The sequence below is a fragment of the Corynebacterium jeikeium genome (genome assembly GCF_028609885.1).
GTDB classification, from domain to species: domain Bacteria; phylum Actinomycetota; class Actinomycetes; order Mycobacteriales; family Mycobacteriaceae; genus Corynebacterium; species Corynebacterium jeikeium.
Window position 1 is genome coordinate 173015 of sequence record NZ_CP063195.1, and the last position, 57671, is coordinate 230685.

Here is a 57671-nt window from a genome sequence, read left to right on the forward strand (position 1 = left end):
GATCAATGTCAGCAGGCCGAGGGTTGCGCCGGTGCCCAGGATGTTCATGATCACGGCCTTGGCAGGAATGATCAGCGAGCCGAAGATCATGGCCATCAGCACGAAGCTGACGAGCACGATATACAGCAGCATCCACGGCAGTTTCTCGAACAGCGCGTCGATGGATTCGACCTCCAGGGCCGGGGTGCCGGCGACGTACACGTTGGCGCCATCGACGTTGATGTCCTCCAGAGTGTTGACGATGCGGTCGTTATCATCGCGGTCTGCAATGCCGGTGGACAGCACCGTCACGTCGTCCTTCGTGGGGCGCGAGACCTGGAACGGGGCCGTCAGTCCCGGAATCGCGTTGGCCTCCTTGTAGACCGCAGCCACGGTCTTGGAATCGCCCTCGATAACCAGCTTGATCGGGTCGGTGCGGAACTGCGGGAACTTCTCGGTGAACTCCTCCTGGTTCACGCGCGTCTGGTTCGACGGCGGCAGGTAGGTCTCGTTCATGCCACCCAGCTTGATGCCCGCAATCGGCACCGCCATCAGCAGCATGCCGCCGACGATCACGACCGTAAACAGCTTCGAGTGGCGCATGGCAAAGGCTGGGATGCGGCCCCAAATGCCTTCGACCTGCTCGGAGCGACGGCGGGTCCGCTTCTTCTTAAACGACCACTTGTCGATGTTCGGCCCCAGCATCGCGAAGATACTCGGCAGCACAGCCACGGAAAGCAGTGCGGCCAGACCCACCGCGGAGATCGCGCCGAAGGCCACGGACTTCAGGAAGGCCTGCGGGAAGATGAACAAACCGGATAGCGCTACAGCCACCATCGCCGCAGAGAAGACCACGGTCTTACCCGCGGTGGCGGTGGTGTTGCGCACGGCGGTGCGGGTGTCGTGGCCCTCCGCCATCTCCTCGCGGAAGCGGGAGACCATGAACAGGCCGTAGTCGATGGCTAGGCCCAGACCAAGCAGCGTGACCACGGACTGTGCGAACACGTTGATCTGCGTGAAGCTAGCCAGGATCGCCAGCACACCCATGGAGCCCAGGATCGACAGGCCGCCCACCAGCAGCGGCATGAATGCGGCGATCAGGCCGCCGAAAACGATCAGCAGTAGCAGGCCCACGGCGGGCAGCGCGTAGATCTCGGCACGGTGAATATCGCCGGCCATGCCCTCGTCCAGGGAGTCCGAAACCGCCGTGGCGCCGGCGATCTTCACATCCACGCCCGGGGCACTGATGGCCCGCAGGTCGTCCTCGATCTTGCGGAAGTTGATCAGCACATCGTCTTCGATGCCCTGTAGACCGATGGAGGCGAAGGCCGCGGTGCCGTCCGGGTTGGCCATGGCCGCCGGGCCGCGGTTGAAGTAGCTGGTCACACCCCCGATCTCGTCGGGGTGATCCTTGCGCAGCTGCTCGATCTGCTGGGTTATGGACTGCTTGACCTCGTCCGAAGTCGCAGACCCCGGCTTATCGCCGGTGACCATCAGGATGACATCCCCGTTGGCGTCACGACCAAAAACCTCTTGCTCGATCTGCGCAGCCTTCGTGGACTGCGAGTTCGGGTCGTCCCACCCCTCCTGGCTCATTCGGTCGGCCAGTTTCAGCCCAGCGACGACATACAGCACCAGGATCGCCGCGATGATCACCAAAGGGATCAGCCGGCGGAACCGGTAGGCGACATCGCCCCAAGAGCTAAACAACGTGAGTGGTCCTTTCTATAACGCCAGAATTCCCTCTAGTCTACGAATCCGACCAGGGCGAATAACAAATTTTCCGGGGTGTGTTAGCTATTTCTTCCGCCACAGGTACTCGCGGATGACGTGTTCCTTGTCCAGGCCCTTGCCCTCGAACTTGGTGATTACCTGGCGATCCGTCAGCTGTGGAATGTCCGACTGGTCCTCGGGCCAGCCCAGGTATTCCAGCTTCTCCTCGACCTCTACCAGTTCGTCGATCCACTCTGCGTAGTCCGCGTGGTCGGTGGCGATATGCAGAATGCCGCCCGGCTTGAGGCGGGAGGCGATCAGGTGCAGCGTGCCAGATTGCACGATGCGCCGCTTGTGGTGGCGGGCCTTGGGCCACGGGTCCGGGAAGTAGATGCGCACGCCGGACAGCGACTCTGGCGCGAACATGCGCTGCAGTACCTCCACGCCGTCGCCGCGGATCATGCGCACGTTGTGAATGTCGCCGCGCACCACGGAACCCAGCAGCTTGGCCAGCCCGGGGCGGTAAAGCTCGACGGCGACGATGTTCTTTTCCGCCTCCAGCGGCGCCATCGCGGCGGTCGAGGTGCCCGTTCCGGAGCCAATTTCCACAATTGTTTCGGCGTCGCGGTCGAACCATTCGGGCAGGTCAATGACCTCGTCGGCGAGGACTTTGCCCAGTTTAGGCCAGTGTTCGTTCCATAGGGCCTCCTGGTTGTCGGTCAGGGTGCCGCGCCGGAAGCTAAAGTTTCCCAGTCGCGGATAGTCGCGACCGTCGTTAAACTCTGTCTGTAGTGGGCGGCCTGGGGGAAGGCTGCCTGGCGTGTTATCGGAATTATTCATCCAGACCATTCTTGCAGATGGCCTGCGGAATGTCTTAAGCCAAGTGGGGGAGCTAACAAAGATGTTGAAGACCATTTCGGTCATTGGCCCGGATGCGCGCGCGGTCGCCGAGTGCGCCGCGCAGTTGCGCACGCGGGTGGAAGCTAAGGCAAGCACCAGCACGGCGGGGGAGCGCTTCGAGGTTGTGGAGGGGGCAGGCCCGGAGCAGCGCCCCGACATTGTCGTTGCGGCCGTGGGGCACGCCACCGCGGAGGATCGCGAGGTCGCCCGGGCCGTCGCGCAGGCTATGGGTGTGGTGTTGCTCTGGCCCTTTGGTAGTGACGCCCCCTCGTCTGAATGGGGCCACACCCCAGGCTGGGTCTGGTGCGAGGACGTGGACGAGGTGTGCGGGTGGATCCGGGCGCTGGGCGTGGATGTAAACGAGTGGGAGGTGCAGGCGCGCCGGGCGGATGCCGAGCGGCTGGACCGGGTGCGCATCGCCACGCGGCTCAGCGCGACTCGGATTGCCCAGGAGGTGCTGGAGGATGCTAGCGCCGGTGACGGGGTGCGCGGCGCTCGTGACATTAGCGGCGCCGACGGGTTTGAATACCTCCACGCTGCCTTCATGGCGCGGCTGCGGTTGGCGGTTTTGGAGCAGGGCGTGGTTTTCCCCGCACTCCCACAGGTGCAGGAGGAGGCCCCGGCTCGACCCGCCGCGGTGATGGGCTCGCGGGCGAGTGTGGTGTTGGTCGCCGCGGCCGGCCTGGCGGCGGGGCTGGGCTTGGGAACGATGGTCGGCAGGTTTTTGGGGCCACTGGTTGGCGTGATAGTCGGTGTGCTGGTGACCCTGGCGGTGGTGGGGGCGCGGCTGGTTATGCTGCGCTCCGACGCGCTGAAAGCCCGCACAGCCAAGGAAGATGCGGCATTGCGACAGCATTGGTCGGCAGTGGTAACGGAGGTTGTTGCGCGGCTAGAGATCCCGCCGGTAGCACCCCGCATCCGTGACTTGGCGATGGAGGCGAACTAATGGATGAGCTCATGGATGAACTCATGGATGGGGGCATGTTTGATGTTCCGCAAAACCCCCTGGCTGACCTGATCGGTAACCACGAGTTACACGGCGGGTCGCCGGGCACCGTGGGTGGGCTGGTTGACGGCCTGACCGTTGAGTACGGCGGTCGCGAGTACTACGTGGACCAATTGAACTCTCACGACCCGAATGCCCATGACCCCAACCGGGCGCCCAGCCAGCAAGCCGGTCAGCAAGCCAGTCAGCACACCAGTCAACACAATGCCACTGGTACTTACGGCACCAATTCTCGATCTAACTCGTGGCACGGCAGCGGGGGCGTGGAAGAGTCCGTCACCATCGCCGACGACCAGGGGATGAGCATCCTCAGTGATACGGACGGCGATGGCAAGGTGGACTACGTCTCCTCAGTTTCCTACGACGGACAATGGTCAGCCTGGCGGTGGATAGAGGACGCGGAGGTCGAAGGGGCGTCACCAAGAAACAACAGCGACACCCCCGATACGGGGAATAATCAATGGCAAGCAGATGCTTGGAAATGCGTTGATCGGGGGCAATGGGGTTAGGCCGGGTGTGATGTACAACTACTGGCCACGGAACGAAAACATGTCCCCGGTGCTTCACGATAGTCTGGGTGCAAGGGGCACCTGTGTTGTTACGCAGGTCTCAATAATTACAGATCACAGCTATATAGAACGCCCAAATACCGCAGGATTTAGTAAAGTTATAGGTGAATACAACCGGGTTTGAACTGGACGTTTAAACCGACGGTCGGCTGGTGCATGTTTGTGCACCTTTTGGTCGGGCCGGGTTGTGGGACACAAAAACGTAGGGAGATAATCGATGACCATTCGAGGGCTTGTCGGCGAGGCACCCACCAAGAACCAGGAGATGCTGAACTGGATCGAGGAGGCCGTGGAGCTCTTCCAGCCAGAATCAGTCGTGTTCTGCGATGGCTCCGAGGAGGAGTGGAACGAGCTGGCAGAGCAGCTGGTCGAGCACGGCACCCTGATCAAGCTGGACGAAGAGGCGCAGCCGAACTCCTTCCTGGCGCGCTCCAACCCGTCTGACGTTGCGCGCGTGGAATCCCGCACCTTCATTTGCTCTAAGACTGAGGAAGACGCCGGCCCCACCAACAACTGGATGGACCCGGAGCAGATGCGTGCCGAGATGCGCGAGCACTTCTCCGGCTCCATGAAGGGCCGCCGCATGTACATCGTGCCTTTCTGCATGGGCCCGATTACCGACCCGTCCCCGAAGCTGGGCATCGAAATCACCGACTCCCCGTACGTTGTTATGTCCATGCGCATCATGACCCGTATGGGTAAGGAAGCCCTGGACAAGATCGGCGAGAACGGCGAGTTCGTGAAGGGTCTGCACTCCGTAGGCGCCCCGCTGGAGCCGGGTCAGGAAGACTCGACCTGGCCGTGCAATGACACCAAGTACATCACCCACTTCCCGGAGGACCGCGAGATCTGGTCCTACGGCTCCGGCTACGGTGGCAACGCCATCCTGGCTAAGAAGTGCTACGCGCTGCGCATCGCTTCCGCCATGGCGCGCGACGAGGGCTGGATGGCAGAGCACATGCTGATCCTGAAGCTGATCAGCCCGGAGGACAAGGCCTACTACATCTGTGCTGCCTTCCCATCCGCTTGTGGCAAGACCAACCTGGCCATGATCCAGCCGACCATCCCGGGCTGGCGCGCAGAGGTCGTCGGCGATGATATCGCATGGCTGCACTTCGGCGAGGACGGCCGCCTGTACGCCGTTAACCCGGAGAATGGTTTCTTCGGCGTGGCACCGGGCACCAACTACGCTTCCAACCCGATGGCCATGAAGTCCATGGAGCCGGGCAACACCCTGTACACCAACGTGGCCCTGACTGACGACAACAACGTCTGGTGGGAGTCCAAGGAAGGCGAGCCGCAGCACCTCATCGACTGGCTGGGCAACGAGTGGACCCCGGATTCCGGCAACAAGGCCGCGCACCCGAACTCCCGCTACTGCGTGCCGATCGAGCAGTGCCCGGTTGCTGCACCGGAGTTCAACGACCCGAAGGGCGTGCCGGTTTCCGCCATCCTGTTCGGCGGTCGCCGTGCGGACACTGTGCCGCTGGTGACCCAGGCTCGCGACTGGAACCACGCCACCTTCATCGGCGCCACCCTGGCTTCCGGCCAGACCGCCGCTGCTGCAGAGGCCGCCGTTGGCTCCCTGCGTCACGACCCGATGGCCATGCTGCCGTTCATTGGCTACAACGCCGGTGACTACCTGCAGCACTGGATCGACATGGGTAACAAGGGCGGTGACAAGATGCCAGAGGTCTTCCTGGTCAACTGGTTCCGCCGTGGTGAGGACGGCCGTTTCCTGTGGCCGGGCTTCGGCGAGAACTCCCGCGTGCTGAAGTGGATCATCGACCGCATCGAGGGCCGCGTAGAGGCCGACGAGACCGTCGTTGGCTACACCGCCCGCTACGAGGACATCTACACCGATGGCCTGAAGGAGACCGAGGAGGACATCCGCGAGGCACTGTCCGTGAACCCGGCTGACTGGGAGCGCGACCTGGCCGACAATGAGGAGTGGCTGAAGTTCCTGGGCCCGAAGGTTCCGTCCGAGGTATGGGACGAGTTCCAGGGTCTGAAGGATCGCGTGGAGGCTGCGAAGTAGCTGCTAGTTGCGCTAGACGCTGCGCCTGATGGCGCTGCGTAGCGCTAGTAGTTCGCGTGCAGTGCTGGTAGCTCGCGTCCGCGAGCGTGCTGGCGCTAGGCGCTGAACTAGGCGCTGAACTAGGCGAGGCGCCGGGAGGGTTTTCCTCCCGGCGCTTTCTTTGTGCCCAGGCCTCTGGGGCCTGTGTTTGTTAAACCGTCCCAGCGCCGTTTCTGCGCGCCGCGCCGCCACTTCCTTCTTCGGCCAACTTCAGGGCTAGGGTCAAATGTCGGAAAAGTTGCAAAACGTAATTCTCGGCGCACGCCTCTGGTCGCGTAAAACGCCCTGAACAGGCATTTTGTGTAGATGAAAAATATACCCAATAACGTTCTGCAACTTTTCCGACATTTAAGCCGAAGTCCCAGCCACCTCGGCCTACGACCAGGCTCACGGCGTGGCGGTTGACCTACGCGCCGGTGCGGATTGCCGCAACAAACACCGCCAGGGCCGCAACAATCACCGCCAGGGCGGTGTAGTTAGCCGAAGAAATGGGTTCGCTCGCGGGTGATGAATGCACCCTTGCCACTATTAGAGTTCCAGCAGGTCAGGCCCTCGTAGGCGGAGTGGCAGGCGTAGCGGCCATAGTAGACAGTGGTGCCGTAGGGGACGGTTTCTGTTGGTGCGTGGTCATTGATATCTGCACCTTGGGGAAAATACGCGGGAGGGTCGTTCTTAGACCCAACAGTCTGAGCGTCGACTTTCACCCACCAGTTAGCGTATTGTCCTGATTTTCCGTGGGGTTTGCTTTCCCGGTATGACGCGACACCACAGTTCAACGAATCTTTCTGGATGTCACAGCCTATATTCTCGCTCGGGGTCTTGAAGACCGCGATGTCTCCTAGGCTGTTGTGCTTAATCGTCCGCACCGGACGAGCATCCGAAGGAATCGGCCCACCGGCCTTCGCGTAGGCGCCTTCGGGGAGGTTCTTATTCGCGGAGGCTGAGGCGTCGTCGTCAGGATTGGGCTTGTTGCCTTCCTTTCCGTCACCCTTCTTCACATAACCCGCAGGCAGATCGGGATTGGGCTTTTTACCCTTCTTTTTCTTACTTTTATCCTTGCTATTGGAGCTATCGGATTTCGCGGAAGATTCGCCGGATCCGAAGTTAGGGCCAGACTGGTTTTTCTTCAGTCCGTTCGCGTCGTCGGTGACGTACCATTCCAACTCAACCTGCTCAGCTGGAGTGCCCGTGACCTGGCTCCATTCGCTTTTCTCGCCCTCGGTGAGCTGCTTGCCGTCGAAATTGTAATGAATCGTTGGCACTTCCGGGCGCCCGCTTGTGTAAGACCATTCGTAGATTCCGTCGCCCTCGCTGGAAGCCGCTACGTTTGCGCGAGCTGCAGTGGTTCCCGCGCCCGTCACCAGTTCTTTATCCACGGCAAAGGGCTTTCCGTCCTGGCCAATAGCGATAAAGGTCACCGGCGAAAAGTATTTGCAATCATTTTTGAGCAATAACTCCGGAACTTCATCAATATTCGCCTCAATCAGTGCATAGGAATAAGTCCCAGTTGGGTGATAATCATCGCGGTCGGAATGGTCGCGCTCATACTTTTCCGGATTATTCAAAACATCCTTGTACGCATCGATCGCCTGCTGCGTCGGGTCGGCCTTCGTCTCCTCGCCGCTCTGATCTGCGCTGCTCGCCGCGCTGTCTTCCTGAGGTTCATCACTAGAACAGCTGGTCGCCGCTAAAGCCGCTATGGTCATGACGCCCACAGCCCCAACTCGCCACCGACCCCGCTTCGGGCGGACGCTTGCGCGGCCGGCGTTTTTCGAGGTGAAATGGGTGAGGACGGAGCGCAAACGCATGGTGATCCTTTGCTGGCGGTGAGAATTGCATTCAGTTTCTTAAATAGTACTCACACTTCCGCTATTTCCGCTGGGTTTGGCGTGGTCTGCTAGCGCTTGATGTTTGCGCCATGCTGTCAATAATTGCCGAATTTCCTGGGGTGCTGTGTGGGGCGGAAAGGGGTAAAGAAAAGATCTAAAGCAGCGATCGGAAGTCTTGCAGGCTTCCGCGGAGGGGTTCTAGATGCGGAAATGTCGGAAAAGTTGCAAAACGTAAATTTCGGCGCACGCCTCTGATTGCAGAAAATGTTCTGACCAGGCATTTTATGTAGATGAAAAATGTACCCAATAACGTTCTGCAACTTTTCCGACATTTAAGCCCCAGTGTCGGGCTTTATGGGTGCGCTCGACAGTGCAGAGCGGAGTCAGCCTGGGGGGATCGAGGTGTGCCGAGGTGTTGGTCTGGGTAGATCGAGGTGTGCCGAGGTGCTGAAAATGGGGCTTCAGGGGCGGAAATGTCGCTAGAGCGGGAATATGCAACCGTGTGCCATGGGCACCCTTCTGGCGGAAAGTCTCTGAACTGCGGTTTTGTAGTAGTGCAAATTGTTTTCAGTAATGTATTCCCGTTCTAGCGACATTTGAGCCCAAAACCCCTCCCCGCAGTCCCTGAGGGTCTCCAAATTACAACAATCTGCAGGCAATCTCCGTTGTAGGAGAGGTGCAGATAGTCCAGAGGGGTCAGTGGGGCTGGTGTGGTGCCCGGCGGCTGCAGCCAGCCCCGCGCCGCCGGGTGCTACGCCTTCAACGCAGTCAAGCCAGCTACGCCTTCGGCGCAGTTACCGTGTACTGCCACGCACCCAGCGCGGCGTTTGCGCCGGCGCCCTGGGCGATCACAATCTGCTTGAACGGCACTGCAGTGCAGTCGCCGGCAGCGTACACACCCGGGACGTTGGTGGCGTTGTGCTCGTCCACTACGATCTCGCCAATCTTGTTCAGCTCCACGCCACTCTCGCCCAGCCACTGGGTATTCGGCACCAGGCCGATCTGGATGAACACGCCCGCGACGTCCAGAGACTTCGACTCATCGTTCGTCCGATCCGTGTAGTTCAGGCCGGTGACGTTCTTTCCGTCGCCCACGATCTCCGTCGTAGCTGCCGACGTAATCACGTCGATGTTCGCGGTTTCCTCCACGCGCTGCATCAGGATGTCATCCGCGCGGCAGGCCTCGCCGAACTCCAGAACCGTCACGTGCTTAACCACACCCGCCAGGTCCAGTGCAGCCTCAATGCCCGAGTTTCCGCCGCCGATTACGGCCACGGACTTCCCCTTGAACAGCGGGCCGTCGCAGTGCGGGCAGAAGGTTACGCCCTTGTTGCGGTACTCTTCCTCGCCTGGAACGCCCAGGGTTCGCCACTGTGCGCCCGTGGCGATAACGAGGGCACGGGCGCGCAGGGTGGCGTCATCCCCAAAGTGCACCGTGTGCAGGCCACCCTCCTCGGTAGCAGGGGTCAAGCCGGTCGCAGCCTGGGCCTTCACCACGTCAATGTCGTACTGGCCGACGTGCTCCTCGAACTCCGCCGCCAGCTTCGGCCCCTCGGTGGAGGGCACGGAGATGAAGTTCTCGATGGAGTTCGTGTCCAGCACCTGGCCGCCGAAGCGCTCGCCGATCAGGCCGACGCTCAGCCCCTTGCGGGCAACGTAGATGGAGGCCGCTGCACCCGCCGGGCCCTGGCCAACGACCAGCACCTCGTAGGCGTCCTTCTCGTTCAGCTTCTTCGCCTCGCGCGCGGCGGAACCAGTGTCCAGCTTGCGCACGAAGTCCTCGATGGTGGTGCGCCCCTGGCCGAACTCCTCGTCGTTCAGGTAGATGGTCGGCACGGCCAGGACGTTGTTCTCCTTGACTTCGTCCTGGAACAGCGAGCCCTCCACCGCGGTGTGCTTGATGCGTGGGTTCAGCACCGCCATGGTGTTCAGCGCCTGCACGACGGTCGGGCAGTTCTGGCAGGTCAGGGACATGTAGGTGACGAACTCGTAGTCACCGTCCAGGTTTTCTACCTGCTCGATCAGGTCCTGGTCTTCCTTGATCGGGTTGCCGCCGACCTGCAGCAGTGCCAGCACCAGGGAGCTGAACTCGTGGCCCATCGGGATGCCCGCGAAGGCTACCGAAATGTCGCTGCCGGTGCGGACGATGCTGAAGGAGGGCTTGCGCTCGTGCGCGTCGTCGTCGCGGCGGGCAGTGATCTTGTCAGACAGCTCGGCGATGTCCTGCAGCAGCTTCTCCAGGTCCTCGGAGGCCGAACGCTCATCCAGGCTGTAGACCAGCTCAATGTCCTTGGTAGTGCGGGGGACGAGCTGACCGAGCTGCTTGCGCAGGTTGTCGTCCAGTAATTGCTTAGCCATGGGGTGCTCTCTTTCTTTGTTTATTGACGCCACCCTGCGGGGGTGCGCGCCGCACGTGGGTTCTTCGGGGGATGGGGATTTATTAGTGGATTAAAGGCGCTAAAAATGGCGGGCGGGATCCGTAAGTGGAAAGCCCGGCCCGCCGTGGGTTTCCCGCCTGGGTATGGCGGGGGAGTGGAAGGGGAAGTTAGATCTTGCCAACCAGGTCAATGCCCGGGGTCAGGGTCTCTTCGCCCTCTTCCCACTTGGCGGGGCAAACCTCGCCCGGGTGAGCTGCAACGTACTGAGCAGCCTTCACCTTGCGGACCAGCTCGGAAGCGTCGCGGCCGATGCCCTCGGCGGTCTGCTCGATGTACTGGATCTTGCCCTCCGGGTCTACCAGGAAGGTTGCGCGGTCTGCCTGGCCAGCGCCCGGACGCATGTTCTGGAAGTTGTTGGTCAGCTGACCGGTGGAGTCGCCCAGCATGTAGTAGTTAACCTTGCCGACCTGCGCGGACTCTGCGTGCCATGCCTTGTGCACGAAGTGGGAGTCGGTGGATACGGCGTAAACCTCTACGCCCAGACCCTTCAGCTCTTCGTAGTGGTCAGCCAGGTCGCCCAGCTCGGTGGGGCAGACGAAGGTGAAGTCGCCCGGGTAGAAGAAGAAGATAGACCACTTGCCCAGGACGTCGTCCTTGGAAACCTCGGTGAACTCACCGTTGAAGAAAGCGGGGTTCTTGAAATCCAGAATCTCGGTGTTGATGAGGGACATGCTGTGCCTCCTTGGGGGCTTGGTTTCGGGTGTTAGTTGGCAGTTATTCACAACCGTCGCCACAAAGCCTACCGATTTTCTTCAGTGTCGTTTTGAAGTTGAGGTAGGCCATCGGAGCGATGGTGCGGGCCGCTCAATTGCGATCCACCACCCATTATAGTGATGACTTCGTAAAAGTCAAGGATTAATAGGTTTAGATTGGTGATGGGCTATGAGTTTAAATCAGAGGTCGCTATCAATGCTGATTTGTGGGGTTCTGTCGTGTAGGGCTCTGCGTGTGATGAACGTCTCTTAGGGCTTGAGTGAGGGTCGACTGAGGGGCTAGTATGACCCTTTCAAACAGACAGACAGATCGGTTCATTTTTAGTTTGGAGAAGGGGAACCCATGATTGTTACGGGATTGGCATTAGGTGCTGTCCTTGGCTGGGTTATGCAGCGCGGCAGGTTCTGCGTCACTGGCATGATCCGCGATATTTTCTTGAATAAGACCTGGCGGGGCTTCACCGCCCTGCTAATCGTTATTGCAGTGCACGCGGTCGGCCTGGCCGCGCTTACAACTGCAGGAGCAATTACGCCCGAGTTCAAGCCGTTTGCGCCGCTCGCCGTCGTGCTAGGTGGCCTGCTTTTCGGCATGGGCATCGTATTAGCAGGTGGCTGCGCATCCGGTACCTGGTACCGCTCCGCCGAGGGGCTTATTGGCTCGTGGCTGGCGCTTATCTTCTACGCCGGCAGTGCTGCCGCCATGAAGGGCGGCTCGCTTAACGCTCTCAACGAGGGGTTGCGCAGCTGGACGCTGCCCATCACCACCATCCACGGATCTCTAGGGATCTCCGTGTGGTGGCTCGTCATCCCATTCGCGCTAGGAGTTGCCTTCCTGACCCGCCGCTTCCTGGCGCAGGAAGCCCAGACTCCGAAAATGGCGACCCTGAAGCCAAAGAAGAGCGGCCTGGCCCACCTGCTGGCGGAAAAGCCCTGGCACTTTTACCCCACTGCCGTCATCATCGGCGCGCTGGGCGTGCTGGCATGGCCACTGTCGGCCGCGACGGGGCGCAACGACGGCCTAGGCATCACCAGCCCATCGTCCAACCTTTCTAAGTTCCTCGTCAGCGGCGAAGACACGGTTGACTGGGGAGTCATGTTGGTGCTCGGCCTGCTGGTAGGTGCATTCTTCGCAGCTAAGGCATCCGGTGAATTCCGTCTGCGCCTTCCCTCTACCGAGCAAGCTGTTCGTTCCGTCATCGGCGGCGTGCTGATGGGCGTGGGCGCCTCCGCTGCCGGCGGCTGCACCGTGGGCAACGGCATGGTACAGACCTCCCTGTTCAGCTACCAGGGTTGGGTTGCGCTGCTGTTCATCGCCATCGGAATCGGCGTAGCCGCCAAGCTGTGGCTCAAGCCCACGGATGTGGTGCCGGGCCAGACATCTGGCCCGAAGGCTGGCCCGGAACAGTCTTCCTCACGCGCCGCTCAGCCAGTCGCCGAGCAGAAGGCCATGGCTGCCCAGCTGGGCTTCCAAACCACGGGCACCCTACTGCTGGATCGCAAGGCCACGGTTGCGGAGAGCGTTGAATCGAGTGGAGCCAGCGGAGATAGCGACCTCAAATTGGTCGGCGATCGGACCTACAAGCTCGACACTCTCGGCGCGGTATGCCCGTTCCCCCTGATCGACGCCAAGGCGGCGATGGCTGACCTTTCCGTCGGGGATTCGCTGCAGATCGACTTTGACTGCACCCAAGCTACCGATGCCATCCCGCGGTGGGCTGCCACCGATGGCCACGAAGTCACGAACTTCGAGCAGACCACCGACGCAGGCTGGACCATCACCGTCAAGAAGGGCAGCTAGGCTGCCAGTAGACTACCCGGCCCCACCGCCCCACATTGGGGGTAATTGGGGCGAGAGGGGCGTCACTAAGAAAAGCGAGTGACGGGCGAGCACGGCAACAATGGGGCACATGAGTGACTCACCGGTAACTAGGCACACAATCTTCCAGAACTCCCTCATGACCGCCCTGCTAGACGGCATCTACGACGGTGAGATGACCGTCGGCGAGCTGCTGGGCAAGGGTAACTTCGGGCTGGGAACGTTCGACGCGCTGGACGGCGAGATGGTCATCATCGATGGCGTTTGTTACCAGCTGCGCCACGACGGCAGTGCCACCCGCGCTGACCTGGAAACCCGCAGCCCTTACGCAGTGGCGACTAACTTCGTGCCACGCATTCGTCGTCGCGCCCCGGAAAACATCCGCCGTGCGGATCTATCGAAGTTCATCGACGGCATGACACCCTCCTCGAACTACATGTACGCCGTCCGCATCACCGGGCACTTCAGCAGCGTGGTCACCCGCACGGTCGTGAAGCAGAAGCCGCCCTATCGGCCGATGGTCGAGGCGACGGATGATGACGCCGAGCAACACTTCACCGACGTCACGGGAATTATCGCGGGCTTCCGCACGCCGGTTTACGAGAAGGGCATCTCCGTGCCTGGCTGCCACGTGCATTTCATCGACGACTCGCGCACCGTCGGCGGCCACGTGCTGGACTTCACCCTGGAGGAAGGCAAGATCGAGCTGTGCCCCGGCACCGACCTGGAGCTACGCCTGCCGCTGACTAGTGCATTCTCCGAGGCGAATCTGGACCCGGAGGACTTGGACGCGCAGCTGCACAAGACAGAGGTTAAGGACTAGGCAACCTCAAAAAGGCCTGCCATAGTTTCCCCTTCGATATAAGGTGATCCACAGCGATTACTGAAGGGTGTTAATCAATGGCTAAAAGAAGCTCGCTGTTATTCGCAATTGCGCTGATCGCAGCACTGGTGACAATCGTCGTACCACCGGCACAGGAAGCTCGGGCGGAGGATGAGGAGGGTAAGAACATCCCGCCGACGATGCTGATCTTGGATGCCTCCGGATCGATGAAAACTCCGGACGCCGGTGGACAGACGCGCATGGCTGCCGCGAAGGATGCGGCGCAGCTGTTTTCTGTGGCCGTGCCCAGCGACGCGGAGTTGGGATTCATGGTCTACGGAACGGAGGTCGGCAACTCGCCGGAAGAACGCGACGCCGGCTGTAAGGACGTAAAAACCCTGTTGCCGGTGGAAAAGGGGAACGTAACCAAGATTCCCGCAGAAGTCGGCAAAGTGGAGGCTTCCGGTCACACACCGATGGGCCCAGCTTTGAGGCAAGCCGCCGAGGAGCTGCCGAAGGACGGCGAGCGCTCGATCGTGCTGGTATCCGACGGCGAGGACACCTGCGCCCCACCACCAGTGTGCGAGGTGGCCAAGGATCTGAAGAAGGAAGGCATTGACCTCACCATCAATACCGTTGGCTTCCTAGTGGATTCCAAGGCCCGCAAGGAGCTGGAGTGTATCGCCGAGGCAGGCGGCGGCGAGTACATGGATGCCAAGGACACCGTGAGTTTGGCTGATTCCATGAAGCGGCTGACTACCCGCACGGCCCAGACCACTGAGACAGAAGCGGAGGAGATCAGCGGAGGAGATGATTACTCATCGGCGGCTAAGGTGCCGGCCGATGTGGAGACGTTCTCCACGAAGCTGCGTGAAAAGTCCGGTGGGGACCGGGCGGACGAGGACGGCGCCGAGTACTTCAGTACCCCCATCGCCGAAGGCGAGCGCCTGGCGCTCAGCGTGGCCACGATGCCTCCGCCCTCCCAGGGCGATGGGCTGGGGAGGTCTAACTTCGCGCTCAAGTTGGACGCAGAGGAGCTAGATTGCTACCTGGACAACAGTGGAGACACCGGGATCATCGATTCCAACGGACCGTTCTTCTCCTCCTACACAACGAAGCGAGCAGGCGAAGACTGCCCAGCAGGTGACTTCAAGTTCAAGGTAGTGCGCAAGAGTGGCCCGTACGAGGGGCAGGAGATTCCCGCGGAGGTCACCATCAAGCGCTTCGCGAACGAAGACCTCAATGGTGTTCCGGAGCCTTTCGAGGAAGAGAGCTTCTCCCATGAGGATTCCCCGCAAGCTGCCGAAGACGTGGAGACGGTGAAGCCGGGGGCGTGGTTCCACGACGCCGCGGAGCTCAAGGCGGACGGCAAGTCTACGGTGAAGGCCGAAATCGTGCCGGGCGAAACTCACGTGTTCAAGATCAAGGCTGAGTATGGGCAGAAGCTGCGGGGTGGGATGAAGCTGGTCGCGGCTCCTGACAAGGAGCTGGCGCGCATCTCTCAATTGCAGGTGCGAACCTTGAACTCTGCGCGACAGGCGGCTTCTTCGCAGGAAAGTCAATCTGTCAGCCCGCCCACTGAGGGTCAGTCCGTTGCCTTCGGCCACGCCGCCAGGCTGAACTATCGCAACATGGTGGGTGATGGTGAGGAACAACCGAGTGATGTTGCGGCGCGGAAATCTTGGCTGGATGGGGACCAGTACATCGTGGTTTTCTTCAACAACAGCTGGGGTGGCGGCGAACACCGGGACGTTTCAGAGGTGAAGAACGAGGTCGCCACCTATGAGCTCACCACAGAGCTCACGGGGGAGAAGATTCCCGGCCCGAAGTTCTCGGAAGCTTCGCATCCGCAGGACGAGGACGGTGAAGACAACTCCAAGCAGGCTGCTGAATCCGAGGAGAAAGACAACGAAGAGTCCGGCTCGAGCAACAACCTGATCTGGTACAGCGTCGTCGTGGGCGTGCTGGTAGCCCTGGGCGGTGGCGGCGTGGCCCTCGCCTACAGCCGCAAGCGCTAAGCGCTCCAATCCATAAACTAAGCCCCCAACTCCAGCGGAGGTAATCCGCGAAGGGAGTTGGGGGCTTTAAGCGTTTTCGCCCTGGAGCCTCGCCCGGAGGCCTAGCTCTGGGGCGATAGAAGAACTACTTCTTCAGAGACTCCAGCGGGGTGAAGCGCTCGCCGTACTTAGCGGCCAGCTCCTCAGCGCGGGCAACGAAGCCTGCAACGCCGCGGGTCGGGTAGTCGCCACCGTCGCGATCCGCAACCTTGCCCTCTGGCAGGGTAGCGGCGGCCGGGCGGTCGTAGTTCTTGATGTACTGGCGGGTACCGCCGGTCCAGGCCGGGAAGCCGATGCCCATGATGGAGCCGATGTTGGCATCCGCATCAGAGGTCAGCACGCCCTCGTCGATGCACTTCTGGGTCTCTAGAGCCTCGGCGAACAGCGGACGCTCCACCAGGTCGATGAAGGCCGGCGCGTCAGCCGGAACGTTGGAGCCAGCAGCCACGCCGCTCGGGTCAGCAGCAGCCTTCTGGGCTGCGCCGGCAGCGGCGGTATCCAGGCCGGTGCCTGCAACGGTGGACTCGCCGTCGGCGACCTTCACCTTGCCGGCACCCAGCTCGTCCCACAGGCCGCGCCACAGGCCGGTGCGACGGCCTTCCTCGTTGTACTCGTAGAAGCCCTTGCCCTCGAGCTTGCCCGGGCGGTCGTAGACGTCCAGCATCTTGTCCACGATCTCGGTCACGCCACCGTCGTCGACGGTCAGGCCAGCGGCTTCCTGGGCAGCGCGGGTCTCGGAACCGATCTTGCGGGCCAGCTTCAGGTTCAGCTCGTCCTGCAGCTGCAGCGGCGGTGCCGGGTAGCCAGCCTGGCGGCCAGCGGCCTCGATGACGGCTGGGTCGATGCCCTCAGCCAGCATGCGCATAGCCTCGTTCAGGAAGAAGCCGATGACGCGGGAGGTGTAGAAGCCGCGGGAGTCGTTCACGACGATCGGGGTCTTGCGGATCTGGCCGGTGAAGTCCAGGGCCGCAGCCAGGGTCTCGTCGGAGGTCTCCTCGCCCTTGATGATCTCCACCAGCGGCATCTTGTCTACCGGGGAGAAGAAGTGGATACCGATGAAGTCCTTCGGGCGCTTCACGCCGGTAGCCAGCTCGGTGATCGGCAGGGTGGAGGTGTTGGAGCCCAGCACGCAATCCTCCGGCACGGCTGCCTCGATCTCTGCCCAGACCTTGTGCTTCAGCTCGGTGTTCTCGAACACGGCCTCGATCACGATGTCACAGTCGGACAGGTCGGAGTAGTCGACGGAAGGCTTGATGCGGTCCAGCAGAGCCTTGGACTTCTCCTCGGTGGTCTTGCCGCGCTTCAGCGCCTTGGCCTCCAGTCCCTCGGAGTAGGACTTGCCCTTCTCGGCAGCCTCCATCTTGATGTCCTTCAGCACGACCTCCATGCCAGCCTTCGCTGCCACGTAGGCGATCGCTGCGCCCATCATGCCGGCACCAACCATGCCCAGCTTCTTGAACTGCTTCTTCTCAACGTCCTTCGGGCGGGAGCCGCCACCGTTGCAGTACTGCAGGTCGAAGAAGAATGCCTGCATCATGTTCTTGGAGGTCGTGCCGGTGACCAGCTCCACGAAGTAGCGGGTCTCCACGGCCAGGGCCTCTTCGATGTTCTTCAGCTGTGCGCCCTCAACGGCGGCCTTCAGGATGGCCTTCGGGGCCGGCATCGGTGCGCCCTTGATCTGCTTGGTCACGTTAGCCGGGAAGGAGGGCAGGAACTGCGCCAGCTTCGGGTTGGTCGGGGTGCCGCCCGGGATCTTGAAGCCCTTCTGGTCCCACGGCTGGGATGCTTCCGGGTTCTCCTTGATCCACTTCTTGGCAGCGTCGATCAGCTGGTCTGCCGGGACGACCTCGTCGATCAGGCCGGTCTTCAGTGCGTCTTCTGCGCGGAACTGGCGGCCGGTGGTCAGGACCTTCATCAGTGCGTCCTGGATGCCCAGCATGCGGACCACGCGGGTCACACCGCCGCCACCCGGCAGCAGACCCAGGGTGACCTCTGGCAGGCCAACCTTCAGGCCCTTGGCGTCAGAAGCAATGCGGTGGTGCGTGGCCAGAGCGATCTCCAGGCCACCGCCGAGCGCCGCACCGTTGATGGCGGCGACAACCGGCACACCGAGGGTCTCGATGGCGCGCAGGCCGGCCTTCATGCCGTTGATCTGCTTGGTGATTGCTTCTGCGTCTTCCGGGGTGGACTTGATCATCGACTTGATGTCGCCGCCGGCGAAGAAGGTCTTCTTGGCAGAGGTGATGACTACGCCCTTGGCCTCGCCGGACTCCACTGCGCCCTGCAGCTTCTCCACCAGCTCGGGCAGCTCGCCCTGGAAGGTGTCGTTCATGGTGTTGACCGGCTGGTTCGGGTCGTCCATGGTGATGGTTACGATGCCGTCGCCATCCTGGTCCCACTTGAACATGCTCATGTGTGATGCTCCTTGTTTTATTTATTGACGCCCTCACGCTTGCGTTCGCGGGAGGTTGTCAGAGGAAAATTGAGTGTTTCTTGTGTTTTGGTCTGCGGGAAGGTCGGTTAGACGCGCTCGATGATCGTGGCCACACCCATGCCGGCTGCGACACAGAGGGTGATCAGGGCGTAGCGGCCGCCGGTGCGGTGCAGCTCGTCGACGGCGGTGCCGGTGATGATCGCGCCGGTTGCACCCAGCGGGTGGCCCATGGCGATGGCGCCACCGGAGACGTTGAGCTTCTCGTCCGGGATGTCCAGCTCGCGCTGTGCACGCAGGACGACGGAGGAGAATGCCTCGTTGATCTCCCAGATGTCGATGTCCTCGGGCTTCAGGCCAGCCTTGGCCAGGGCGGCGCGGGAGGCCGGAGCCGGGGCGGTCAGCATGATGGTCGGCTCCACACCGGAGGTGGCGACGGAGACAACGCGGGCGCGCGGGGTCAGGTCGAAGTCCTTACCGGCCTGCTCGGAACCGATGGCCAGCAGGGCTGCGCCGTCGACAATGCCGGAGGAGTTACCTGCGTGGTGCAGGTGGTTGATGCGCTCCAGCTGCGGGTACTTGGTCTGCGCGACAGCGTCGAAGCCACCCTGGTCGCCGATCATGGCGAAGGCGGGCTTCAGGCCGGACAGGCCCTCGACGGTGGTGCCAGGGCGGATGGTCTCGTCGCGGTCCAGCAGGGTGATCCCGTTCTGGTCCTTCACCGGAACGACGGTGCGGTCGAAGCGGCCCTCTTCCCATGCCTTGGATGCGCGCTCGTGGGAGCGGGCAGCGAAAGCGTCGAGGTCCTCGCGGGACAGGCCGTCCAGGCTGGCGATGATGTCAGCGGAGATGCCCTGCGGGATGAAGTCGTTGTAGAAGTTGGAGGCGGGATCCATCGCCAGGGCGCCGCCGTCGGAGCCCATCGGGACGCGGGACATGGACTCCACGCCGCCGACGAAGACCAGGTCGTCCCAGCCGGAGCGGATCTTCTGCGCGCCCAGGTTCACGGCGGTCAGGCCGGAGGCGCAGTAGCGGTTCACCTGGAGGCCGGTAGCGGTGTACGGCAGGCCGGCGTTCAGCGCGGCGGTGCGGGCGATGTCCATGCCCTGGTCGCCGACGGGGGTGACACAGCCAGCGATGACGTCGCTGATGCGGTTGGGGTCGATGCCCGGGTTGCGCTCGATGATCGATTCGATCAGGCCGGAGAGCAGGTCGACGGGCTTGGCGGTGTGTAGGGAACCGCCCGGCTTGCCCTTTCCACGGGGGGTGCGGACGGCGTCGTAAATGAATGCCTCAGGGGCGCCAGTGTTACTGGTCATGTCAGTCCTATTTCCTATCGTTCTCGACAGTGATCCGATAGTGCAGTGATTCCTTTAGGTCAGGGACTTAGCAGGGCACGGCACTAGACTTGTGTCTCACGCCACACTACCCGTTCTTCTAGGAAATAGTTGTACTCTTATGTCTTTTTCTTCCCCTATAAGGTGCCCCCGCTAGGTTGAGGTTGGCCTAGCGTTTCTGAAACACCAGCACCAGGTTGGAAACCGCAAACTCGCGGAGCCCCGGTACACGTACCATCCACCATGCCCACCAGGGGTGATAGCGCGGGAACGCGGCCACCAGCTCAGCGCTTTCGTCGTGTACCTTGCGCGCATACTCCAGGCCTTCGGCGGCGGAGACGTCAAACAGGCTCTCGCCCCAGCGGTTTTTCGGTGGCTTGCCCATCTTCTTTTCATAGCGCCGGGCGGCAAACTCCCCGCCCACGTAGTGCTGCCACAGGCCGGTTTCGTGTCCGCCGAACGGACCCAGCCACACCGTATAGCTGTAGATCATCACTCCGCCTGGCTTCGTCACCCGCAGCATCTCATCGGCCATTCGCCACGGATCCGGTACGTGCTCTGCGACATTGGAAGAGTAGGTGATGTCGAAGGCGTCACTTAGAAAAGGTAGGTCCAGCCCCGAACCCCGCACCGAGGTCTGCAGCTTGATGCCCGCGGCGGCCATCTCGCCGACGTCTGGTTCGCAGGTGTAATAATCCGCGCCGGCTTTGTCGAAGGCCACTCCGAAATAACCCGGGCCGCCGCCGACGTCCAGGATCTTTGCGCCGCGCAGGGGCTCGACCTGACTATCCCCGCGACTATCTCCGCACACGCCCGCGTAAATGTCACGGATCAGCCCGACGGTGTCCTCCGCCAAGTGGCCGTAGAAAATATCGGGCCGGGTCTGCTCATACTTGAAGTCGCTTAGCAGGCCGAAGGAACGGCGCAGGGTGGCGCGGCGGCGGAAAACGCTTAGCGTCTGGCGCTGGCGGGCGGGGTGGTTGTTCAGGTTCATCGAGTGTCTATCTTTTCAGGTTGCGCCGACTCTTTGCATGGATTCACCAAACCCGGCGAAGTCGCAGGCGGTGGCGACTAACATAGTGTCCATCATGAAAGTACTGCTTCTCTGCTGGCGCGACACAAACCACCCCGAAGGTGGCGGCAGCGAACGTTACTTAGAGCGCGTGGGGGAGTACCTGGTCAACCAGGGCCACCAGGTGGTGTTCCGCACCGCCCACTATCCCGGCTCCAAACGTTCGCAGCAGGTCGGGCCTAACTTCCGCTTCTCTCGCGGTGGCCGGAACCTGTCGGTCTACCCCCGCGCGCTGGTGGCGATTCTGGCCGCCCGCCGGGGGCGCGGGTCGCTGGCGGATATTGGCCGCCCGGATGTTGTGGTGGACACGCAAAACGGCGTGCCCTTCTTCGCCTCCCTGGTCAGCGGCGCGCCCACTGTCGTCTTGACTCACCACTGCCACCGCGAGCAGTGGTCCGTCGCCGGCCCGATCCTCTCCCGCATCGGTTGGCTGATCGAGTCCACCATCTCGCCGTGGATTCATCGTCGTCGCCGCTGGGTTACCGTTTCCGCCCCCTCCGCCGAGGAGCTGGTGGAGCTTGGCGTGCCGCGCGGCAACATCGAGATCATTCGTAACGGTATCGATCCGGTTGCTCCTTCTTTGATTCCGGACGCCCCCAGCCCCAACTCCGACGATGCCAACGAGGAGCAGACGATTCACCTGGTGGCGCTTTCCCGGTTGGTCCCCCACAAGCAAATCGAGCACGCACTGGACGCGCTGGCCGCCGTGGCACGCACTCATCCGAATGTGCGCCTGGATGTGATCGGCGACGGATGGTGGGCAGACCGCCTGCGGGACTATGCCCGCGAGCTGGGAATTGAGCCGCTGGTGGTGTTCCACGGCTTCGTGTCCGAGGAATTGAAGCACCGTATCCTCAACCGCGCCTCTGTGCACGTGATGCCCTCCCGCAAGGAGGGCTGGGGCCTGGCCGTGATTGAGGCGGGACAGCACGGGGTGCCGACGGTTGGCTACGAGTCCTCTGCCGGGCTGCGCGATTCCGTTATTGACGGGGAGACCGGCCTGCTGTGCTCTTCCCCCGGCGGGCTGATGAACGCGGTCGAATACCTGTTGGATAACCCGGAGAAACGCCGGGAGATGGGGCGGGCTGCAAAGCGTCGAGCTGAGGAGTTTTCCTGGGACGCGACCGGTGCAGCATGGGAGAAACTGCTGCGCCAAGAAGTGGCGAGGGGGCGTTAGCCCTTCACCGGCAGCGGCCGGTTGAGGCCGTTCGTCTGCAGCCGGCGGGTGACGCGCCACAGCCACGCACACAGGCCCCACATCATGAGCATCCAGTAGAACGTCATGCCCACGAATAATGGCGCACGATCCTGGACCGGCGAGCGCGGCAGGGTGGGGCTCTGCACCCGGTAGAGGTCGTAATTATCGACGCTCAGCACGCGTCGGATGCCCTTGGAGTTCAGTACCTGCAGCGCCTTAGTCATCGCTGCGCCGTCAGTGATGGAATACCAGTCCACCAGCACCCAACTCACGCCATTGCGCTTGAGAGTGTTCTTACCGTTCATAAGATCCGACAAGATGCCCATGCTAGCCGGGTTGCCATCCACCACCTGGCCATCGACAACCAGGAACCCTGGATCCATAGGCGAGCCCGGCAGTAGCTTCAGTCCCGGATCCACATGCGGCCGGTCGCCGCGGGTGCGGTAGTTTCCCGGCGGGAGTAGCACAATTTTGCCGTTCGGAGCGCCGGAGATAATGGTGAACATTTGGCTCCACGTTGCGGACATCTGCACCCGCTTCAGCGGTGCCATATCGGCCGGATAGGCGGGAACGGTTAGCACACATGCAACAGCCAGGCCGGCGGCCGCGGCACGCGGCGCCCACCGTGGGCGGTTGGAACCGGCAGTCTTGGCGGGAGTCTCGCAGAGGTCCCCAGTGCGGCGGTGCGGGTCCATTCGCTCCACCGCCACGGCGATCAGCAGCACAAACCCCGGAATCGCCAGGCAGACGAACTTCGAGGTATCGCGGAACATGCCCGCGCCGGGCACGTGGCTAATTGCAAAGCCCATAAGACCCACGCCCCAGCCGGTGGCCAGCAGAGGGGGCGTCACTAAGGCAAGAACAGTAAGCACCGCAACGCCGCGATAGACGCGCCATAGCTCCTTGAAGCCGAGCATCAGCACTACGCACAGGATCACGCTCACGACCACAGAAAACAGGGTGCGCGACGGCGGGACGGCCTCCGCATTCCAAATCCCCGATAGCCCCATCGTGGAAGCAAGTGGGCCCAGGAAGGTTTCGCCACGGGCGGAAAACAAGGCGGCGGACAGGGCATCCGAGCGAGTCTGTGAAGAGTTGGAGACCCAGACCGCAGGCAGCAACCACGGCAGTGCGGCGATAATGCTGGCAATGAGGTTGCGCAGACGCTCCCTATGCGAGGGCGCGAACACCAAAGCCGTGATCAGTGCCAGAATTAGGCCGGTCGGCACAAAGCCGCACAAACAGATCGCTACATACAAAAGGCCATGGGAGCGGGCGGCGGCCAGGAAAGCGACCGCAGGTAGCAGCATTCCCGCAGTGGCGACGGTCCACTGCCCCTGTAAAAAACGCTCAATGACGAACGGATTCCACACCACAAATAGCGCCGCGACAAGCTGTGCGGAAAGCCGGCCGCCCGCCATGTCCCGCACCATCGCGGCGGCGAAATAGCAGCCCATCAGGCAGGAAACCAGGACGAGTGTACTGGCCAGGAGGGTAGCGGAGACGGTGGGGGAGAACAACGTCAGCACCGCATCCTGCGGCAGGGCGCGTGGGGCGCCTTCATTGATGCCTAGGTTGTTGGAATTCTCCGGCAGGGAATCCGGCACGAACATGTCCCGCAGCAGGAACGCCTTCGAGGAATCCGGGCGCAGGCCCAACCAGAACGGCCACAAAGTGACGATAGAGATAAGGAAAGACCACCCCAGCGCGATCCGGCGATCGCGCGTGGCGGTGGTCTTCAGAGGCTGCGGTTTCACAGCCAATAGTCTAGTGGCTTAGTGGAAATAATTTCGGGAATTACTTAGCTGCCAGACGTGCGGAGCGGTGAGCGATCCATCCGACGACCAGCAGGATCAGGCCAACCACGCCCAGGATCCACGGCAGGATGGTGCCCATCAGCTTCATCTTCTCCAGGCCCTCGCTGGACTTCTTCATCTGCGCTTCGCGGGACTCGTCATCCCATGCGCCTGGGAAGTAGACGGCGGTGCGGGTCGGGTTCTTGATCTCCTCTTCCTTGTTCTCGAGGATCTGCTGTGCCTCTTCATCGTCCTGTGCGTAGTACTGGAAGACTTCCTCGGAACCGTTGACGATCACGCCGGTATCCGGCTGCACGCGCAGCACGCGGTGGACGGTGTAGTAGCGGGACAGCTCCACCTCGGGGCCGAGGTCCTCCTTGTCGCTGTCCTTGCCCTCTTCGCCTTCCTTCTTCTCTTCGGCCTTCTCGTCCTTCTTCTCGTCCTGCGCGCCGTCCTTCTTCTTGATGTCGGCCGGGTCGATGCCCCAGACCTTCGCCGGGAACTTCAGACGCAGTGCGGCAAGGGTGCCCTTGTCGCCCTTGGACAGCTCACCGTCGGCCTCCAGGCGCTCGCGCAGAGCCGGGTACAGCTCGGTCGGGGGAACAGTCTGCTCGAAGCGGTAGACCTTTTCGCCGTCCTGCTCTTCCTCACCGACGTAGTCGATCGGCTGGGTCTTCAGGATCTGCATGTCGAAGTAGTCGTAGGACTTACGATCCGTGCCCATCGGGAACTGGTAGGTGATGCCGGGGCGGGTGAACGGAGCGACGGAAGCCTCTACCTCTTCGTCCTTACCCTCGTTGGCGGCTGCATCCAGCGCCGGGGCGTTCAGCTCAATCGAGGAAGTCGGATCCGGCACAGGCATCTGAGTCTTGCGATCCAGGGTGACGTGGTCGATCGACGCGCTGATCAGGTTCTTCGGTTCTTCCTTGTCCGTACGGAACAGAGTTTGGCCGGCCTCCAGCGTGACGACTTCCTTGTCCGAAGGCTCCTGTGCAGTGGTGAAGCGCTGGGACTGCATCTCCAGGTCCTTATTGATGAAGCAGCTCACCTGCGGGTTGTCGCCCTTGCACTCGGGCTTGTCCTTGTTGTTACCCACCGGCTTGCCGGCAGCTAGCGCACCGGAATCCAACAGGTTACCGGGGGTCTTCGGGGTGCCGGTGGTGGAAACCAGGTCTAGTGGCAGCACCTTGCCCTTGGGGACAACATAGGTGGGCAGAGCGATGGCAAAGACTAGCATCGCTACGCCGAGCACAATCGCTACGGAGGAAAGGATTCTCTTCATAGGAGGGGGTTCCTGACTCTATCTGTTGAAATCTGTCGACATCCGTCGAAATTTATCCGGTGACTACATTCAGCCTTTAAAGCTTCCAATACTTTAGCCAATCAAAACTAGATACTTCGTAGATTTAGAATATTTCTTGAGAAAAATCGTCGGGGGTGTTTTCTCGTACCGGTCGGTTAAGCTGATCCCGATGAGCACGAAAAAAGTCACAGCCCGCCCCGCGCCCTTTCTGCCTGCGCTGGAGGGGCTGCGCGCGATTGCCTGTTCCGGCATTATCATCACCCACGTTGCGTTCCAGACCGGCGCGGATACCGGCAACCTGCTGAACCGCATGATGGCACGGACGGACTTCTTCGTGCCCGTGTTCTTCGCCCTCTCCGGCTTCCTACTGTGGCGCCGCCACCGGGCGGACTTTGCGATTTCGACCTCGCATGAAAACCTGCTGACCCTCGCGGGCTACTACGTCAAGCGCCTGGGGCGAATCTTCCCCGCCTACCTGGTCACCGTCGCAGTCGTACTGCTGTTTTTCCCGGTTGCGGGATCGCCGACAGCATGGCAGATGTTTTCAAACGTCATCATGATGCAGATCTACGTCGACGGCGGGCTGATCGGCGGGTTGACCCACCTGTGGAGCCTGTGCGTAGAGATGGCTTTCTACCTGGTGCTGCCTGTGATTGCGGTGGCGTGGGGGCGTCGCGAAAGAAAATGGCGCATCGTATGGATCGTTGTAGTGGCGGCGGCGAGCTTTGGCTGGGCCTTTATACCTGCGTTCGCCGAGCCGCCGGCGCCGGGTGGATTGAACCCGCACATCATGCCACCTGCGTTTATCGCTTGGTTCGGGGTGGGGCTGCTCGGCGCGGAGCTGGAGTCTATCGTGCAGGACCGTGCCTATGCGCGTACGGGTAAGGACGGAGCCGAAGGTATTGACGCCCGGTACCAGCTGCCGGAGGTGCGATTTGTAGCGAAGTTTCGCTGGGTGTTCTGGTTGCTGGCCATCGGCGCGCTGGCGGTTGCAGCTTCGGATGGGCCGGAAGGCCTGACGCACGCGACGCCGGCGGAGTTTGCCCGCCGGACGCTGTATGGCCTGGTGTTTTCCGCCGCACTGATCGTTCCTTACACGCTGGCACCGCGGTCGCGGTTCTTGGAGTCGGCACCGATGCAGGCGCTGGGCCGCTGGTCGTATGCGATCTTCCTGTGGCACATGTCGCTGCTTTCGCTGGTGTTCCCACTGCTAGGCATGCCGCTGTTCAGTGGGCAGACCGCCCTGGTGCTGTTGGCAACGTTCGTGCTTAGCGTGCCGGTGGCCGCGCTGAGCTACTCGTTGGTGGAGGAGCCCGCGCGCCGGGCTATTAACTCCTGGTGGCGCTCGGTGCGGGATGCCAAAACGGAGACCACTACGGCCAGCAGCACGACGGCGAGCGCGCCGTTCACCACGAATCCACCCGCGTAGTAGTTTCCGCTGCCCCAGGCGCCGCGGATGCAGAGCAGCAGCGCCAGGAAGGCGGCCGCCCCGGTGATGGCTTTGCCCACCAGGATTACGCGGCGGAAGCGCTTGCTCCGTAGGGCGTGCTTCGTGGGCTGGGTTTTGTTTGCTGCCCCTGCCACAGCTTCCATCCGTTCCGGCAGCCCCGGCATCCGGCGGGTTCGCTGCACCACGAAGATGCACAGACCCACTAGGACCAGCGCCGCCAGCAGGCCGATTGCTAGCCATGCGCGGTACAGTTTCGTGCCCTCGAAGTGGATCGTGACCAGCCCGGCTTTGCCCTCCGGGACGATCCATCCCTGCTGCCAGCCATTCACCGTGATCGGCGTGAGTTGTGTGGTTTCGCCGTCTTCTTCCAGCGTGGCGATACGTCCGGGGTTCGCTTGCGAGGGGCTGAACAGTACGCGCTTCTTATCCGAGGGCTCCAAGCGGGCGGACTGTTCGCCAGGAGCCAGCTGTTCCCGTGGGCGGGCCTGCTCCAGCGGCTGCGCCGCCGGGGTATCCCGCACCGCCGCGCCGAACAGCGGCTCGGCAACGGAGAGCGCCACCCAGCGCGCCGTGGTGGAAAGCACGTGCTTGCCGGCGGGCAGGTTCAGAGTGTCGCCGCAGGAGTAGTCCTTGCCGTCGATGGTCACGGGGACCTGGTCATCGCCAGCACATTCGGAGGTGTGCACCACGACCGGCAGCTCGCCCGCGCCGTTGCCGATTGCTTCCGGCACTTCGAAGGCGCGCAGCATGACGGACTCGTTGATTTCCTGGCCGAACACCCACCGGTTCAGTGTTGCTCCCGCGCTGCCGCCATCCACCGGAGGTACCGTCGGCACGCGCTGTGGCGTGACATCCTTTTCTCCATCGGCCAGCACCTTCGCCTCGGATATGCCGAAGTCGCCGAAGGAACCCACGATCGTCACACGGATCGCATCGGCCCGCCCGGCGGGCACCTTCACCTTGTTGGTCTCGCCGGCCTTAAGAGTTGCCGACGTGCCCGACACAGTCTTGCCCTGCAGGTACGTCGTCACCTGCACGCGCGCCGGCCGACCCTGAATATCCAGGTGCAGGCCCAGCTTGTTGTATGCCTCGTCTAGGCGGAACTCAATGTACTGCCCGGCCACGTTGCCGACCGTTGGCCGCCACGCGGTCCTGTGCGAACCATCCACCGCGGAGGTCGCGGAAGAATACGTCTCCGCCCCGCCGAAGCTCGTCGGGTCCGCAGCGGTGGAGGAGACCCGTACCTCGCCGCGGCCTTCCACGCGCGTCATCTGCTCCGGCGCGAGCTCCTGCCCGTCCGCATCGCGCACGGGATAGTCGCGCACCGGGTTCAGCACCTGCACCGGGTCGTCTTCGCCACGAATTTCGCTGTCCGCGCCCACTACGTTGCCGTAGTTGTGGTCGCGCAGCGCGGGCGTGTCCGTCACCGTCTGTGCTGGTAGTTCTAGTTCTTTACCTTGTGACGCCCCTACGCGCGCCCTAGCCGGACCCTGCCTACCCAGGGCCGCGTCCGCCGCTGCCAGGCGGGGAAGGGATTCGGCGCTGGAATGGGTTACGTCGAGGCGCTCGGCGTCAATAATCTGCAGGTCACCCGCAGTGCCCACAGTGCCCACAGTGCTCCCGGTGCCCCCAGCGTCAGGAGCAACAGGATCCACCCGATAGATCTGCACCTGCTCGTCGTCGCCGAAGGCGGCGGCCTTGCTGAAGCCTCCGGAGCGTTCGAGAGTGCGCTCGATCCGCTTGGCGCCGGGGGTGTCGGCGGCGGTGGTCAGGTCGAAACGCAGTGCGAGGTAGCCCACTCCCTGCTGCCACAATGCGGCGGAGAGGGAGGGGATGGCGGTGCCTGCTTCCAGTTCCCGCTGCACGCCGTCGAGACCGCGAATGGCCTCAGGCTGTACAAGTGGTACGGAGTCGCGCACGACCCACGGCACGTCCAACAGGGGCTGGGCGGGTTCGTCGCGGGTGTTTCCCCAGGTCTGGCGGGCAAAGCGCGCCTTGGGGAGGATCATGGTGCGGGCGGGGGCGTGGGTCTCCCCGGCTTCTTTGGCGACTTCCGAGTTCAGCCAGTCTGCGGCCTCGGTCCAGTAGTCGGGCACGCTCCGGTAGGCATCCGCGGCGGCGATGCGCCCGGACCAGCCTGTGGCGGTGACCACTGCGACCAGTAGGCAGATGGCAATGGCCCGGGGAACCTCCGCGTTTTTCTCCGGGTGGAGCCACCGCGCCCAACGTTCGCGGCTAAGCCCCGGCCAGGGTAGGTGCGCCAGGCCGTGGGCGAGGCCCACCACCAGCGCCAACCGCACCAGGGGGTCGAACTTGTGCAGGTTGCGCAGCGGGGCGCCCGCGCCGTCCAGGAAAATCCGACCCCAGGAGGCCAGCGGAGAGATCGGGGCGGTGGCGAATACCATCGCGGCCACGCCCAGCAGCAGGATCGTCAGCCAGCAGCGCGCGAAGGGTAACTGCGGGCGGGTAAGTCCCCACAGCCCCAGGAACGCCACCAGCAGGGTGCCGGCGACGAAGACGGGCTCGCCGACCAGCTCGTAACCGCCCTGGCGCTCAGCGGAGAGGAAGGGGGTCCAGCTGGTGGTGCCGCGTAGGACCTCCGCGAGGTTCATCCAGTTGGTGGTCAGGGATGCGGACTCGATGTAGTCCGTAAACGGCGGGGAGTACTTGCCCAGCAGGAGCAGCGGGCCGATCCACCAGAACGTAGCCAGCAGTCCGGCGGGCACCCACCACAGCGCGAAGTACAGGCCCACGCGCGGACGCCGGATGCACATGCCCAGCCAGAAGATTACGGCGGGCAGGATGGCCACGGCGGTGGCGACGGCGTTCACCGCGCCCAGACACAGCACGGCCAGGGCGCTCAGTAGGGCGTATTTCGCCAGGTAGGAGCGTGTGCGGCGATTGGGCCAACTGCGGTTATCTGCACGAGAACCGGCAGCATCCCGCCCCAGCATCGCCGCACTCGCCACGGGCAGCAGCACCCACGGCACGAGCGCGCACACCCACGCCTCGGAGCTAATGGCACCGAGCGTTGTGAGGATTCGCGGGGAGAGCGCAAAGAGAATGCCCGCGATCACACGCGAGCCGCGACTGCCGATGCTCAGCCGCTGCAGCAGCAGAACCGTGCCGGCGAATGCGAGTGCCAGCAGCAAACCCCACCAGAGGCGCTGCGTGACCCAATCGGGCAAGAAGGAAAATACGGCGAAGAACAGGCCGTGCGGGAACAGGTACCCGTAAGCCTGGTTCTGCAGCTGCCCCAGTGGGAAGGTATCGGTCCAGGGGTACAGCGCCTGGCGGAGGAATCCCCAGGGGTTGGCCGTGAGGTTTAGCTTCGTATCGGCTGAGGTCAGCCCAGGGGACTGCAGAAACGCGAAAAGAAACCACGCGAGGGTGCTATACACCCAAGCGCGGCGGGAAAAGGGGCGATGCGCCGTGGTTGGCACGTGATGGTGCGCCTTTATTCGCTGATGCGACCGCCGTACTGGACGGCGCCCAGGAAGGCGTTGTCCTGGTTCACGGCGATCTGCTCGTCGGTAGGCAGTTCAGTGGTATCGGCCATTGCGCCAGCGCCGAAAGTTGCGGCGCCGCCCAGGACCAGGCCTGCAACTGCGGATGCGACCAGCGCGCCCAGGCCACGACGGTTAGAGGCGGTTTCGTTAGCCATGTTAATTCCTGTTTCTAGTGGGATTGTTGTGGTTTTAGCGTACTAGCTTCTTGTAAATCGTACCTAATGAAACGCCAGCAGACCTTCGTTTGGGAAAACTAGTCCTCTTCTTCGATCGGCGGGACGATCAATACGGGGCGACCGGCGTTCTTGATGATGCTGTCCGACACGCTGGACTGCAGGAAAGACTTCCAGCCCGATAGTGCGCGGGTGCCCGTGACAATCAGATCCACATCCAGCTCATCGGCAGCGTCAACAATGGCGCTCCAAATAGCTGTTCCGGACTCTACCAGAAAGGGTTCGGTAACAAAACCATGGGAATTGGCCAGATCCACGCCCTCATTGCAGATGTTCACAGCCTCTGCGTACGCCGGATCGTCGTCCTCCGGCTGCTCGCCGGTTTCATTGGACCAGTCGTGCTGCATCATGCCGCTCATGCCCGCCGCGCGCGCAGCCTGGCGGTGGATCGGCTCCCACACGGTCAGGATGTAGGCGTTCTTCGCGGACAGGAAGCGCCCGGCGTGCTCCACAGCGCCACGGGCTTCGGCGGAGCCATCGTAGGCGATCAGGACGGTATCGCCGTTCGCGTCGAAAGCCGGCTGGTGTGCTTGCTGGGCTTGTTCTGCCTGCTCGGTCATGTTTATCGCTCCTTGGTGGGCACTCCACGATTGGTGCACTGTTTGTTGCGTTTGTTACTACGTTAATACTATGCCCCGTAGACACGTAGCCGCTGGCGCTTTAGGTTTCGCTCTTGTTGTTGCCTCTAGCGCTTGTTCCTTATCGACGCCCACTGACCAGCCAGCCGATACCTCCACCTCCGCTGCCACTTCCGCCGCGCCCAGCTCCGAAAGCTCCGGTGCCGCCGAATCCAGCGCACCCCCAGCGGAGAACCGGCCGGTGTGTGCCCGGGTGGAGGGCAAGGCCCCTAGGGAGATGGCTGGCCGGATGCTTGCTGTGGGCGTCACAACCTACGAATCAGCAGAACAAGCCGTCGACGAAGGTGTGCGCCACCTTTTCATTGGCTCGCAGACCGACAAGTCCATTTTGAATGGGCAGGGAGACCCCGCACGTAGCCTGGCGGCGCTCGAGAAGCGCGCGGGCGAACCGCTGACGGTGAGCGTGGACGAGGAAGGCGGTCTGGTGCAGCGCCTTTCTGAGATCATTGGTGAGCTGCCGAGTGCGAAGCAGATGGCGGAAACGATGAGCCCCGAGCAGGTGCGCGACCTCATGGCCGAGCACGGCAAGAAGGTCCGCGACCTGGGAATCACCGTGGACTTCGCGCCGGTGGTGGATCTGGCCGGTGGTCAGGAGGTTTCTGACAACGCGATCGGCTCACGTTCCTTCAGCGCCGACCCGAAGGTGGCGGCGGATTACGCACGCGCTTACTCGGAGGGCTTGCAGCAGGCGGGCGTGACCCCGGTGCTGAAGCACTTCCCGGGCCACGGGCATGCCACAGGCGACTCGCACATGGGATCCGTGACCACCCCGCCGCTTGAGCAAATGCAAGCCAACGACCTGCTGCCTTTCCGTGAACTTATCGACGTTGAAGGCATGGCCGTGATGGTCGGCCATGTGGAGGTGCCGGGGTTGGGTGAGCCTTTGCCATCCTCGGTGAACCCTGCGGCCTACAAGCTGTTGCGGGAGGGCGGTTATGGCCCGAGGCATGACGCCCCAGGTTTCGACGGCGTGATTTACACCGACGACCTGACGGGCATGAAGGCCGTGACGGATCGCTACCCCGGCCCGGAGGCAGCCGTGGCGGCGCTGGCGGCTGGGGCGGACGTGGCGCTTGCCGCAGCGGGGGCAGTGGAGATCCCCGATGTAGTGGAGGCCATCCGCGTGGCGATCGACGACGGGCGGATCCCTGAGGATCAGGTGCGCGATTCTGTGAATCGTACCTGTGTAACCGAGTAAAAGAATTCCCTGATCGGGGGGATTCGCGATACACTAACCTGCGTGAATTCTCAGGATCAGACTAACCGGAGCCGCCGGCCCGTCAAGCCACGCAAGCGCCGCGGCATTCCGTGGTGGGCGTGGTTCTTCGTCGGGTTGATCGGCCTGGGGGGTCTCCTCTACGGCGTGGATCTGGCCATGAGTGAGGGCAAGGTGCCGCGCGGCGTGACCGTCGGTGGCGTGGACATCAGTGGTGTGGATAAGTCCCAGGCGGAGCAGCGCTTGCGTAATGACCTGGGCGAACGCACCCGTCAGCCAGTGACGGTCCTAGCGGGAAACATGAGCTCCACCATCGAGCCCACTAAGTCCGGCATGCAGGTGGACTGGGGTGCCACGGTGGACCAGGCGGGCCAGCAGCCACTGAACCCGATTACGCGCATCCGTTCCTTCTTCGAGACCCGCGAGGTGGGCATTATCTCGAAGATTACGGACGAGGGGCTGAACCGTTCCCTGAGCCGCGTGGAGCGGGAGCTTACCCGCGACGCGGAAAACGCCAAGTTGTCCGTCGGCGCTGACGGCAAGGCGGAAATTAAGGAAGACAAGCCGGGGCAGACCGTGGATCGGGAGCTGCTGGATACCGAGGTGCGGGAAAACTGGCTGAACACTGACGGGCGCGTGAACGTGGAGGCCACGATCACCCCGGCGGATGCGGACAAGGATGCCGCCGAGCGGGCTGCCAAGCAGTACGTGAAGCCGGCGACGGCGAAGAACCTGGTGTTCCACGGCCGCGACAAGGTCGACGGTGTGATCACTCCCCAGAACTGGCACGAGATCCTGACCTTCAAGGTGGACGGCGGCGAGTTTATGCCGGAATGGAACACGGAGAAGGCACAGGAGATCCTGGGAGAGCAGCTCTCCAGCACCGAGGTCGAGTATCGTGACGCCAGCTTCGAGTTCCACGGCGATGACATCACGGTGGTGCCTTCCAAGGATGGCGTGATCATTAAGTGGAAGGAAACGCTAGGCGACCTGCAAGCCAAGGCGTTGGATAAGAAGAAGCGCGACCACGAGGTTGTGTACGAGGACAAGAAGGCTGAGTACACCACCGAGCAGGCGAAGAAGGCTCACTTTGACGATGTAGTGGGTACCTTTACCACTGGTGGATTCAGTGGCCCTTCGGGCACCAATATTCGCCGCGTGGCGGAGATGGTGAATGGCGCGATTGTGCTGCCGGGGGAGACGTTCTCTCTGAACGGTCACACTGGGCCGCGCGGTACTGCGCAGGGCTTTGTGGAGTCCGGCATTATTATCGACGGCCACGCCGGCAAGGCGGTCGGCGGCGGTATTTCGCAGTTCGCAACCACGCTGTACAACGCCTCGTACTTCGCGGGCATGGAGGACGTGGAGCACACGCCGCACTCCTATTACATTTCCCGCTATCCGGCTGGCCGCGAGGCGACCGTGTACGAGGGCGCTATCGACCTGAAGTTCAAGAACCCCTTCGATACGCCGGTGCGCATCACGACCGAGGTGACGGGAGATTCCGTTACCGTCCAGCTGCACGGTGTGAAGCAGGTGGATGTGGAATCCATTCCGGGTGAGCGTACGAACCCGACTTCGCCTCAGAAGGTGGAGCTGAGCGGCGAGGATTGCTCGCCATCCTCCGGCGCGCCGGGATTCACCACCACCGACACTCGCGTGGTGAAGGACCTCAAGGGCAAGGAGCTTTCCCGCGAGACCCAGCGCACGGTCTACGACCCGCAGCCGATTGTGAGCTGTAAGTAGGGGATAGGCGACTGGCTCTAGCCCTGAGGCTGTGAGGCGGGGAGTGTGCATGATGGCATGCTCCCCGCTTTTGTTTGCTTAATAGGCTCTGTAGAAACGAGCAGCCTAATGCTCACTACCGATACCGGCTACATTGGCCTACCTAGTGTGTCCGACATAGTGTACGGAGAGCTGCTTGTGGTGGGCGCGAGGAACGCCTTCACACTTCACAACAGGTGTTGTGTGCATGCATGCGAAAAGGGGGCGGGAACGAAGTTTCGTTCCCGCCCCCTTTGGCTATCAAAGCCCGGAGCTTAAAGCTCTAACAGGTCTTAGTTGATGATGCCCTGGTGCTTCAGGAAGTTGCCGAAGCCGATGATGGCGCTAGCAACGGTGCCAGCAATACCAGCAGCCAGGCCGGCCCAGAGGAGGGTACCCCAAGCATTGAGCGGCTTGTCCTTGGAAGGCTTGAAGAACTGGTCGCCGGTCAGCGGATCCAGCTTCTCCAACTTGTGACCGATGTTGGAGCTGAGGGTAGGGCCACCCTTAGGGGTGTCGGTGCCGGGGGTCTCAGCGCCTGCGACAGCGGTGCCAGCCAGAGCGACGGAAGAAGCGGTAGCGAGAGCCAAAGCGGCCTTACGGATGTTCATAGAAATTCCCTTTTCCTATTCGAATGTGGACGTGTGTTGGCTTCTGCTTAGCGGTTGATGCCGTAGCGCAGGAAGTTGTAGATCGGAGCGACAACCAGGCCGAAGACGCTGATTGCGGCGGTGGTGATGAAAAGACCGTCAGCAATCTTGGCCCACATCGGGGTAGCTGCCTTGATCTCGTCGTTGTTCTTCCAGTTCTTCTTGCCGAAGAGCTGGTCGCCCGTAGCCTGCTGGTCGAGCTGCAGGCCCTTCACGATCTTGTCCTTCAGCTCAGAAGAGCCCGCAGCGCTCGGCTTGGAGGAGCCGGTGTTCTCCTTTGCCGGCGGGGTCTGGCCTTCCTCAGCAGAAGCAACGGAAACGCCAGAGATGGCGACGGTGGTAGCGGTAGCAACAGCCAGAGCTGCGTTGCGGAACTTACGCATCTGAAATGCCTTTCTGTAAGTGTGAGTGGTTCGAAGTCAAGGACTTCACTTAGGTTTCTCTTGGCTCCTTGATCGCCACTAACTCTTTTATAAGAGATTCCGGTTACGAAGCTGTTGAAACGCTGGCAAGTCCTAACAGCTAGCTACCTTAACAGGGATTTTAGGTTTGCGGTAAGTGGGGACGTACCCTCCGTGGTGATATGAGTCACTTAAGGTCGAGCCTTTGGGGGTAATTTCTGAATCCCGCATCATTTCCCCAGGTATCTACATAAAAATATGTCGATATGCACCTTTTTTGACTCGGTCGTTGCGGGGGTGAATTAAGGGGGTGTATGAGTCGCGCCTACTCGAGATTCTCAGAATCTGGGGTACTGCCTCTGGCTATCAGAGGCACAGTCTCGCCTCAGTTGATGCTCATTCGCGCCTGAGTGCAGTTAACCAAACGCTGCGCAGAAGATCACCTGAGGGTCACCTCCTGTTCACCTGTCAATTGTAAATTTGCCTGTTATGCGTATGACAGTGTTTGGAACGGGATACCTTGGCGCAACCCACGCCGCCTGCATGGCCGAAATGGGCCACGACGTGCTCGGAGTCGATGTCGACCCGCAGAAGATCCAAGCTCTTTCCGAAGGGCGCGTGCCCCTCTTCGAGCCCGGTCTGCCGGAGATCCTCACCCGCAACATCGAAGCTGGCCGTCTGCGTTTCACTACTGACTACGCCGAAGCCGCCGAGTTCGCCGACGTGCACTTCATCGGCGTGGGCACCCCGCAGCGCAAGGGCTCCTATGCCGCGGATACCACCTATGTAAATGCCGTCATCGAAACGCTCGCCCCACTGGTAAGCGGCAACCACACCATCTTCGGCAAGTCCACCGTCCCGGTGGGCACTGCGCACGAGCTGCAGCAGAAGGCTGATGAGATCGTGGCGGCGTCACCAAACGAAGCCCAAATCACCATCGCGTGGAACCCCGAGTTCCTGCGCGAAGGCCACGCGGTGAAAGACACGCTGCACCCCGACCGCATCGTCCTGGGCCTGGGCGGCGTTAGCACCAACAGTGACGACCGCACTGAGCAGCAGCGTGTAGAGGACCTCGCCCGCGAAATTTACGCCCCCGCACTCGAGGAAGGCACGCCCTTCCTGGTCATGGACCTGCCGACCGCGGAGCTGGTCAAGGTCTCCGCGAACGCCTTCCTGGCCACCAAGATCTCCTTCATCAACGCGGTCTCGGAGCTATGCGAGATCGTCGGCGCGGACGTCACCGCACTCGCCGACGCGATTGGCATGGACGACCGCATCGGGCGCAAGTTCCTCGGCGCCGGCCTGGGCTTCGGCGGCGGTTGCCTGCCGAAGGATATTCGCGCGTTCATGGCGCGCGCAGGTGAGCTCGGCGCGGACCAGGCTCTGACGTTCCTTCGTGAGGTGGACGCCATCAACATGCGCCGCCGCGAGAAGACAGTAGAGCTGGCGCGCGAGACGCTGGGCGGCTCCCTGATCGGCCGGAACGTGACGGTCCTCGGCGCGGCCTTCAAACCCAACAGTGACGACGTGCGCGATTCCCCGGCGTTGTCCGTGGCCGGTTCGCTATCGCTGAGCGGCGCAAACGTCACCGTGTACGACCCGCAGGGTATGGAGAACGCCGCGAAGATCTTCCCGACGCTGACCTACGCGCCGAACGTAGGGGAAGCCCTCGAAGGCGCGGAGATCGTGATCGTGGCAACCGAGTGGAAGCAGTTCCAAGAACTCGACCCGGTAGTCGCCCGCAAGCTGGTAGCCGGGGACAACCCCGCCGTGCTCGACGGTCGCAATTGCCTACCACGCAAGGAATGGGAAGCCGCGGGCTGGAACTTCCTGGCACTGGGTCGGGGCTAGTACACGGCTAGCTGGCTGCGCACAGCCCCACACCCGCTAGGCTATAGAGCGTGTTACTTTCAGACCGAGACATCCGCGCCGCCATCAACTCCGGCGAGCTGAAGATCGACCCCCACGACGATCAGATGGTTCAGCCATCCAGCATCGACGTGCGCCTCGACGGCCTGTTCCGCGTGTTCAATAACTCCAAGTACACGCACATCGACCCGAAGCAGCCGCAAGAGGAACTCACCACCCTGGTGGAAGTCCCTGACGACGAGGCCTTCATCCTGCACCCCGGCGAGTTCGTCCTGGGTGCCACCCTGGAATGCTTTGGCATCCCCGCCCACCTAGCGGGTCGCCTAGAAGGCAAGTCCTCCCTGGGCCGCCTGGGTCTGCTCACGCACTCCACGGCAGGGTTCATCGACCCGGGCTTCACCGGGCACATCACCCTGGAGCTTTCCAACACCGCTAACCTGCCCATCGCCCTCTACCCGGGCATGAAGATCGGCCAGCTGGCACTATTCACCATGACCAGCCCGGCGGAAGCCCCCTACGGCAGCGGCACCCTGGGGTCCAAGTACCAGGGGCAACGCGGCCCGACCCCCTCCAAGGCCTACCTGAACTTCCAGAACTAGCTGGGGCGCGAGGTGGCGTCAATAAAAAAGGCGCCCCAGAAGGGCGCCAGCCTGTAACAGCTACTGCCGGTAGCTAGCCAGGAAGTTACCCAAGCGCTCGATCGCGGCGCGCAGATCGCGGGCCCACGGCAGCGTGACCACGCGGAAGTGGTCCGGGGTCGGCCAGTTAAAGCCCGTGCCCTGCACCAGGTGAATCTTCTCAGAGCGCAGCAGATCGAACATGAACTGCTCGTCGTCGTGGATCTCGTGCACGTTCGGGTCCAGGCGCGGGAAGGCATACAGCGCACCCATCGGCTTCACGCAGCTCACGCCCGGGATCTCGTTCAGCGCCTCATAGGCTGCGTTGCGCTGCTCCAGCAGGCGCCCACCCGGTAGCACCAGATCGTCGATGGACTGGCGGCCGGAAATAGCCACCTGGATCGCATGCTGCGCCGGCACATTCGGGCACAGGCGCGTGCCCGCCAGCACATTCACACCCTCGATGAAGCCCTTTGCATGCCCCTTCGGGCCGGTAATTACCATCCAGCCGGAACGATAACCCGCCACGCGGTACGCCTTCGACAGGCCGTTGTAGGTGATGCACAGCAGGTCCGGGCACAGGGACGCGATGTTGATGTGCTTCGCATCGTCGTACAGGATCTTGTCGTAAATCTCGTCGGCCAGGATCAGCAGGGAGTGCTCGCGGGCGACGTCGACGATCTGCTGCAGGATCTCGCGGGAGTACACCGCGCCTGTCGGGTTATTCGGGTTAATGACCACGATGGCCTTGGTGCGCTCCGTGACCTTCGCCTTGATGTCCTCGATGGAGGGCATCCAGTCGTTCTCCTCGTCGCACAGGTAGTGCACGGGGCGACCGCCGGACAGTGACGTGGAGGCAGTCCACAGCGGGTAATCCGGGGAGGGGATCAGCACCTCGTCGCCGTCGTTGAGCAGCGCCTGCATCGTCATGGTGATCAGCTCGGATACACCGTTGCCGAGGTAGACATCTTCGACGTCGAACTGAGGGAAGCCGGGGATAACCTCGTAGCGGGAGACGATCGCGCGGCGGGCGCTGATGATGCCCTTCGACGTGGAGTAGCCCTGCGCCGTCGGCAGCGCGGCGATCATGTCCCGCATGATCACATCCGGCGCCTCGAAGCCGAACACCGCGGGGTTGCCCGTGTTGAGCTTCAGGATGCGGTGCCCGTCGGCCTCCATCCGCTCCGCCTCGGTGTTCACCGGGCCGCGAATTTCGTAGAGGACGTTTTGCAGCTTCGTCGATTGATCCAGCGTGCGCAGTTCGCTTGGGCGTTTGGGGGTACTCATTCTCCCCATTGTGCCATTGTGGCTGCTATTTTTATAGTTTTTCTTATTGACGCCCCCTCGCGGTCCAGTCAGCCGAGGTGTGGCTGTCGGGTGGGCTAGTTGTTGCGCGGGGCGGGGTTGTCCTCGGGCTCCGTGGCGCCATTGCCAGCACCGTTGCCGGGGCCATTGCCGTTACCGTTTCCGTTGTTGCCGGTGCCGGGGGAGGGGTTGCCGCCGGCGTCTCCACCGATGCCGCCGGGTCGAGGGGTGCCTCGATTTGGCGAGCTGGGGCGGGGTTCGTTTTCACGCGGTGGGCGAGAAGGCTTCTTGCTGCTAGAGGGTTCCGAGCTTTCGGATTCGCTGGGGGTTTCCTCCGCCGTCTGCACGGGCTGCTGGGGCGCGTAATAATCCTGGTAGCTGCCTCCGTAGCCGGAACCGGCGTCCGGTGTCGGCTTCGATTCGTCGTCATCGTACTTACCGGTAGTGGTGGGCTTCGGGTACGAGGGCTTCAGCTGTTCGGTGTTGCTGGAGCTTCCGGGGGCGCCGGTTTCCGTGGAGCGCATGGTGGTGAAAGCGCCGATGGCGACGATGATGGTGGCGATCAGACCGAGAGTGAGCACCCAGGCCCAGAAAGGCATGATCCCAAAGAACTTCCGGAGGCCGGACTTTGGCTCTTCATCTTCCTCTTGTCCGTCTTTCTCAACGTCGGCTGAATTATCGGCCGAGGTATCCGGGTTTGTCGGGGCTTCTGGGTTGGCAGCTGCGCCACCTGTAGCGGCGCCACCAGCGTTCGTGTCGGCGCCGTTAAGGTCAGAATCGCTGACAGCCTTCATCACGGAGGTTTCTTCAGCGTCGCTGACAGACTTCCTCGAGTTGAGGGGGTTGTTCTTGTCGTTCGAATCAGCGTCAGTCATGGAAACCTACCTCTATCTGTGGGCGTGAGGCTTGTGCGAGCGGGCTCTTTCTATGAGATTTCATTCTAGAATATTGCGCGCCACGGGTACATTCCCAGCCCCGGGATTGACTGGCGGGCGAATGTCCTAAATCTTCCACTCTGTTTATATAACTATTTCTTTTGTGCAGGTCAGGACGTTTTGACGATGTCGTCATTTCAGTGGAAAACGTCAAAAGTGGAAGATTTGGGACATCACGTTGGCGGCGAAAGCAAAAGCGGCGACAGATCCAGCGTTCTGCTGGACCCGCCACCGCTATTCAGCGTGCGAGCTAGTCGCTTTTACTGTGCGCCTGGTGCGCCCGGAGCACCCGGAGCGCCGGGGACGATGTTGGTCAGCTTAATTGGACCGCCATCGTTGGCCGGCTGTGCCGGTTGTGCTGGCTGCGCCGGAGTTGCTTCTGCCGGTGCTTCCTCGGCCTGTTCAGCTTCGGCCTGCCCGGTTTCAGCCTGTGGCTCCTCGGACGGAGCCTCTGCCTCAGCAGGTGCCTCGGCCGGAGTCTCAGCCTGCTGATCCTCTGCCGGAGCTGCCGGGGCAGCAGCGGGAGCAGCAGCTGCAGCCGGTGCAGCTGGTGCTGCGGAAGCCGGGGCACCCGGTGCGCCCGGGGTGGTGGCCGCCAGCTTGATCGGGCCACCATCCTGAGCCGGCTGAGCCGCCGGTGTTGTCTGCTCTGCCGGTGCAGACGGAGCAGGAGCAGCCGGAGTGGCCTGCGGAGCCTCAGCGGACTCGGCTGCAGCAGCGCCAGCGCCAGCTGCGGCGGCACCTGCACCAGCGGCGGCTGCCGGAGCTGCGGCCGGAGCGGCAGGAGCGCCCGGGGCACCCGGTGCGCCAGGAGCGGTGGCGTTCAGCTTGATTGGGCCACCATCTTGAGCCGGCTGTGCAGCCGGTGCTGCCGGTGCAGACTGTTCAGCCTTCGGGGCATCTTCAGACTTGTTGGACTCAGCAGCCGGAGCAGCAGGCGCTGCCGGAGCGCCCGGAGCAGCAGGAGCGCCAGCGGACGGAGCACTAGGGGCGCCCGGAGCTGCCGGTGCGCCAGCGGAAGGAGCACTAGGTGCAGCGGGAGCGCCCGGAGCGGCCGGAGCAGCAGGTGCACCAGGAGCAGCTGGAGCGCCAGCGGACGGAGCACTAGGAGCGCCCGGAGCTGCCGGTGCGCCGCTGGTCTTCGGCGCTTCCTGAGTGTCTTCAGACTTCGGTGCGGCAGGAGCACCCGGAGCTGCAGGGGCACCTGGAGCGGCAGGAGCACCCGGAGCAGCAGGAGCACCCGGGGCTGCAGGTGCGCCAGCGGAAGGAGCACTAGGAGCAGCGGGAGCGCCCGGAGCGGCCGGAGCAGCAGGTGCACCAGGAGCAGCTGGAGCGCCAGCGGAAGGGGCACTAGGTGCAGCGGGAGCAGCTGGAGCGCCCGGAGCTGCAGGAGCAGCAGGTGTGCCAGCGGAAGGAGCACTAGGTGCAGCAGGAGCCGCCGGGGCACTCGGGGCACCCGGAGCACTCGGAGCTGCAGCAGCACCCGCAGCGGCAGCGCCGCCAGCAGCAGCCGCGCCACCAGCGGCGGCAGCAGCTTCCTTCTTCTTCTTGGCTTCTTCAGCCTTGCGCTTCTTTTCCTCGGCAGCCTTCTTCTTGGCTTCTTCCTCGGCCTTGCGCTCGGCTTCCTCGCGGGCCAGCTTCTCCTCGTCTACCCAGCCACGCTCAGGCGCAACCAGGAACTCCGGGGACTTCGGTGCGGGCAGCTCGCCGTCGACCAGGACGGACTCGCGGAACATCTGGGCGATATCCAGAACCTGGGTACGGTCTGCCTTGTTCTCGATCTCGGACTGACGGTTGTTCACACCGTCGGTCATCATCGTCTTACAGAACGGGCAGCCGATGGCGATGGCGTCCGAGCCGGTGGCCAGAGCCTCGTCCGTACGGTTCAGGTTGATGCGCTCGCCCAGGTGCTCTTCCATCCACATGCGAGCACCACCAGCACCACAGCAGAAGCCGGTATCGCGGTTGCGATCCATCTCCACCAGGTTGGCGCCGGAAGCGCCGATCAGCTCACGCGGGGCCTCGAAAACCTTGTTGTGGCGACCCAGGAAGCACGGATCGTGGTAGGTGACCTGACGGCCGTTCTGCGGTGCAGATACTGGCTCCAGGCGACCCTCGCGGATCAGCTTGTTCAGCAGCTGAGTGTGGTGGACGACCTGGTAGTTACCGCCCAGATCCGGGTACTCGTTGCGCAGGGTGTTGAAGCAGTGTGCACAGGTCACAACAATCTTGCGCTGCTTCGGAGGCACGCCCTCGAAAGCGTTATCCAGCATCTCGATGTTCTGCTCTGCCAGCATCTGGAAGAGGAACTCGTTACCGGCGCGGCGGGCGGAGTCACCAGTACAGCCCTCGCCCTCGCCCAGCACGGCGTACTTCACGCCGGCGGTGTACAGCAGGTCGGCAACAGCGCGGGTGGTCTTCACCGCGTTGTCGTCGTACACGCCCGCACAGCCGACCCAGAACAGGTACTCGGTGTCGTCGAAGTTCTCGATGTCCTCGCCGAAGACTGGCACCTCGATGCCGTCTTCCTTGGCCTTCTGGATCCAATCGGAGCGCTTGTTGTTGTTCTGGCCCCACGGGTTGCCCTTGGTCTCCAGGTTCTTGAACAGGCCACCCAGCTCGGTCGGGAAGTCAGACTCAACCAGCACCTGGTAGCGGCGCATGTCGACAATGTGGTCGATGTGCTCGATGTCCACCGGGCACTGTTCCACACAAGCACCACAGTTGGTGCAGGACCACAGCACGTCGGGGTCGATAACACCCATCTCGCCCGCAGCAACCAACTGCAGCAACGGCATGTCCGCGTGGGCGTCAACAGAAGGATCGTCCAGAACGGCAGTGTCGGTGGCGCCTTCGCCGGAGAACATGCCACCTGCGTGGGCGGCGTCCTTGCGTGCGGCCTTCAGGTACGGCGCGGACTCGATGGCGTGGTCACGCAGGTTGGTGATCAGCAGCTTCGGGCTCAGCGGCTTCGCAGTGTTCCAAGCCGGGCACTGCTCCTGGCAGCGTCCACACTCGGTACACGAGGTGAAGTCCATCCAGCCCTTCCAGGTGAAGTCGTCGATCTTGCCAACGCCGATCGCGTCTTCTTCCGGGTCTGCGTTTTCCATGGTCAGCATGCGGCCGCCGGAGGTCAGCGGCTTCGCTGCGCCCAGGGCGTTGCGGCCGTCGGAGTTGCGCTTCAGGAAGATGTTGAAGAACGCCATGAAGCGGTGCCAGGCAACGCCCCACTTGACGTTCTGGCCCACGATGAACAGCCAGATCATGCCGGACAGCAGCTTGATCAGTGCGAAGATGGAGACCAGCAGCGGGGATTCCGGCAGGATCTTGGCCAGTTGCATGGTGAAGAAGTCGGTGGCCGCGTGGCCGCCCTCGTAGCTGGCGAAGGTGGCGATCTTGGATGCCTTCACGAAGATCATGCCCAGACCCTCGATCAGCACGACGGCCTCAACGAAGTACGCCGCGCCGGAGTTGGAGCCGTAGAAGCGGGCCTTCTTATCCTTGTCGCCGATCTTCTGGCGAATGATGATCAGCGTGATAATGCCGATGACGGTGCCGAGACCCAGTAGCTCGTCTACGAAGTGGTACAGACCCCAGCTGCCGATGATGGGCCAGCCGCCTTCGGGGTCGAAGATCTGAATGTAGGCCTCGAACCACACCATGGCTCCCAACAGGAAGCCGACCATGACGAGCCAGTGGGCGATTGCCACGCCTGGCTTCTTGGCCATCTTGGTGTGACCGATGATCTCCTTGATCAGGTTCATCAGTCGGCCGGCGGGGTTATCTGTCCTCTTCAGTGCCGGTTGGCCCAGTCGGATCGTGGTAAAGATCTGCGCCGCGCCACGGATGAAGAAAATCCAAGCGGGCAGTGAAAGCAGTGCGCCAATGATGCCCAGCGGAACGGTGATGTTCCACGGAATGTCATTGGAGGTCGCCTGCCCTGCTGCAAGCAGGTCCATTATTGTGCTCCTCGAAAGTCCTGTATGAGCCACGTTGACTCAGTCAAGTAGTTCACATCCGAGCTGGAATCGGAATATGTATGAACTAATTACTTGCTAGGTAGATTAACAATTGAACAGGGGTTTGGTGAAGTTTTCTCCGCTGGTCGCACCTATTTTTTGGCAGTATTTTAGAAACGGTGATGTTGCTTAAATATCCCGAGCTGCTGTGTTGTGCGCCACAGAAATGATCGCTTTCCGGGCTGCGCGCCCTGCCTTTGAATGTCGCAGATGGTATAGGCGGTTGCCGCTAGCGCCTTCGTGGAGGATGACTGTGGCTCCATTTTTCTTTAATTTCGACGCCTCGTCGACGATCCCCGGGCTTCCCTTATCCTTCTTGGCGAAGAAGATGTGTACTTCAGTGTCTAACGCACGGTCTGTGATCGAACTATCGGCTCCGAAGAGCTGTTTCAGTAGGGTTATGTCTTTAGCTTGGGGCGCCAGCAGCACAATGGTGCGCGGTGCGGTCGCTTCCTGGAGTGCGTCCAATAACTCGGGGATGCATGACGATTCCGCTATGGCTGTTACGAGTTGAGGGCCGTGGTCCGTTAGGAGGTTGCGGTAGGTCTGGCGAATGGTCGCAGAGCCTGTGGGGGAGGCGGTAGCGGTTGAAGATGCTGTGCCGGGGTGCGTTGAAGATGCTGTGGTGGGGTGTGGGGGAGGAGTGGAAGGTGATGTGGAAGTTTTATTGGCGCGGGGGATTGGTATTTCAACTCGAAGATCGGTTTCCGCGAGTTGCCAGGCGAGGTTCCAATGTCTGTTTGTGAATGGCTCCGAGGGGGAGTGTGGCGCAATAAAAAGAACAGCCTGTGAAGCTGCGTGTTCGGGTGGAATCTCCGCCAAGGCGGAAGTGTGCGGGCTGTAGCGCGTGGCGTCGGTGGCATGAGAGCCCCTGAACTGCATAGGGGCAATGGAGTAGACGGTATGTGTATCGCAGGGGTGGGAGCTCATTGTGAAATGCTGTCGCAACGCATGAGGGGGTTCAGGGGTGGCGCGGGTGAAGATGTCCATGGCGTCCAAGCTTAAGGCACCCTGCGGTGCTGTCGAGAAAAGTTCAAGGGGTTGAAATCTAAATATGCCGTAAGGTAGTTTCTTTTCTAATAATGACAATGAATTGCAATAAGCGCCTTAAATAGGGTGCTGGACAGGAATGACGTATGCGAACAAAACTGCGGCGAGGGGCAGCATGTGCCTTAACCAGCGTGATGATTGGAGGGGCGCTGGTAGCCTGCGGTGACCCGAGCCGCCAAGCTTCCGGTGGGGAGGGCCAGTACCCCACCCCGGCTGGTTTTGGCAGACCGTAAAGCTGGCGATGGATTCCACCCAGCGACGGGATATGCCCAAACCGGGGTGAGCCCGATCTACGACGGTCTGCTGCGACCAGAGCCATCGTCGTCAGACAAGGTTCCGAACTTTGTGCCAGCACTGGCTGCGGAAATGCCGAAACACAATGCTGACTCCACGAAGTGGACTGTGAAGCTCAAAGAAGGAGTGAAGTTCAGCGATGGTTCTGATTTCGATGCCGAAGATGTGAAGGCATCGTATGACGTAGCCAAAGACATTTCCGTCGGTTCCGAAGTAGTCAGCCGCTACGACATCATCGACGAGGTGCAGATCCAAGATCCGCACACCGTGGTGTTTAAGTTGCGTTCCCCACTTGCCGAAATGTTGTCGCGACTCACCTACGCGATCGCTCCCTCCGAGATGCTGGGCAAAGGGGCAGTTACCCAAAGCAAGCTGAATACCGAACCCGTGGGTACTGGCGCTTACCACCTGAAGGAGCGCCGGGGTGATGAAACGATCTTTGAAGCCAACGACAACTATTTTGACGGTGCGCCGGAAGTCAAGGAATTGGTTGTTACGACCGCTGCGGATGATACGGCCCGCGCGCAGCGCGTAGCTGCTGGTGAAATTGATGGTGCGGCTATTCCGCCCAGCCAACTGAAGGGGTTAGAAGGTAAGGATGGCATCAGCGTGGATGTCACCAAGACGGCTGATTGGCGGGGTATTTCTTTCCCTGAAACGCCCGAGTTCGCCGATCCGAAGGTGCGCTTGGCATTGAACCTCGCCGCTGATCGGCAGGCATTTATTGATGGACCATTGGCAGGGCAGGGCACTCCGATCTCTGGACTATTGTCCTCAATCTACGGTGATGCCCACGATCCATCCCTGGATTTCCAACACGACGTGGCCAAAGCGGAGAAACTACTCGATGAAGCTGGGTGGAAGAAGAACAGCCAGGGTGTGCGGGAAAAAGACGGTAAGCCCTTCCACGTAGACCTCTACTATGCAGGCAACGACACGCTACGCCGAGACATCGCCATCGAGTTCGCCTCGCAGATGAAGAAGCTGGGCCTAGAGTTCGAAACCAAGTCCAGCACGTGGCATGACATCGAACCGAAGGTACACGATGTGTCGGTCGTTTTGGGCGGCGGATCGGCCCCTTATGACGCCACGGTGATGGCCTATGAGTATTTGCACACACGCACACCCGCGACGGGTAAGTGGGCCAATCCAGGCAACTACGGCTCCAAGAAAATGGATGACCTGCTGGATGAGACGCGCAGTGAGAACGAAGAGGCGAAGCGCAACCAACTGTGGCGCAAGATCCAAGCCGAGCACGCAGAAAACCCATCCATGCTGGCTTTGGCGAACGTCAACCACATTTACGTCTCAAAGGAAAATTCGTGGAAGAAACCGAATCTCCTGCTCGAGCCCCATATTCACGGCGTGACGTGGGGGCCTTGGTGGCGCCTAGTCGCTTGGAAGAAATAACTCATGAGAGCGGTTTCTACCACTTCTTCTGCTGCTAACTCCGCTCATGGCAGAGCCGCTGTGAACACTGCGGACGTTCACACCGCTGAAGGTCACACTGGTGCTGGTCATCCTGCTCCTGGTCACGTTGGTGCTGTTCGGATTGCAGATAAGACAAGCTCGGCTGGAGCATCTCATTCAAACGGAGTTTCCGGTTCAGACGGGGCACCCACTTCAGCAAAAACTCGGCAGTCCTGGCGCAGGTTTGTATTGCCGGGGCGCCGGGATAACCTCGGCGGGATCGGCCGGATGGTTGGTACGCGCTTGTTGCTCATTGCCGTGACAACCGTGGTGGTCAGCTTCATCATGTTCGGCCTCGCTGCCTTGTCGCCGTTTGATCCCCTTGCGCACCACCTCGGCGCGAACTACGGCAACTACACTGCCGAAGAACGCGCGAGCATTGCCTCTTCTTTGGGGCTCGACGCCCCGTGGTACCAGCAATGGGCCTCCTGGTGGGGGCACGTTTTTACAGGTGATCTGGGTTGGTCCCGGGTGTACAGCAAACCGGTTGTTGAAGTTATTGGCGAGCGCCTGCCGTGGACGATGCTGCTATCCGGAGCGGGCCTGTTGCTGATGCTGGCGATTGCAGCGCTTCTCGGCTTGAGCGCTGCTCGCCGACCCGGCGGAGTGGTGGATCGGGCGATAACCGCGTTGGGCGTATTTGTGGCAGCTACTCCTTCCTACATTTATGCCCTAGGAAGCGTGCTATTTTTTGGCGTGTTCTGGCACCTCATCCCCGTGGGAGGAGCCGCGCCGGTCGGTAAGTCCCCGTCACTGGGAACGGTGGGGCCATATCTCATCGCACCGGCTGTCGTTCTAGCGATCTCGCAGCTGTCGTGGTCTTTGTTGACGATGCAACGCGCTACTGCCGAAGCCGTTGAGTCGCCAGCGGTTGCCAACGCGCGCTTGCGTGGTCTCTCCGAACACACGATCCTCGTTCGGCATGTGCTGCCTATGTCGCTCATGCCGCTGATCACTTTGATCGGAGCGCGCCTCGGCGAGATGGTCGTCGGAGCAGTGATTGTGGAAACGGTTTTCTCCTGGCCGGGGTTGGCGCAAGCCACGGTGGAATCGGCTGTGGCTGTGGACTTTCACCTGCTGGCATTCACCACGGTCGCGACCACGGTAGTGGTGATGTTGGGATCTCTATTGAGCGATCTGTCCTACGTATTGATCGACCCGAGGGTAAGCGATGTCTAACAAGAGTTCTCTTTCCTCCGATGAGCACAGCCCTAGTTCGAATAACTCAGCCTTGAAAGCACACAGTGCTCATCTAGATATTGGCAGCGCTGAAGCACAGGGGTTTAGCACGCATCCACCTGCGGACACAGAGTGTCCGCAGGTGGATGCGTGGGCACCTCATTGGATTAAGCGTTTTTGCACTTCTGGTGCTGTATGCAGCTATAGTTCCCGCCATCTTCGAGGCGGGAACTCCAAGTTTTGCCAATTCCCTGCGTTCACCGACTGCCGCGCATATTTTCGGTACTGATCACTTTGGGTTCGACCTATTCGTACGAACCGCAGAAAGCTTGCGGGTTTCCCTTTTCATCGGGCTTACGGCTGCGGTTGCCGCTACGACATTGGGCGTGCTCGTCGGCTTATTGGCGGCGGGGCTCGGTGGCGTGGTCGATCGCATTGTTATGCGCATCAACGATGCCGTGAATGCCATTCCGCACCTCATTTTGACAGTGGTTATTGTCGCACTATTCCAGGGATCCGTTGCTGCCATCGTGGGGTCCATCGCTGTGACTCACTGGTCACCGGTTGCGCGTATCGTGCGATCTGCGGTGTTGACGGTCCGCGCGTCCGAAACGGTGCAGTGCTCGTACGGTGCAGGGGCCTCGTTTGGCTGGGTGCTGCGAAAGCATTTGGCACCAGCGGCTTCTGGTCAAGCACTGGTAGCGATGGCGATGCTCACTCCCCACGCTGTGTGGCACGAATCCACCGTGTCCTTCCTTGGCCTGGGCATCCAGGCTGACGAGCCATCACTGGGAACGCTCATGGATTTGGCGCGCGAAGACATCACCCGTGGGGCGTGGTGGGCTTTGGTTTTCCCAGCGATGATCTTGCTGCTCACCACGATGTCTGGGGTATCGCTGACCCGAGGAGCGACAGCGCGGGCAGAGCGTGGCGTCGGAAAGCAAAAGAAGAAGTCAGCACTGCAGAAAGAAGCCGGGGCAGGCCGCAGAGGGCGTAGGTCGGAGCCTGCGGAGCCAACTGAGGCGACGAGCGAGTTGGGGGAGCTCCGTGCTCGCGGGCTTGGCGTAGAGGTGGGGGCAAAAAAACATTGTGTGTGGGGTGAACCTGACCGTGCGCCGTGGGGAAGTGGCCGGGCTGATCGGAACCTCCGGTTCTGGCAAATCGACCGTGGGGCGCGCGTTGATTGGGGGGGTCCCAACAGGGGCTCGAGTAGAAGGGAAGGTCTCGCTTTATCCGGCTGAGGTGCCTGATGGGAATTGTGTAGCGCACGGGGCGACCAAAGGGCACCTTGAACCCAGCGGGGTCACCCAAGATACGGAAGCTGGTGGATCCGCTCACGTTGCGGAAGCCGATGAAACCACTGCTGATGAAGCAGACTGGAACAGTACTGATTTCGCTAGTGTGCGGGGCTCAACGGTGGGTTTTGTTCCCCAAGCCGCGGCCTTGTCCTTTACGCCCGTGAGGAGGATTGGAACCCAGCTCCAGGAGATTATCGATCGGCATGGCAGTGGCTTGGATGTGGAGGAGTTGTTAGAACGCGTTCACCTTGACTCTGAGGTCAGCGAGTATTTCCCACACCAGCTATCGGGCGGCATGGCGCAGCGAGCGGCGCTTGCTGCGGCGTTGGCGGGAGATCCGCAATTCCTTATCGCAGACGAGCCCACCGCAGCATTGGACCCACAATTGACGAAGGAGACGCTGGAGCTACTGCGGTCCGCGGCCAAGGATCTGGGGCTCGGAGTAATGCTGATAAGTCACGATCTAGAGGACCTTCGAGAATGGGAAGCGTGCGACCACATTTTTGTGCTGCATGAGGGCGAAGTAGTGGAAAGTAGACAGGCCAGCGAGTTTTGGGCTGCACCGCAAACCGACTTTGGTCACGCGTTGGTTGGGGCTTTGCCCAGCGGAGGCCTTGAATACCAAACCGAGGTAGGGGAGAGAAATGCTTAAAGCTACCGAGGTGACCTATTCCTATGCGGGGAAACCCGTCTTGGAGAGAATTGAACTGAACATTGAACGCGGTGAGCTCGTGGGGCTGATCGGACCTTCAGGATCTGGCAAAACGACGTTGGCCAAGTTGCTTTCCGGGCGTTTCCTCCCAGATTCGGGAAAGGTCACGATTGACGGAGAACCTGTGGTGACGGGGCGAGATCGCCGGCGATCACGAATAGCGTTGGTGAGTCAATCCCCTCGGGATGCGTGCAATCCGCGGTGGACTCTCCGAGAGATCATCGCTGAACCTTTATTGATCGCCGGGGAGCACAATAGGGAAGTGATTCGCGAGTGCGTGGAGGATCATACGAAGCGAGCAATGCTGGATAGGGAATTGCTTGATCGCCGACCAGCACAGGTAAGCGATGGGCAACTGCAGCGAGCATGCTTGGCCCGCGCAACTGTGATGGATCCCGCCTTCCTCATCTGCGATGAACCGACTTCAATGCTCGACCCCATTGCGACGGCGAAAATTGTGGAGATGTTGCGCGAGACCGTGCGGGCGAACCGCGGAGTGCTATTGATTTCCCACGACCATCGGTTATTGGCAGCGTGCGCTGACCGGACAGTGACTATCGAAACCACCCCGCAGGCTTAGAACTTTGCGTTCCGCGCCTGTGCTGGTGAGGAGCGATAATTAGCGCTGGGGGATGTCCAAAGAATGGAGCAGCGTACGCTGCGAATCACTAAAGTTATCGTCCGAGATTAAGTACACGCGGTTTAACTTCGCCGGGGAAGTGGAGCTGCCGGCGTGGTTTCCGATGGCGGAGGAGCCCGCAGGAAGGGAGCCGGTGGTGACGGAACCGTGAGCCGGCACATCTGCGGAGTGGGCAGGCGGGGCCGCGAAGGTTAAGCCTTCAACATTTTCGGGGGATGCAGAGATGTTGGGGCTTGCCTCAGTGTTAGCCTTATCGCCACTCGAGCTTTGGTTGTCACCGAGCTTGTGAATGTCACTGGGTTTTTGTCCAGCGAAATCGAAGACCTTCTCGCGGTTAACGGGCACCTCGCTACCGTCCAAGCGCTCCCGGCCAAGCACATTGGTGGCCCCTTCCAGACTCAAACGGTAGATCTCGGCGCGGTTACCTTGTTTGGGGATGTAACCGCGCTGCAGCGCGTAGAGGCTACCATCCGGGGAAGTAGCTAAGGAAGCGTACCCGCGATCGGCCTTGGGGGCGTACGTGGGGTCCACCTCGACCACATACTCGGCCTTGGGCCTGCCGGTTGCAGTGCTGTAAGCGGTCAACCGAGTTTTGGAACCCGCCTCGGGAGTATTGATTGGCCCATCCTGCACCAATGAGTTCTCGTTGAGAGTGTAAAAAGTTTCCCCATCAGGAGAAATTGTCATGCCCTCCGGGCCTTTGTTGGGGCTTATCCCTTTAGTTTGTTCAATATCCTTTGCTGCATTGTGGTCGGGGACGTGATAGTGCGGGGGATGGATGCGCCGGATTTCCCGCCCGTTGCTATCGGATTCGATGACAAGGGGTGAGCGGTTCTTCGATCCCTTTGATTCGCCCTCGGTGGTCCATAGCAAATGGCCGTTAGGTAGCTGCTGGATCTCCTCCGCATCGTATTCCTTGGGGTTGTATGCGCTGCCATCTGGCTTGGTGAAATTAACTTGTCCAGTGACCTTTGCCCGCCCGTTGTTGTCGATGTTCAAGCGGTAGGCGCGCGTGGGGCCATGATCGCCTTTGTCATCCGAGATGGCGAGGTAGGAGCCATCGGCGAGGGCAGTAAGCCCGGATAGTCCACCCACGTTGGGATCCTTGCTCGCTTGGCCGAGGTCGAACGCGCCGTTGTAGTGAGTTTGTTCCTGGCCGCCAGTTTTCAGAGCGCCGGAAGATGGGAAAGTCGATCCTGCGGGGAGTTGCGGTGCGGAGAGCGAGGCGTCGGAACCAAAAGGGGTAGCGGAAGAAAAAGGGGCGGCGGCTGCGGTTGCACCAAAGGCTGTGGGGGCGGCAATGACCGACCCAGCGAGGATCGAGGTAGCGACAAGCGGGGCGGCTGCCAACGGGGTGGAAATGAGGGCGCGGTTTATGCGTATGCGGTTTTTCATGCCCACTATCAAAACAGATGGGGCGGGTTTGCGCATTTCAGGGAAGGTTCAGGGTGAATCTGTAAAAAATCTTCAAAAAAGTTGAGCCGATCGGGAACAAGTTTGACGTGCGATGAGTTGAGTAGGGTGTGAGCAGGTTGAGTGTGGCTGACTCAAGAAGATTTGACTAGAGAGAAAAACTCCGGATACTGGAGAGCATGAGTTGAGTCGTCCACACTAAAGGCTCGATGACTGACAACAACAATCCGACGAAGGATTAAAACAACAGGAGGTACCCCACTATGGGACGCGCAGTAGGAATTGACTTGGGCACCACCAACTCTGTGGTGTCTGTACTGGAAGGCGGCGAGGCAAAGGTCATCGCCAACTCCGAGGGATCCCGTACCACCCCGTCCATCGTGGCTTTCGCCAAGAACGGCGAGGTGCTGGTCGGCCAGTCCGCCAAGAACCAGGCGGTAGCCAACGTGGATCGCACCATCCGCTCTGTTAAGCGCCACATGGGCACGGACTGGAAGGTCTCCATCGACGACAAGGAGTACACCGCTCCGGAGATCTCCGCCCGTACCCTGCAGAAGCTGAAGAGGGACGCGGAGAGCTACCTGGGTGAGGACGTAACCGACGCGGTTATTACCGTCCCCGCCTACTTCAACGACGCACAGCGCCAGGCAACCAAGGATGCTGGCCAGATTGCAGGCCTGAACGTCCTGCGTATCGTCAACGAGCCGACCGCAGCCGCCCTGGCTTACGGCCTGGAGAAGGGCGACAAGGAGCAGACCATCCTGGTATTCGACCTCGGTGGCGGTACCTTCGACGTCTCCCTGCTGGAGATCGGCGACGGTGTGGTTGAGGTTCGCGCAACCGCCGGCGACAACGAGCTGGGCGGCGACGACTGGGATCAGCGCATCGTCGACTGGCTGGCCGACAAGTTCAAGGCAAGCCACGGCGTGGACCTGACCAAGGACAAGATGGCCCTGCAGCGCCTGCGCGAGGCGGCGGAGAAGGCCAAGATCGAGCTGTCCAGCTCCCAGCAGGCCTCCATCAACCTGCCGTACATCACGGTGGACGAAGACAGGAACCCGCTGTTCCTGGATGAGACCCTGACCCGCACCGAGTTCCAGAAGATCACCCAGGATCTGCTGGACCGCACCAAGACCCCGTTCCAGGCAGTGCTGAAGGACGCGGAAATTAGCGTGGACGAGATCGACCACGTCGTGCTGGTCGGTGGCTCCACCCGCATGGTTGCCGTCTCCGAGCTGGTCACCGAGCTGACCAACGGCAAGGAGCCCAACAAGGGTGTAAACCCGGACGAGGTTGTGGCCGTGGGTGCTGCCCTGCAGGCCGGCGTGCTGCGCGGCGAAGTTAAGGACGTGCTGCTGCTGGACGTCACCCCGCTGTCCCTGGGTATCGAGACAAAGGGTGGCGTGATGACCAAGCTGATCGAGCGCAACACCACCATCCCGACCAAGCGTTCCGAGACCTTCACCACCGCCGAGGACAGCCAGCCCAGCGTACAGATCCAGGTCTTCCAGGGCGAGCGCGAGATGGCTGCGCACAACAAGCTGCTCGGCTCCTTCGAGCTGGCGGGCATCGCTCCGGCACCGCGCGGCGTTCCGCAGATCGAGGTCACCTTCGATATTGACGCCAATGGCATCGTCTCCGTCTCTGCAAAGGACAAGGCCACCGGCAAGGAGAACACGATCAAGATCCAGGACGGCTCCGGCCTGTCCCAGGAGGAGATCGACCGCATGGTCAAGGATGCCGAGACCCACGCGGAAGAGGACAAGAAGCGCCGCGAGGAGCAGGAAGTCCGCAACTCCGCAGAGTCCATGGCTTACCAGACCCGCAAGTTCGTCGAAGACAATAAGGACAAGGTCAGCGAGGATACCCAGAACAAGGTCGAGGAAGCAGCCAAGGCTGTTGACGAGGCTCTGAAGGGTGACGACATCGAGGCCATCAAGGATGCGGTGGAGAAGCTGAACGCTGAGTCTCAGGAGATGGGCAAGGCCATCTACGAGGCAGAGGCAGCCGCCGGTGCTGAAGGTGCTGGTGCGGACGCTGCAGGCTCCGCCGCAAACGATGACCCGAACGTTGTGGACGCCGAGGTTGTCGACGAGGATACTTCCGCAGAGGATGATAAGAAGTAATGGCTGAAGATCTGAATCAGGACCCGGGCGCCCCGGAGAACACCGACCCGGAGGCAACCTCGGCCGAAAGTGCCGAAGCTGCCGCCGCGGAAGCTGCTGAGGCGCAGGGTGTCGACGAGGGTCTGGCTGATGGTGAGGCGGCTGTGGCTGATGCTGAGGGCGTCAATCCCGAAGACAGCAACAGCATCGAAGCCGAGCTGGCCGAACGCACCGAGGACCTACAGCGCGTGACGGCGGAGTACACCAACTACCGCCGTCGTGTTGAGCGTGACCGCGCGAGCGTGATCACCGGCGCGAAGGCCGAGGTGGCCGCCGAGCTGCTGCCGATCCTGGACGACCTGGAGATGGCAGAACAGCACGGCGACCTGACCGGGCCGCTGAAATCCATGTCGGACAAGCTGCAGTCTGTGATGGCATCCATGAAGGTGGAGAAGTTCGGCGAGGAAGGCGACGAGTTCGACCCGAACTGCCACGAGGCCGTGCAAGACACGAGCAGTGGCGACGACAAGGTGCTGGCCACCATCCTCCGCCGCGGCTACCGCCTGGGTGACCGCGTGCTGCGCAACGCGATGGTCATCATTGGCGATCCGCAGTAGTTATTAGGGGTTAGCGCCAGGGATGGCGTGAGATCCAGAGAGCTTCACGGCTTTTGCTGTGGGGCTCTCTTTTTTGTGTGGTGGGGTGTATTTGTGGGAGGTATCTGTGAAGGGGCAGGTAGGAACTAGAAACTAGAACAAGTGTTCGATTAATTGAGTTTTTCTTGGAGGGGCTGTCCGGGGCGTTTTCTATGCTGATCGCGTACGGAAAACCACGGGACACGAGCTACGGAATTCGAGCCACGACACAAGAGCCACGACACACTGGGGACTTCCATCATTGAAGGGGAATGATGTTTGACCAGCCCACACCACCCGACAGACCACCGCAAGACCCACCGCATAACCAACCACAAGGCCAACCACAGGGGCCGTTCTGGAAAGTTACCGACCCCACCGACCCGATGAGCGCAGCGATCTGCGACATCAACCGCAACCACGCGCGCCTTGCCTTGGCGTGCACGCCGCACGACGACGAATGCATCACCGACGTGACCACCCGCCTGGGCGCGCGCCTGGGTCTCCCGGAGTTCCGAGTGGTCCAGCTCGTCGACGTCGGAACCACCTTCCGCCGCTTCCCATCGCTGGTGGAGCTGGCGGAAACCGGGGCCTACTCTATCGAGCTGTGGCGGATCGTCGCTCATAGCCTTGTTGCTGTTAGTGACGCCCACATCTCCGCTGTAGAAGCCGATGTCTACACAGCACTTTCGCCCACTCGGCCTAACCAGGCGATGTTGGGGCAGAGTACGATCCGCCAACGCCTGAAGAAGATCGTCATGGATCACGAGCCTTTGGCCTGTCCGATCGATCCCGCCGAACTAACCTCGCCAGCGGGCGAAGGTACGGATGGCGCAGCCGGGGCAGACGGTACAGATGGCGCAGACGGCACGGGTTCAGACGTAGAGGGCGTCAGTACCGAAGACCTGGCCGTCCTCGGCGCCGCAACGCGGCTAGCTATCGACGACCGGTCGGCCGACTACACCGAGTTCTACCTGACCCTTCCGAAGCTGGAGGCGCTGGAGCTGATCCAGGCGCTCGACAGCGTGAGGAACAAGCAGAATTGTTCCAGGGTGCGGGCGCTTATGAGTCTGGTGCGGGGGAGTGCGACCGCAGAGGTGAACCTCAACCTGTACCGCCAGGTGGATGCTCCGGAGGCGCAGATCTGGGCCGCCGGCAGCTGGCTCAACCCGCTGGCCACGAAGGAGTGGATGGAGCGGATAACCCACCTGCAGGCCCCGGGGAAGGCCGCTACCGCCGGCTATACCCCGACGCCCCTCATCCGTGCGAGCGTGGAAGGCCGGGACGGAACCTGCCGCTTCCCGGGCTGCGACACCCCAGCGCACAAATGCCAGCTAGACCACGTCAAACGCTTCGTGCATGGCGCCCCGAACGGCGGACCAACCGACACATCAAACCTCCACTGCCTCTGCGCCAAACACCACAACGCGAAAACGACGGGAGCCTGGGACGTGACAATCAACCCCGACGGGGAGGAAACCTGGACTAGCTTCGGAGACGGCCACACGGTGATCACCACGCCAAACGGCCCGCTGGGAAGAATCACCTTCCGGCACCGAGCAGTGAAGCGAGCGCGGAGGGTGGTGGAGCACAACCAGCGGGAGCAGAAGCGCAACCTGGAGGACGAGCCGCCGTTCTAGCGACAGCGTTCTAGCGCCGTCGCCCTAGTGCTTGCCCTGGTTGATCCTCTCCATGAGGTACGCCGGGGGCTGAATGTCGATCTCCGCCCTGCCGCCACCCTTCGACTTGATGTCGGTGAACGTGGTGATCTCAGCCATGTGCGAAAACATCAGCCGTGGGCTCATCGCGCCCGCCTGCCGCGAGAACTCCTGGGCCGTCACGGCCGCCATCATCTTGATGGACCCCAGCATGTCGGTGCCTTCGCCCATCTCCCGAACCAGGGTGATGTGGCGATGCGGCGTGGAAAAAATTAGCCCCTCGCTAGGGTCGATCTGCGGCAGGAGGCGCTCGAGGATCTCGTTCATTAGCAGGGGCACCGACCCCGTATAGTAAGAGCTGCTTTCAATCGCCCAGAAGCGCTCTTCGGGACGGTCTTCGCTCGCCCGAACAGGCTGTACATCCAGGTCGGAATCGATCAGCTCCTGCCACAGGTTGCGGTAGCCAATCCGGAACAAGTCCTCAATCGGGCCGCGATCATCCAGTGAGCCCGGGCTCAGCGACACTACAGAGTTTGGTGTATCCAGAACCAAAGTGATGCACAGGTCATCCGAATAAGGCCGTATCGGTGAATCCGGGTTGAACTCACGCGCATCCGCCCGCGACTGCTCCGGTAGTAAGTCGATGGACATTAGGCGCGCCCGCAAGTGGGAGTAAAACTCCGCATCGGGGAGCGAAAGTAGCTCTCGCTCTGAAGCGGCAGCCGGGCCGACCAGGCTATTGACGAAATGTTCCACCAGCACAGGCATATCTCTCCCGAAATCCTCGGCATTGGCGCACTGCTTCGTGAGGTTTTCGAGCCCCAGCATCGAGCCCTCGCCGTAATCCGGCGCGGGGAGTTGCCCGCCGTAGGGGCCGGGTGTGGGGCCCGGGTAGCTCAGGGGCTTCTCGATGTGCTCGGGTTTGCTGTAGTAGACAACTTCGGGCGTCGGGGTCGCGCCGTAGCCGAGGCTATTGAGCGTCCGCACGATCTGCCGGATCAGGGCCGTGGACTGGTGCAGGTCCAGGCGGGGTAGCGGCACCGGCGGGTCCTGTGGGCCGGGCTCTGCTAACGGGGCGTTAGAGCCAGGTGCGCTGGGCATGGGCGAACCGTTCGCCGCGGACGAAGGGTTATCAGATGCGTCGTGCGATGAGCTATGCGTGCCGAAGAACCGACCAAACCAGTTGCGCTTCTTAGGTGTCATGGCTCCACCCTAGCTAGTTTCGGGCTGGGAAGTCTTCTGGCAATACATACAGCAAGCCTCCAGCAATGCATGCTGTAGTGCCCGAAGTGATGTGGAGGGGGAATAAATACGTAGGGGCGTCGTTAAGAAGATTAGATAACAAAAGTTCAGCGCGGTAGACTCAAGGTTGAGTAGAAACACCCCGCGTGAACAGCGCAATAAGGAAGGAGCGACACATGGCGCACAGTGAATGGGCCGAGAAGGATTATTACAAAGACCTCGGCGTGTCCTCCACCGCATCGGCAGAGGAGATCAAGAAAGCTTATCGCAAGATCGCCCGCGAAAATCACCCGGATGCGAACCCGGGCGACG

Annotated in this window: 38 protein-coding genes and 3 pseudogenes (2 of these 41 running past the window's edge); 20 read left to right on the forward strand and 21 right to left on the reverse strand. The window is 61.6% G+C overall.

Features of this window, described 5'->3' with window-relative positions:
• Window positions 1–1689, reverse strand: partial view of an MMPL family transporter gene (locus CJEIK_RS00755; RefSeq protein WP_005297213.1) — the 5' portion only. It extends 645 nt beyond the left edge of the window; only the first 1689 of its 2334 coding nucleotides appear in the window; it begins with the start codon at window positions 1687–1689; its stop codon lies off the left edge, out of view.
• Window positions 1690–1776: 87 nt separating this feature from the next.
• Complete coding sequence (gene trmB, locus CJEIK_RS00760; protein WP_005297211.1) at window positions 1777–2541, reverse strand: tRNA (guanosine(46)-N7)-methyltransferase TrmB; 765 nt, start codon at window positions 2539–2541, stop codon at window positions 1777–1779.
• Between the two features lie 52 nt (window positions 2542–2593).
• On the opposite strand from trmB, the gene CJEIK_RS00765 reads away from it, so the two are divergent.
• The 3 genes from CJEIK_RS00765 to CJEIK_RS00775 all read left to right on the forward strand — a co-directional run bounded on the left by CJEIK_RS00765 (window position 2594) and on the right by CJEIK_RS00775 (window position 6205).
• A complete protein-coding gene (locus CJEIK_RS00765) occupies window positions 2594–3538 on the forward strand; it encodes a hypothetical protein (RefSeq protein ID WP_005297209.1) in 945 nt (314 codons plus the stop codon).
• The gene (locus tag CJEIK_RS00770) at window positions 3538–4107 is read left to right on the forward strand and encodes a DUF6802 family protein (RefSeq protein WP_005297207.1); all 570 of its coding nucleotides are present in this window, start codon (window positions 3538–3540) and stop codon (window positions 4105–4107) included. Before CJEIK_RS00765 ends, CJEIK_RS00770 begins: the two co-directional genes overlap by 1 nt.
• Before the next feature lie 277 nt (window positions 4108–4384).
• The gene (locus CJEIK_RS00775) at window positions 4385–6205 is read left to right on the forward strand and encodes a phosphoenolpyruvate carboxykinase (GTP) (RefSeq protein WP_005297204.1); all 1821 of its coding nucleotides are present in this window, start codon (window positions 4385–4387) and stop codon (window positions 6203–6205) included.
• A gap of 515 nt (window positions 6206–6720) precedes the next feature.
• On the opposite strand, the gene CJEIK_RS00780 is transcribed toward CJEIK_RS00775, so the two are convergent.
• The 3 genes from CJEIK_RS00780 to ahpC all read right to left on the reverse strand — a co-directional run bounded on the left by CJEIK_RS00780 (window position 6721) and on the right by ahpC (window position 11182).
• A complete protein-coding gene (locus CJEIK_RS00780) occupies window positions 6721–7950 on the reverse strand; it encodes a hypothetical protein (protein ID WP_005297201.1) in 1230 nt (409 codons plus the stop codon).
• A 900-nt stretch (window positions 7951–8850) separates the two neighbouring features.
• On the reverse strand, window positions 8851–10431 hold the full coding sequence (gene ahpF, locus CJEIK_RS00785; protein WP_005297199.1) for an alkyl hydroperoxide reductase subunit F: 1581 nt from the start codon (window positions 10429–10431) through the stop codon (window positions 8851–8853).
• Window positions 10432–10618: 187 nt separating this feature from the next.
• Window positions 10619–11182, reverse strand: coding sequence for an alkyl hydroperoxide reductase subunit C (gene ahpC, locus CJEIK_RS00790; protein ID WP_005297197.1), 564 nt, complete (start codon window positions 11180–11182; stop codon window positions 10619–10621).
• A gap of 385 nt (window positions 11183–11567) precedes the next feature.
• On the opposite strand from ahpC, the gene CJEIK_RS00795 reads away from it, so the two are divergent.
• The 3 genes from CJEIK_RS00795 (at window position 11568) to CJEIK_RS00805 (ending at window position 15881) form a co-directional block, all read left to right on the forward strand.
• Window positions 11568–13022, forward strand: a complete 1455-nt coding sequence (locus CJEIK_RS00795; RefSeq protein ID WP_005297195.1) for a YeeE/YedE thiosulfate transporter family protein — start codon at window positions 11568–11570, stop codon at window positions 13020–13022.
• A 109-nt stretch (window positions 13023–13131) separates the two neighbouring features.
• Entirely contained in the window at window positions 13132–13863 is a 732-nt protein-coding gene (gene budA, locus CJEIK_RS00800) for an acetolactate decarboxylase (protein ID WP_034965553.1), read from the forward strand.
• 77 nt (window positions 13864–13940) lie between these two features.
• On the forward strand, window positions 13941–15881 hold the full coding sequence (locus tag CJEIK_RS00805) for a vWA domain-containing protein (protein ID WP_005297191.1): 1941 nt from the start codon (window positions 13941–13943) through the stop codon (window positions 15879–15881).
• Between the two features lie 124 nt (window positions 15882–16005).
• Here the strand turns inward: CJEIK_RS00805 and CJEIK_RS00810 are convergent, their stop codons facing one another.
• The 3 genes from CJEIK_RS00810 to CJEIK_RS00820 form a co-directional block, all read right to left on the reverse strand.
• Window positions 16006–18333 (reverse strand): 3-hydroxyacyl-CoA dehydrogenase NAD-binding domain-containing protein, encoded by a 2328-nt coding sequence (locus CJEIK_RS00810; protein WP_005297190.1) that lies wholly within the window; start codon window positions 18331–18333, stop codon window positions 16006–16008.
• A 107-nt stretch (window positions 18334–18440) separates the two neighbouring features.
• Window positions 18441–19670, reverse strand: coding sequence for an acetyl-CoA C-acetyltransferase (locus tag CJEIK_RS00815; protein ID WP_005297187.1), 1230 nt, complete (start codon window positions 19668–19670; stop codon window positions 18441–18443).
• Between the two features lie 187 nt (window positions 19671–19857).
• Window positions 19858–20682: a class I SAM-dependent methyltransferase gene (locus CJEIK_RS00820; RefSeq protein ID WP_005297185.1), complete on the reverse strand. Its 825-nt coding sequence runs from the start codon at window positions 20680–20682 to the stop codon at window positions 19858–19860.
• 94 nt (window positions 20683–20776) lie between these two features.
• Here CJEIK_RS00820 and CJEIK_RS00825 point away from each other — a divergent pair, with 94 nt between their 5' ends.
• On the forward strand, window positions 20777–21937 hold the full coding sequence (locus CJEIK_RS00825; RefSeq protein ID WP_034965551.1) for a glycosyltransferase family 4 protein: 1161 nt from the start codon (window positions 20777–20779) through the stop codon (window positions 21935–21937).
• Here CJEIK_RS00825 and CJEIK_RS00830 read toward each other — a convergent pair.
• Both CJEIK_RS00830 and pgfA read right to left on the reverse strand, forming a co-directional pair.
• Window positions 21934–23715 carry an MmpA family trehalose lipid delivery protein gene (locus CJEIK_RS00830; protein WP_115597300.1) on the reverse strand — a complete coding sequence of 594 codons (1782 nt, stop codon included), beginning with the start codon at window positions 23713–23715 and terminating at the stop codon, window positions 21934–21936. The genes CJEIK_RS00825 and CJEIK_RS00830 overlap by 4 nt on opposite strands.
• A gap of 40 nt (window positions 23716–23755) precedes the next feature.
• Window positions 23756–25036: a cell envelope lipid trafficking protein PgfA gene (gene pgfA / locus CJEIK_RS00835; RefSeq protein WP_005297177.1), complete on the reverse strand. Its 1281-nt coding sequence runs from the start codon at window positions 25034–25036 to the stop codon at window positions 23756–23758.
• A 190-nt stretch (window positions 25037–25226) separates the two neighbouring features.
• Here pgfA and CJEIK_RS00840 point away from each other — a divergent pair.
• Window positions 25227–26450, forward strand: a pseudogene (locus tag CJEIK_RS00840) (acyltransferase family protein); the annotation flags it as partial.
• On the opposite strand, the gene CJEIK_RS11400 reads toward CJEIK_RS00840, so the two are convergent.
• The 3 genes from CJEIK_RS11400 to CJEIK_RS00855 all read right to left on the reverse strand — a co-directional run bounded on the left by CJEIK_RS11400 (window position 26351) and on the right by CJEIK_RS00855 (window position 30809).
• Window positions 26351–29950 (reverse strand): DUF3367 domain-containing protein, encoded by a 3600-nt coding sequence (locus tag CJEIK_RS11400; protein ID WP_011272897.1) that lies wholly within the window; start codon window positions 29948–29950, stop codon window positions 26351–26353. The pseudogene CJEIK_RS00840 and the gene CJEIK_RS11400 overlap by 100 nt on opposite strands.
• Window positions 29951–29964: 14 nt before the next feature.
• Window positions 29965–30171, reverse strand: a complete 207-nt coding sequence (locus CJEIK_RS00850) for a DUF2613 domain-containing protein (RefSeq protein WP_005297166.1) — start codon at window positions 30169–30171, stop codon at window positions 29965–29967.
• Window positions 30172–30269: 98 nt separating this feature from the next.
• Window positions 30270–30809, reverse strand: coding sequence for a universal stress protein (locus CJEIK_RS00855; RefSeq protein WP_005297164.1), 540 nt, complete (start codon window positions 30807–30809; stop codon window positions 30270–30272).
• A 70-nt stretch (window positions 30810–30879) separates the two neighbouring features.
• Here CJEIK_RS00855 and CJEIK_RS00860 point away from each other — a divergent pair, with 70 nt between their 5' ends.
• A complete protein-coding gene (locus tag CJEIK_RS00860; RefSeq protein WP_034965453.1) occupies window positions 30880–32085 on the forward strand; it encodes a glycoside hydrolase family 3 N-terminal domain-containing protein in 1206 nt (401 codons plus the stop codon).
• A 42-nt stretch (window positions 32086–32127) separates the two neighbouring features.
• Complete coding sequence (locus tag CJEIK_RS00865) at window positions 32128–33849, forward strand: VanW family protein (protein ID WP_005297160.1); 1722 nt, start codon at window positions 32128–32130, stop codon at window positions 33847–33849.
• A 311-nt stretch (window positions 33850–34160) separates the two neighbouring features.
• Here CJEIK_RS00865 and CJEIK_RS00870 read toward each other — a convergent pair whose 3' ends face one another.
• Window positions 34161–34478, reverse strand: coding sequence for a hypothetical protein (locus CJEIK_RS00870; protein WP_005297158.1), 318 nt, complete (start codon window positions 34476–34478; stop codon window positions 34161–34163).
• Window positions 34479–34525: 47 nt separating this feature from the next.
• Complete coding sequence (locus CJEIK_RS00875) at window positions 34526–34900, reverse strand: hypothetical protein (RefSeq protein ID WP_005297155.1); 375 nt, start codon at window positions 34898–34900, stop codon at window positions 34526–34528.
• Window positions 34901–35407: 507 nt separating this feature from the next.
• On the opposite strand from CJEIK_RS00875, the gene CJEIK_RS00880 reads away from it, so the two are divergent.
• Entirely contained in the window at window positions 35408–36769 is a 1362-nt protein-coding gene (locus CJEIK_RS00880; RefSeq protein WP_005297154.1) for a UDP-glucose dehydrogenase family protein, read from the forward strand.
• Between the two features lie 50 nt (window positions 36770–36819).
• Window positions 36820–37386: a dCTP deaminase gene (gene dcd, locus CJEIK_RS00885; protein WP_005297152.1), complete on the forward strand. Its 567-nt coding sequence runs from the start codon at window positions 36820–36822 to the stop codon at window positions 37384–37386.
• A gap of 60 nt (window positions 37387–37446) precedes the next feature.
• Here dcd and CJEIK_RS00890 read toward each other — a convergent pair whose 3' ends face one another.
• The 4 genes from CJEIK_RS00890 to CJEIK_RS00905 all read right to left on the reverse strand — a co-directional run bounded on the left by CJEIK_RS00890 (window position 37447) and on the right by CJEIK_RS00905 (window position 44131).
• The gene (locus CJEIK_RS00890) at window positions 37447–38691 is read right to left on the reverse strand and encodes a pyridoxal phosphate-dependent aminotransferase (protein WP_172544888.1); all 1245 of its coding nucleotides are present in this window, start codon (window positions 38689–38691) and stop codon (window positions 37447–37449) included.
• A gap of 95 nt (window positions 38692–38786) precedes the next feature.
• A complete protein-coding gene (locus tag CJEIK_RS00895) occupies window positions 38787–39584 on the reverse strand; it encodes a hypothetical protein (protein WP_005297148.1) in 798 nt (265 codons plus the stop codon).
• 320 nt (window positions 39585–39904) lie between these two features.
• Complete coding sequence (locus CJEIK_RS00900) at window positions 39905–43603, reverse strand: (Fe-S)-binding protein (RefSeq protein ID WP_077536277.1); 3699 nt, start codon at window positions 43601–43603, stop codon at window positions 39905–39907.
• A 189-nt stretch (window positions 43604–43792) separates the two neighbouring features.
• On the reverse strand, window positions 43793–44131 hold the full coding sequence (locus tag CJEIK_RS00905; protein ID WP_005297142.1) for a hypothetical protein: 339 nt from the start codon (window positions 44129–44131) through the stop codon (window positions 43793–43795).
• A gap of 716 nt (window positions 44132–44847) precedes the next feature.
• On the opposite strand from CJEIK_RS00905, the pseudogene CJEIK_RS00910 reads away from it, so the two are divergent.
• The 4 genes and pseudogenes from CJEIK_RS00910 (at window position 44848) to CJEIK_RS00930 (ending at window position 50246) form a co-directional block, all read left to right on the forward strand.
• Window positions 44848–46417, forward strand: a pseudogene (locus tag CJEIK_RS00910) (ABC transporter substrate-binding protein).
• Window positions 46418–46705: 288 nt separating this feature from the next.
• Window positions 46706–47656 (forward strand): ABC transporter permease, encoded by a 951-nt coding sequence (locus CJEIK_RS00915; protein WP_005297135.1) that lies wholly within the window; start codon window positions 46706–46708, stop codon window positions 47654–47656.
• A 146-nt stretch (window positions 47657–47802) separates the two neighbouring features.
• Window positions 47803–49606 (forward strand): annotated as a pseudogene (locus tag CJEIK_RS11340) (ATP-binding cassette domain-containing protein).
• Window positions 49599–50246 carry an ABC transporter ATP-binding protein gene (locus tag CJEIK_RS00930; protein WP_005297127.1) on the forward strand — a complete coding sequence of 216 codons (648 nt, stop codon included), beginning with the start codon at window positions 49599–49601 and terminating at the stop codon, window positions 50244–50246. Before CJEIK_RS11340 ends, CJEIK_RS00930 begins: the two are co-directional and overlap by 8 nt.
• Before the next feature lie 39 nt (window positions 50247–50285).
• On the opposite strand, the gene CJEIK_RS00935 is transcribed toward CJEIK_RS00930, so the two are convergent.
• Window positions 50286–51701 carry an esterase-like activity of phytase family protein gene (locus CJEIK_RS00935; protein WP_005297126.1) on the reverse strand — a complete coding sequence of 472 codons (1416 nt, stop codon included), beginning with the start codon at window positions 51699–51701 and terminating at the stop codon, window positions 50286–50288.
• Window positions 51702–51982: 281 nt separating this feature from the next.
• On the opposite strand from CJEIK_RS00935, the gene dnaK reads away from it, so the two are divergent.
• The 3 genes from dnaK to CJEIK_RS00950 all read left to right on the forward strand — a co-directional run bounded on the left by dnaK (window position 51983) and on the right by CJEIK_RS00950 (window position 56099).
• Entirely contained in the window at window positions 51983–53845 is a 1863-nt protein-coding gene (gene dnaK / locus CJEIK_RS00940) for a molecular chaperone DnaK (RefSeq protein ID WP_005297124.1), read from the forward strand.
• Window positions 53845–54441, forward strand: a complete 597-nt coding sequence (gene grpE / locus CJEIK_RS00945; protein ID WP_005297121.1) for a nucleotide exchange factor GrpE — start codon at window positions 53845–53847, stop codon at window positions 54439–54441. Before dnaK ends, grpE begins: the two co-directional genes overlap by 1 nt.
• Before the next feature lie 404 nt (window positions 54442–54845).
• Complete coding sequence (locus CJEIK_RS00950; protein ID WP_005297119.1) at window positions 54846–56099, forward strand: HNH endonuclease signature motif containing protein; 1254 nt, start codon at window positions 54846–54848, stop codon at window positions 56097–56099.
• Window positions 56100–56123: 24 nt separating this feature from the next.
• On the opposite strand, the gene CJEIK_RS00955 is transcribed toward CJEIK_RS00950, so the two are convergent.
• Window positions 56124–57320, reverse strand: coding sequence for a hypothetical protein (locus tag CJEIK_RS00955; protein WP_034965445.1), 1197 nt, complete (start codon window positions 57318–57320; stop codon window positions 56124–56126).
• Between the two features lie 215 nt (window positions 57321–57535).
• Between CJEIK_RS00955 and dnaJ the strand changes: the two genes are divergently transcribed.
• Window positions 57536–57671 carry the start of a molecular chaperone DnaJ gene (gene dnaJ / locus CJEIK_RS00960; protein ID WP_005297113.1) on the forward strand. The gene runs 1079 nt beyond the window's last position, so 136 of the gene's 1215 nt are visible here — the first part of the coding sequence; it begins with the start codon at window positions 57536–57538; its stop codon lies off the right edge, out of view.

Bases quoted from the DNA above. Each gene is read 5' to 3' on its own strand.
- trmB (WP_005297211.1), bottom strand. From the start codon at position 2,541: ATGGTCTGGATGAATAATTCCGATAACACGCCAGGCAGCCTTCCCCCA.
- CJEIK_RS00765 (WP_005297209.1), top strand. From the start codon at position 2,594: ATGTTGAAGACCATTTCGGTCATTGGCCCGGATGCGCGCGCGGTCGCC.
- CJEIK_RS00770 (WP_005297207.1), top strand. From the start codon at position 3,538: ATGGATGAGCTCATGGATGAACTCATGGATGGGGGCATGTTTGATGTT.
- CJEIK_RS00775 (WP_005297204.1), top strand. From the start codon at position 4,385: ATGACCATTCGAGGGCTTGTCGGCGAGGCACCCACCAAGAACCAGGAG.
- CJEIK_RS00780 (WP_005297201.1), bottom strand. From the start codon at position 7,950: ATGACCATAGCGGCTTTAGCGGCGACCAGCTGTTCTAGTGATGAACCT.
- ahpF (WP_005297199.1), bottom strand. From the start codon at position 10,431: ATGGCTAAGCAATTACTGGACGACAACCTGCGCAAGCAGCTCGGTCAG.
- ahpC (WP_005297197.1), bottom strand. From the start codon at position 11,182: ATGTCCCTCATCAACACCGAGATTCTGGATTTCAAGAACCCCGCTTTC.
- CJEIK_RS00795 (WP_005297195.1), top strand. From the start codon at position 11,568: ATGATTGTTACGGGATTGGCATTAGGTGCTGTCCTTGGCTGGGTTATG.
- budA (WP_034965553.1), top strand. From the start codon at position 13,132: ATGAGTGACTCACCGGTAACTAGGCACACAATCTTCCAGAACTCCCTC.
- CJEIK_RS00805 (WP_005297191.1), top strand. From the start codon at position 13,941: ATGGCTAAAAGAAGCTCGCTGTTATTCGCAATTGCGCTGATCGCAGCA.
- CJEIK_RS00810 (WP_005297190.1), bottom strand. From the start codon at position 18,333: ATGAGCATGTTCAAGTGGGACCAGGATGGCGACGGCATCGTAACCATC.
- CJEIK_RS00815 (WP_005297187.1), bottom strand. From the start codon at position 19,670: ATGACCAGTAACACTGGCGCCCCTGAGGCATTCATTTACGACGCCGTC.
- CJEIK_RS00820 (WP_005297185.1), bottom strand. From the start codon at position 20,682: ATGAACCTGAACAACCACCCCGCCCGCCAGCGCCAGACGCTAAGCGTT.
- CJEIK_RS00825 (WP_034965551.1), top strand. From the start codon at position 20,777: ATGAAAGTACTGCTTCTCTGCTGGCGCGACACAAACCACCCCGAAGGT.
- pgfA (WP_005297177.1), bottom strand. From the start codon at position 25,036: ATGAAGAGAATCCTTTCCTCCGTAGCGATTGTGCTCGGCGTAGCGATG.
- CJEIK_RS00850 (WP_005297166.1), bottom strand. From the start codon at position 30,171: ATGGCTAACGAAACCGCCTCTAACCGTCGTGGCCTGGGCGCGCTGGTC.
- CJEIK_RS00855 (WP_005297164.1), bottom strand. From the start codon at position 30,809: ATGACCGAGCAGGCAGAACAAGCCCAGCAAGCACACCAGCCGGCTTTC.
- CJEIK_RS00860 (WP_034965453.1), top strand. From the start codon at position 30,880: ATGCCCCGTAGACACGTAGCCGCTGGCGCTTTAGGTTTCGCTCTTGTT.
- CJEIK_RS00870 (WP_005297158.1), bottom strand. From the start codon at position 34,478: ATGAACATCCGTAAGGCCGCTTTGGCTCTCGCTACCGCTTCTTCCGTC.
- CJEIK_RS00875 (WP_005297155.1), bottom strand. From the start codon at position 34,900: ATGCGTAAGTTCCGCAACGCAGCTCTGGCTGTTGCTACCGCTACCACC.
- CJEIK_RS00880 (WP_005297154.1), top strand. From the start codon at position 35,408: ATGCGTATGACAGTGTTTGGAACGGGATACCTTGGCGCAACCCACGCC.
- CJEIK_RS00890 (WP_172544888.1), bottom strand. From the start codon at position 38,691: ATGAGTACCCCCAAACGCCCAAGCGAACTGCGCACGCTGGATCAATCG.
- CJEIK_RS00895 (WP_005297148.1), bottom strand. From the start codon at position 39,584: ATGACTGACGCTGATTCGAACGACAAGAACAACCCCCTCAACTCGAGG.
- CJEIK_RS00900 (WP_077536277.1), bottom strand. From the start codon at position 43,603: ATGGACCTGCTTGCAGCAGGGCAGGCGACCTCCAATGACATTCCGTGG.
- CJEIK_RS00915 (WP_005297135.1), top strand. From the start codon at position 46,706: ATGGTTGGTACGCGCTTGTTGCTCATTGCCGTGACAACCGTGGTGGTC.
- CJEIK_RS00930 (WP_005297127.1), top strand. From the start codon at position 49,599: ATGCTTAAAGCTACCGAGGTGACCTATTCCTATGCGGGGAAACCCGTC.
- CJEIK_RS00935 (WP_005297126.1), bottom strand. From the start codon at position 51,701: ATGAAAAACCGCATACGCATAAACCGCGCCCTCATTTCCACCCCGTTG.
- dnaK (WP_005297124.1), top strand. From the start codon at position 51,983: ATGGGACGCGCAGTAGGAATTGACTTGGGCACCACCAACTCTGTGGTG.
- grpE (WP_005297121.1), top strand. From the start codon at position 53,845: ATGGCTGAAGATCTGAATCAGGACCCGGGCGCCCCGGAGAACACCGAC.
- CJEIK_RS00950 (WP_005297119.1), top strand. From the start codon at position 54,846: ATGAGCGCAGCGATCTGCGACATCAACCGCAACCACGCGCGCCTTGCC.
- CJEIK_RS00955 (WP_034965445.1), bottom strand. From the start codon at position 57,320: ATGACACCTAAGAAGCGCAACTGGTTTGGTCGGTTCTTCGGCACGCAT.